At 73.3% G+C, this 56,653-nt stretch carries 54 protein-coding genes and 1 pseudogene (2 of these 55 cut by a window edge); 32 read left to right on the top strand and 23 right to left on the bottom strand.

From position 1 onward, the window contains the following. Together D9V37_RS08675 and D9V37_RS08670 are read left to right on the top strand one after the other, a co-directional pair. Nucleotides 1-964 carry the 3' portion of an NAD(P)H-quinone dehydrogenase gene (locus D9V37_RS08675; protein ID WP_198412440.1) on the top strand. It extends 422 nt beyond the left edge of the window, so only the last 964 of its 1,386 coding nucleotides appear in the window; the start codon falls outside the window, past its left edge; its stop codon occupies nucleotides 962-964. A 70-nt stretch (nucleotides 965-1,034) separates the two neighbouring features. Next, nucleotides 1,035-2,177, top strand: coding sequence for a SpoIID/LytB domain-containing protein (locus D9V37_RS08670; RefSeq protein ID WP_158604420.1), 1,143 nt, complete (start codon nucleotides 1,035-1,037; stop codon nucleotides 2,175-2,177). Between the two features lie 6 nt (nucleotides 2,178-2,183). Here the strand turns inward: D9V37_RS08670 and D9V37_RS08665 are convergent, their stop codons facing one another. The 5 genes from D9V37_RS08665 to D9V37_RS08645 form a co-directional block, all read right to left on the bottom strand. Next, nucleotides 2,184-3,242 (bottom strand): hypothetical protein, encoded by a 1,059-nt coding sequence (locus D9V37_RS08665; RefSeq protein ID WP_121805702.1) that lies wholly within the window; start codon nucleotides 3,240-3,242, stop codon nucleotides 2,184-2,186. Next, the gene (locus D9V37_RS08660) at nucleotides 3,239-4,345 is read right to left on the bottom strand and encodes a glycosyltransferase family 4 protein (RefSeq protein ID WP_158604419.1); all 1,107 of its coding nucleotides are present in this window, start codon (nucleotides 4,343-4,345) and stop codon (nucleotides 3,239-3,241) included. Before D9V37_RS08660 ends, D9V37_RS08665 begins: the two co-directional genes overlap by 4 nt. A 41-nt stretch (nucleotides 4,346-4,386) precedes the next feature. Continuing rightward, nucleotides 4,387-5,553 carry a benzoate/H(+) symporter BenE family transporter gene (locus D9V37_RS08655; RefSeq protein WP_121805700.1) on the bottom strand — a complete coding sequence of 389 codons (1,167 nt, stop codon included), beginning with the start codon at nucleotides 5,551-5,553 and terminating at the stop codon, nucleotides 4,387-4,389. Next, nucleotides 5,553-7,328: an acetyl/propionyl/methylcrotonyl-CoA carboxylase subunit alpha gene (locus tag D9V37_RS08650; RefSeq protein WP_121805699.1), complete on the bottom strand. Its 1,776-nt coding sequence runs from the start codon at nucleotides 7,326-7,328 to the stop codon at nucleotides 5,553-5,555. The genes D9V37_RS08655 and D9V37_RS08650 overlap by 1 nt, the downstream gene beginning before the upstream one ends. Before the next feature lie 92 nt (nucleotides 7,329-7,420). Beyond that, nucleotides 7,421-7,861, bottom strand: coding sequence for an OsmC family protein (locus tag D9V37_RS08645; protein ID WP_121805698.1), 441 nt, complete (start codon nucleotides 7,859-7,861; stop codon nucleotides 7,421-7,423). A gap of 99 nt (nucleotides 7,862-7,960) precedes the next feature. Between D9V37_RS08645 and D9V37_RS08640 the strand changes: the two genes are divergently transcribed. Both D9V37_RS08640 and D9V37_RS08635 read left to right on the top strand, forming a co-directional pair. Then, nucleotides 7,961-8,401 carry a MarR family winged helix-turn-helix transcriptional regulator gene (locus D9V37_RS08640; protein ID WP_121805697.1) on the top strand — a complete coding sequence of 147 codons (441 nt, stop codon included), beginning with the start codon at nucleotides 7,961-7,963 and terminating at the stop codon, nucleotides 8,399-8,401. Nucleotides 8,402-8,433: 32 nt separating this feature from the next. After that, nucleotides 8,434-9,630: an acyl-CoA dehydrogenase family protein gene (locus D9V37_RS08635; protein WP_121805696.1), complete on the top strand. Its 1,197-nt coding sequence runs from the start codon at nucleotides 8,434-8,436 to the stop codon at nucleotides 9,628-9,630. Here D9V37_RS08635 and D9V37_RS08630 read toward each other — a convergent pair. Beyond that, nucleotides 9,596-10,465: a glycosyltransferase family 2 protein gene (locus D9V37_RS08630; protein ID WP_121805695.1), complete on the bottom strand. Its 870-nt coding sequence runs from the start codon at nucleotides 10,463-10,465 to the stop codon at nucleotides 9,596-9,598. The genes D9V37_RS08635 and D9V37_RS08630 overlap by 35 nt on opposite strands. Before the next feature lie 134 nt (nucleotides 10,466-10,599). On the opposite strand from D9V37_RS08630, the pseudogene D9V37_RS20650 reads away from it, so the two are divergent. Next, nucleotides 10,600-11,550 (top strand): annotated as a pseudogene (locus D9V37_RS20650) (glycosyltransferase family 2 protein); the annotation flags it as partial. A gap of 308 nt (nucleotides 11,551-11,858) precedes the next feature. Here the strand turns inward: D9V37_RS20650 and D9V37_RS08620 are convergent. Genes D9V37_RS08620 through D9V37_RS08610 form a run of 3 tightly spaced genes read right to left on the bottom strand, consistent with a single transcriptional unit; the run spans nucleotide 11,859 to nucleotide 14,281 of the window. After that, nucleotides 11,859-12,455: a Maf family protein gene (locus D9V37_RS08620; RefSeq protein WP_121805694.1), complete on the bottom strand. Its 597-nt coding sequence runs from the start codon at nucleotides 12,453-12,455 to the stop codon at nucleotides 11,859-11,861. A 9-nt stretch (nucleotides 12,456-12,464) separates the two neighbouring features. Beyond that, a complete protein-coding gene (locus D9V37_RS08615; RefSeq protein ID WP_121805693.1) occupies nucleotides 12,465-12,686 on the bottom strand; it encodes an acyl-CoA carboxylase subunit epsilon in 222 nt (73 codons plus the stop codon). Continuing rightward, nucleotides 12,683-14,281 carry an acyl-CoA carboxylase subunit beta gene (locus tag D9V37_RS08610; RefSeq protein ID WP_121805911.1) on the bottom strand — a complete coding sequence of 533 codons (1,599 nt, stop codon included), beginning with the start codon at nucleotides 14,279-14,281 and terminating at the stop codon, nucleotides 12,683-12,685. The genes D9V37_RS08615 and D9V37_RS08610 overlap by 4 nt, the downstream gene beginning before the upstream one ends. A gap of 42 nt (nucleotides 14,282-14,323) precedes the next feature. On the opposite strand from D9V37_RS08610, the gene D9V37_RS08605 reads away from it, so the two are divergent. From D9V37_RS08605 to purE, 5 genes are read left to right on the top strand one after another with little or no spacing between them, the layout of a single operon-like run. Then, the gene (locus D9V37_RS08605) at nucleotides 14,324-15,055 is read left to right on the top strand and encodes a biotin--[acetyl-CoA-carboxylase] ligase (RefSeq protein ID WP_121805692.1); all 732 of its coding nucleotides are present in this window, start codon (nucleotides 14,324-14,326) and stop codon (nucleotides 15,053-15,055) included. A 39-nt stretch (nucleotides 15,056-15,094) separates the two neighbouring features. Next, nucleotides 15,095-15,607, top strand: coding sequence for a PH domain-containing protein (locus D9V37_RS08600; RefSeq protein ID WP_121805691.1), 513 nt, complete (start codon nucleotides 15,095-15,097; stop codon nucleotides 15,605-15,607). Next, nucleotides 15,600-16,592 carry an adenylate/guanylate cyclase domain-containing protein gene (locus tag D9V37_RS08595; RefSeq protein WP_121805690.1) on the top strand — a complete coding sequence of 331 codons (993 nt, stop codon included), beginning with the start codon at nucleotides 15,600-15,602 and terminating at the stop codon, nucleotides 16,590-16,592. The genes D9V37_RS08600 and D9V37_RS08595 overlap by 8 nt, the downstream gene beginning before the upstream one ends. A 41-nt stretch (nucleotides 16,593-16,633) precedes the next feature. Then, the gene (locus tag D9V37_RS08590) at nucleotides 16,634-17,773 is read left to right on the top strand and encodes a 5-(carboxyamino)imidazole ribonucleotide synthase (protein ID WP_121805689.1); all 1,140 of its coding nucleotides are present in this window, start codon (nucleotides 16,634-16,636) and stop codon (nucleotides 17,771-17,773) included. Continuing rightward, entirely contained in the window at nucleotides 17,737-18,288 is a 552-nt protein-coding gene (gene purE / locus D9V37_RS08585) for a 5-(carboxyamino)imidazole ribonucleotide mutase (RefSeq protein WP_408636189.1), read from the top strand. The genes D9V37_RS08590 and purE overlap by 37 nt, the downstream gene beginning before the upstream one ends. Nucleotides 18,289-18,293: 5 nt before the next feature. Here the strand turns inward: purE and arfB are convergent, their stop codons facing one another. Both arfB and D9V37_RS08575 read right to left on the bottom strand, forming a co-directional pair. Next, complete coding sequence (gene arfB, locus D9V37_RS08580; RefSeq protein ID WP_121805688.1) at nucleotides 18,294-18,719, bottom strand: alternative ribosome rescue aminoacyl-tRNA hydrolase ArfB; 426 nt, start codon at nucleotides 18,717-18,719, stop codon at nucleotides 18,294-18,296. Then, nucleotides 18,719-19,564 (bottom strand): CHAD domain-containing protein, encoded by an 846-nt coding sequence (locus D9V37_RS08575; RefSeq protein ID WP_158604418.1) that lies wholly within the window; start codon nucleotides 19,562-19,564, stop codon nucleotides 18,719-18,721. The genes arfB and D9V37_RS08575 overlap by 1 nt, the downstream gene beginning before the upstream one ends. 243 nt (nucleotides 19,565-19,807) lie before the next feature. Between D9V37_RS08575 and D9V37_RS08570 the strand changes: the two genes are divergently transcribed. Together D9V37_RS08570 and D9V37_RS08565 are read left to right on the top strand one after the other, a co-directional pair. After that, nucleotides 19,808-21,127, top strand: a complete 1,320-nt coding sequence (locus D9V37_RS08570) for a hypothetical protein (protein ID WP_121805686.1) — start codon at nucleotides 19,808-19,810, stop codon at nucleotides 21,125-21,127. Nucleotides 21,128-21,162: 35 nt separating this feature from the next. Continuing rightward, entirely contained in the window at nucleotides 21,163-21,915 is a 753-nt protein-coding gene (locus tag D9V37_RS08565) for a dienelactone hydrolase family protein (protein ID WP_121805685.1), read from the top strand. A 15-nt stretch (nucleotides 21,916-21,930) separates the two neighbouring features. On the opposite strand, the gene D9V37_RS20215 is transcribed toward D9V37_RS08565, so the two are convergent. The 7 genes from D9V37_RS20215 to D9V37_RS08535 all read right to left on the bottom strand — a co-directional run bounded on the left by D9V37_RS20215 (nucleotide 21,931) and on the right by D9V37_RS08535 (nucleotide 27,771). Next, a complete protein-coding gene (locus tag D9V37_RS20215; protein ID WP_158604417.1) occupies nucleotides 21,931-22,074 on the bottom strand; it encodes a hypothetical protein in 144 nt (47 codons plus the stop codon). A gap of 40 nt (nucleotides 22,075-22,114) precedes the next feature. Next, nucleotides 22,115-22,951, bottom strand: a complete 837-nt coding sequence (locus D9V37_RS08560) for a DUF4097 family beta strand repeat-containing protein (RefSeq protein ID WP_121805684.1) — start codon at nucleotides 22,949-22,951, stop codon at nucleotides 22,115-22,117. A gap of 19 nt (nucleotides 22,952-22,970) precedes the next feature. Further along, entirely contained in the window at nucleotides 22,971-23,549 is a 579-nt protein-coding gene (locus D9V37_RS08555) for a toxin-antitoxin system HicB family antitoxin (RefSeq protein WP_121805683.1), read from the bottom strand. A 58-nt stretch (nucleotides 23,550-23,607) separates the two neighbouring features. Further along, a complete protein-coding gene (locus D9V37_RS08550) occupies nucleotides 23,608-24,759 on the bottom strand; it encodes an alpha/beta hydrolase (RefSeq protein ID WP_121805682.1) in 1,152 nt (383 codons plus the stop codon). Nucleotides 24,760-24,861: 102 nt separating this feature from the next. After that, entirely contained in the window at nucleotides 24,862-25,737 is an 876-nt protein-coding gene (locus D9V37_RS08545; RefSeq protein WP_121805681.1) for a crotonase/enoyl-CoA hydratase family protein, read from the bottom strand. Further along, the gene (locus D9V37_RS08540; protein WP_121805680.1) at nucleotides 25,734-26,900 is read right to left on the bottom strand and encodes an LCP family protein; all 1,167 of its coding nucleotides are present in this window, start codon (nucleotides 26,898-26,900) and stop codon (nucleotides 25,734-25,736) included. The genes D9V37_RS08545 and D9V37_RS08540 overlap by 4 nt, the downstream gene beginning before the upstream one ends. Before the next feature lie 10 nt (nucleotides 26,901-26,910). After that, entirely contained in the window at nucleotides 26,911-27,771 is an 861-nt protein-coding gene (locus tag D9V37_RS08535) for a DMT family transporter (RefSeq protein ID WP_121805679.1), read from the bottom strand. Nucleotides 27,772-27,842: 71 nt separating this feature from the next. On the opposite strand from D9V37_RS08535, the gene D9V37_RS08530 reads away from it, so the two are divergent. Genes D9V37_RS08530 through D9V37_RS08500 form a run of 7 tightly spaced genes read left to right on the top strand, consistent with a single transcriptional unit; the run spans nucleotide 27,843 to nucleotide 36,277 of the window. Next, on the top strand, nucleotides 27,843-29,360 hold the full coding sequence (locus tag D9V37_RS08530; RefSeq protein ID WP_232524823.1) for an LCP family protein: 1,518 nt from the start codon (nucleotides 27,843-27,845) through the stop codon (nucleotides 29,358-29,360). Between the two features lie 22 nt (nucleotides 29,361-29,382). Then, a complete protein-coding gene (locus D9V37_RS08525) occupies nucleotides 29,383-30,294 on the top strand; it encodes a glycosyltransferase (protein ID WP_232524822.1) in 912 nt (303 codons plus the stop codon). Then, the gene (locus tag D9V37_RS08520) at nucleotides 30,291-31,199 is read left to right on the top strand and encodes a glycosyltransferase family 2 protein (RefSeq protein WP_232524821.1); all 909 of its coding nucleotides are present in this window, start codon (nucleotides 30,291-30,293) and stop codon (nucleotides 31,197-31,199) included. Before D9V37_RS08525 ends, D9V37_RS08520 begins: the two co-directional genes overlap by 4 nt. Nucleotides 31,200-31,202: 3 nt before the next feature. After that, a complete protein-coding gene (gene glf, locus D9V37_RS08515; protein ID WP_121805678.1) occupies nucleotides 31,203-32,387 on the top strand; it encodes a UDP-galactopyranose mutase in 1,185 nt (394 codons plus the stop codon). After that, entirely contained in the window at nucleotides 32,384-34,384 is a 2,001-nt protein-coding gene (locus tag D9V37_RS08510; protein ID WP_121805677.1) for a glycosyltransferase, read from the top strand. The genes glf and D9V37_RS08510 overlap by 4 nt, the downstream gene beginning before the upstream one ends. Further along, nucleotides 34,381-35,451, top strand: coding sequence for an ABC transporter permease (locus tag D9V37_RS08505; RefSeq protein WP_121805676.1), 1,071 nt, complete (start codon nucleotides 34,381-34,383; stop codon nucleotides 35,449-35,451). The genes D9V37_RS08510 and D9V37_RS08505 overlap by 4 nt, the downstream gene beginning before the upstream one ends. Before the next feature lies 1 nt (nucleotide 35,452). Then, nucleotides 35,453-36,277 (top strand): ABC transporter ATP-binding protein, encoded by an 825-nt coding sequence (locus D9V37_RS08500; protein ID WP_121805675.1) that lies wholly within the window; start codon nucleotides 35,453-35,455, stop codon nucleotides 36,275-36,277. 34 nt (nucleotides 36,278-36,311) lie between these two features. Here D9V37_RS08500 and D9V37_RS08495 read toward each other — a convergent pair whose 3' ends face one another. Then, nucleotides 36,312-36,881: a TIGR03089 family protein gene (locus tag D9V37_RS08495; RefSeq protein WP_121805674.1), complete on the bottom strand. Its 570-nt coding sequence runs from the start codon at nucleotides 36,879-36,881 to the stop codon at nucleotides 36,312-36,314. 37 nt (nucleotides 36,882-36,918) lie between these two features. Between D9V37_RS08495 and D9V37_RS08490 the strand changes: the two genes are divergently transcribed. Continuing rightward, nucleotides 36,919-38,001 (top strand): mannose-1-phosphate guanylyltransferase, encoded by a 1,083-nt coding sequence (locus tag D9V37_RS08490; RefSeq protein WP_121805673.1) that lies wholly within the window; start codon nucleotides 36,919-36,921, stop codon nucleotides 37,999-38,001. 70 nt (nucleotides 38,002-38,071) lie between these two features. On the opposite strand, the gene D9V37_RS08485 is transcribed toward D9V37_RS08490, so the two are convergent. Genes D9V37_RS08485 through cofD form a run of 3 tightly spaced genes read right to left on the bottom strand, consistent with a single transcriptional unit; the run spans nucleotide 38,072 to nucleotide 40,696 of the window. Continuing rightward, a complete protein-coding gene (locus D9V37_RS08485) occupies nucleotides 38,072-38,794 on the bottom strand; it encodes a DUF3105 domain-containing protein (protein WP_121805672.1) in 723 nt (240 codons plus the stop codon). Continuing rightward, nucleotides 38,772-39,686 carry a coenzyme F420-0:L-glutamate ligase gene (gene cofE, locus D9V37_RS08480; protein WP_121805671.1) on the bottom strand — a complete coding sequence of 305 codons (915 nt, stop codon included), beginning with the start codon at nucleotides 39,684-39,686 and terminating at the stop codon, nucleotides 38,772-38,774. Before cofE ends, D9V37_RS08485 begins: the two co-directional genes overlap by 23 nt. Then, entirely contained in the window at nucleotides 39,683-40,696 is a 1,014-nt protein-coding gene (gene cofD, locus D9V37_RS08475) for a 2-phospho-L-lactate transferase (protein WP_121805670.1), read from the bottom strand. The genes cofE and cofD overlap by 4 nt, the downstream gene beginning before the upstream one ends. Nucleotides 40,697-40,869: 173 nt before the next feature. Here cofD and D9V37_RS08470 point away from each other — a divergent pair, with 173 nt between their 5' ends. The 3 genes from D9V37_RS08470 to D9V37_RS08460 are packed head-to-tail and all read left to right on the top strand — an operon-like array spanning nucleotide 40,870 to nucleotide 45,359. Next, the gene (locus tag D9V37_RS08470; RefSeq protein WP_121805669.1) at nucleotides 40,870-41,127 is read left to right on the top strand and encodes a WhiB family transcriptional regulator; all 258 of its coding nucleotides are present in this window, start codon (nucleotides 40,870-40,872) and stop codon (nucleotides 41,125-41,127) included. Between the two features lie 48 nt (nucleotides 41,128-41,175). Then, nucleotides 41,176-43,968 (top strand): glycosyltransferase, encoded by a 2,793-nt coding sequence (locus D9V37_RS08465; RefSeq protein WP_147455899.1) that lies wholly within the window; start codon nucleotides 41,176-41,178, stop codon nucleotides 43,966-43,968. Beyond that, complete coding sequence (locus D9V37_RS08460; RefSeq protein ID WP_121805667.1) at nucleotides 43,965-45,359, top strand: DUF5719 family protein; 1,395 nt, start codon at nucleotides 43,965-43,967, stop codon at nucleotides 45,357-45,359. Before D9V37_RS08465 ends, D9V37_RS08460 begins: the two co-directional genes overlap by 4 nt. A 7-nt stretch (nucleotides 45,360-45,366) precedes the next feature. Here the strand turns inward: D9V37_RS08460 and D9V37_RS08455 are convergent, their stop codons facing one another. Then, nucleotides 45,367-45,801, bottom strand: a complete 435-nt coding sequence (locus tag D9V37_RS08455; protein WP_232524820.1) for a metallopeptidase family protein — start codon at nucleotides 45,799-45,801, stop codon at nucleotides 45,367-45,369. A 52-nt stretch (nucleotides 45,802-45,853) separates the two neighbouring features. Between D9V37_RS08455 and D9V37_RS08450 the strand changes: the two genes are divergently transcribed. From D9V37_RS08450 to mtrB, 9 genes are all read left to right on the top strand, one after another. Then, nucleotides 45,854-46,219, top strand: coding sequence for a DUF3499 domain-containing protein (locus D9V37_RS08450; protein ID WP_232524819.1), 366 nt, complete (start codon nucleotides 45,854-45,856; stop codon nucleotides 46,217-46,219). 12 nt (nucleotides 46,220-46,231) lie between these two features. Next, the gene (locus tag D9V37_RS08445) at nucleotides 46,232-47,587 is read left to right on the top strand and encodes a phosphomannomutase/phosphoglucomutase (protein WP_121805666.1); all 1,356 of its coding nucleotides are present in this window, start codon (nucleotides 46,232-46,234) and stop codon (nucleotides 47,585-47,587) included. Beyond that, nucleotides 47,584-47,778 carry a Trm112 family protein gene (locus D9V37_RS08440; protein WP_121805665.1) on the top strand — a complete coding sequence of 65 codons (195 nt, stop codon included), beginning with the start codon at nucleotides 47,584-47,586 and terminating at the stop codon, nucleotides 47,776-47,778. The genes D9V37_RS08445 and D9V37_RS08440 overlap by 4 nt, the downstream gene beginning before the upstream one ends. 3 nt (nucleotides 47,779-47,781) lie before the next feature. Beyond that, nucleotides 47,782-48,801, top strand: coding sequence for an SIS domain-containing protein (locus tag D9V37_RS20875; RefSeq protein WP_121805664.1), 1,020 nt, complete (start codon nucleotides 47,782-47,784; stop codon nucleotides 48,799-48,801). Between the two features lie 76 nt (nucleotides 48,802-48,877). Then, nucleotides 48,878-52,408: an ATP-binding cassette domain-containing protein gene (locus D9V37_RS08430; protein ID WP_121805904.1), complete on the top strand. Its 3,531-nt coding sequence runs from the start codon at nucleotides 48,878-48,880 to the stop codon at nucleotides 52,406-52,408. 41 nt (nucleotides 52,409-52,449) lie between these two features. Further along, entirely contained in the window at nucleotides 52,450-53,391 is a 942-nt protein-coding gene (locus tag D9V37_RS08425; RefSeq protein WP_121805663.1) for a cation diffusion facilitator family transporter, read from the top strand. Nucleotides 53,392-53,495: 104 nt separating this feature from the next. Continuing rightward, a complete protein-coding gene (gene ahcY / locus D9V37_RS08420) occupies nucleotides 53,496-54,959 on the top strand; it encodes an adenosylhomocysteinase (protein ID WP_121805662.1) in 1,464 nt (487 codons plus the stop codon). 12 nt (nucleotides 54,960-54,971) lie between these two features. Next, nucleotides 54,972-55,682 carry an MtrAB system response regulator MtrA gene (mtrA, locus tag D9V37_RS08415; protein ID WP_121805661.1) on the top strand — a complete coding sequence of 237 codons (711 nt, stop codon included), beginning with the start codon at nucleotides 54,972-54,974 and terminating at the stop codon, nucleotides 55,680-55,682. Further along, nucleotides 55,669-56,653, top strand: the 5' portion of a protein-coding gene (gene mtrB, locus D9V37_RS08410) for an MtrAB system histidine kinase MtrB (protein WP_121805660.1). It continues 656 nt past the right edge of the window; only the first 985 of its 1,641 coding nucleotides appear in the window; it begins with the start codon at nucleotides 55,669-55,671; the stop codon falls past the right edge of the window. The genes mtrA and mtrB overlap by 14 nt, the downstream gene beginning before the upstream one ends.

The raw sequence follows: 56,653 nt of genomic DNA, 5'->3' as shown, positions 1-56,653 counted from the left end.
GGTGGCCACCGGCGCCCAGCCGCGCACGCTGACCAGCGCCCGGCCCGACGGCGAGCGGATCTTGACCTGGGAGCAGGTCTACGACATCGGCGAGGTGCCCACCAAGCTCATCGTGGTGGGCTCCGGCGTCACCGGCGCGGAGTTCGCCAGCGCCTACCTCTCGCTCGGCGTCGACGTCACGCTGGTCTCCTCGCGCGACCGGGTGCTGCCGGGCGAGGACGCCGACGCCGCCAGCGTGCTCGAACGGGTGCTCGAGCGGCGCGGGATGACGCTGCTGGACCGCTCGCGGATGCAGTCGGTGACGCGCGAGGGCGACACGGTCACCGTCACCCTCACCGACGGCCGCACGGTGGAGGGCTCGCACTGCCTGCTGGCGGTGGGCTCGGTGCCGAACACCGACGACATCGGCCTGGAGGAGGCCGGCGTCGTGCTCGACGAGGGCGGCTTCGTGCGGGTCGACCGGGTCTCGCGCACCTCGGCCCGGGGCGTCTACGCCGCCGGCGACTGCACCGGCGTGCTGATGCTGGCCTCGGTGGCGGCCATGCAGGGCCGCATCGCGATGTGGCACTTCCTCGGCGACAAGGTCTCCCCGCTGGACCTGCGCCAGGTCTCCTCCAACGTGTTCACCTCACCCGAGATCGCCACCGTCGGCTGCTCGCAGCAGAAGGTCGACGACGGCGAGATCGACGCCGAGACGGTGATGCTCGACCTCGCCGGCAACGCCCGCGCCAAGATGCAGGGCGTCCGCGACGGGTTCGTGAAGCTCTTCTGTCGGCCCGGCACGGGGATCGTGGTGGGCGGCGTCGTCGTGGCACCGCGCGCCTCGGAGCTGATCCACCCGGTGGCGCTGGCCGTCGCGCAGTCGCTCACCGTCGACGCGCTGGCGCAGGCCTTCACCGTCTACCCCTCGATGAGCGGCTCGGTGGCCGAGGCCGCGCGGCGGCTGCATCACCGTCCCTTCTGACGGCGTTCTTTAGACGCGCGTCGGCATCGTCGCTAGTGTCCTGCGGATGCGCCTGAGGACATCTGCTGCCGTGACCGCGCTCCTGCTGGCCGGGTCGATCGCCCCCGCCACCGCCATGGCCAGCGCGGCGCCCGCCCCCACCCCGAGCGGCGCGAAGAGCCAGCTGAGCGTGACCGGCAACGGCTTCGGCCACGGCCGCGGGCTCTCGCAGTGGGGCGCCTACGGCCGGGCGAAGGCCGGGCAGTCCTACGCCGCGATCCTGGCCGCGTACTACCCGGGCACCACGCTGACCAGGAGCTCCGGTGCGGTGCGGGTGCTGCTCACCGACGCGGCGCGCTTCGTCACCGTCAAGCCCGCCGCGCGGCTGCGCGTGCACGCCGTGGGCGGGCGGACCTACCGCATCGGCCACCGCGGCGTCACCGCCTGGCGGCTGCGGCCCTACGTGGCCCGCACGGCGGTGCAGTACAAGAAGGGCGGTCGCTGGCACCGCTACCGCTGGATCCCGGGCACCACCAACGAGTTCCTCTCCAGCGCCGGCCGGCTGGTGCTGGTCACGCCCAGCGGCGCGGTCACCTACCGCGGCCGGATGCGGTCCATCCCGGCGAAGCTGTCGGGCAGCCGGGCCGTGAACATCGTCGCGCTCGACGCCTACGTGCGCGGCGTCGTGCCGGTCGAGATGCCGTCGACCTGGAGCACCGAGGCGCTCAAGGCGCAGGCCGTCGCGGCCCGCACCTACGCCCTCTACGCCCGCGGCCACGCCGGCACCCGCGACTACGACCTGTGCGACACCACCGCCTGCCAGGTCTACCGCGGCACCGGCGCCGAGCAGACCTCCACCAACGCCGCGGTGGCCGCCACCCGGGGCCGCGTGCTCAGCAACGACGGCAGCGTGGCCTTCACCGAGTTCTCCTCCAGCAACGGTGGCTGGACCGCCGGCAGCACGCTCGCGCCCACGCCGCAGCAAGACCCCTACGACACCGCCTACCGCCACTGGACGGCGACGATCGACACCAGCAAGCTCGACTCGACGACGCACGGTGCCGTCACCGCGATCGCGGTCGCCTCCCGCGACAACTCCGCGAGCAGCCAGGAGTGGGGCGGACGGGTCCTGACGATGACGGTGACCTACGCCGACGGCTCCACCGCGAGCATCACCGGCGACAAGTTCCGCTCGACCTACGGCCTGCGCTCGACCTGGTTCACCTTCAGCTGAGCCCGCTCAGCGCGGGCCGACCGCGCGCTTGAGGCGCCGCCGCAGCTTGTCGCGCTTGCGGGTGAGCCGGGCCACCTCGTCGCGCAGCGAGGCGATCTCCGCGTCGCGCCCGGCCACCTCGAGCAGCAGCCCGGCGGTGGCCCGGGCGCTCGTGCGCAGCGCCCGCACGGCGTCCAGCGCGTCGGGGTCGGTGGCGGTGGCCGGACGGCGGGGGAGCAGGTCGTCGACGGCGCCGTGCACCTGCCAGCCGGCGGCGTGGATCTGCTTCGCCCAGCGCTCGGCGCGGACGGTGAGGTCGTCGTAGAGGGGCTCGGGGAGGTCCGGTGCCGGCGAGGCCGGCTCGCCCAGCAGCCGCTGGGCGTAGAGCCGCTTGACCAGCCGGCCGTACGCCGGTTCCTGCAGCCGGCCGTCGAGTGCCTTGTTCACGCGCCGCAGCAGCGCGATCTCGTCGACGCCGAGCGAGGCGTTGCCCTCCTCGGCGCCGGCCGGCTCGAGGGTGGGGTCGACGCCGCAGGCCTCGGCGAAGCGCCGCCACAGCACGGTGCGGTCCGCGCCGCGGGGCGGGCAGGTGACCACGTGCACGCGCTCGGCGGGCAGGTCGCGCCCCCAGCGCTCCAGCACGGCGGGCAGGTCCTGCGCCGCCCGGAACTTCCTGGCGTGCGAGGAGCCGGCCGTCTCGGGCAGCACGGCGGTGGCGAACCGCGCGAACGAGAGCCGGCGGCCGTGCTTGACGCCCTCCTGCCACTCCGCGACGGCCTGCCGGGCGGGGTCGCGGGCGGTGACGACGACGTGCACGTCGTCCAGCCGCCGCAATGCCCAGCGCACTCGCTCGGCGTCGGCCGCGGCCAGCAGCTCGTGGCTGATCAGGTCCGGGTGCTCCTGGGTGAGCCGCTTCCAGGCCCCGCGGGTCTCCTCGCCGGTGCGGCCCCAGCCGTCGTGGTGCTCGCGCACGTCGAGCGCGCCGAGGAAGGTGGCGTCGGCATCGGGCAGCAGCCCGTGGCGCCGCAGCGAGGCCTGCAGCCAGGTGGTGCCGGTCTTGGGCAGGCCGACGTGCAGGGTGGTCACGAGAGGCTGTCGAGCAGGTCGAGCCACTGGGCGGTCACGATCGCGGGCTCGTAGCGGCGGGCGTCGCGCCAGGCCCGGTCGCCGAGACGGCGGCGCAGCCCGGCGTCCTCCACCAGCGCCAGCAGGGCGCGGCTGAAGCCGTCGACGTCTCCGTCGGGCAGCAGCAGGCCGTTGCGCCCGTCGTCGACGATCTCGCCCGGGCCGCGGGGGCAGTCCATGGCCACCAGGGGCAACCCCTGGCTCATCGCCTCCAGCAGCACCATCGGGAACCCCTCGGCGCGCGACGTCATCGCGAAGGCCGAGGCGCCGCGCAGCGCGGCCCGCAGATCGGTGGTGTAGCCCGGCAGCCGGACCCGGTCGCTCAGCCCGAGCCGGTCGACGCGGCGCTGGATCGCCTCACGGCGCTCGCCCTCGCCGTGCACGAGCAGCTGCCAGTCGGGGTGCTTGGCGGCGACGGGGGCGAAGGCGTCGACCAGCCGGCCGAACCCCTTGACCTTGGCCAGCCGGCCCGCGGCCACCAGCACCGGCGCCTCGAGCGGGGCGGGCTCCTCGGCGGGCGGCCAGGAGAGCGCGTTGCGGATCACCTCGACCCGAGCAGGGGCCAGCCGCTCGCGGTAGTCCACGGCGTCGGCGTGGGTGAGCACCACCCAGGCCGACGTCGCCGGCACGGCCCGGTCGAGCACGTCGCCCAGCCAGCCCGAGGCGTAGCGGGTGAGGAAGTTCTTGTGGTCCCAGCCGACCAGGCGCACGTGGGGCGGCGCCCAGGTGGCGGCGGCCAGGTGGAGGCTGGGCCGGGTCGTGACCAGGATCCCGGGCGGCAGCCGGCCCAGCCAGCGGCGCAGCGCGCGATCGCTCTCCGCGCTGAGCAGCCCGTCCTCGGGCACCAGCTGCGAGGGACCGCGCTGCCGGCTCCAGCGGCGCTCCGTGTGCACCACCTCGTGCGGGACGTCCACGGTGTAGCCCTGCGCACCGCCGCGGTGCACCAGCCCCGCCAACCGGGTCGGCCGGTGCCGGCCCAGGCGGTTCGCCGTGCCGATGACGGCACGAGCCAGCCCGCCGGTGCCGGTGGCGTCGGCGAGCAGGAACGTGACGGGCGGCCGCACCGGATCAGGGTCGCGGAGCCGGTCGAGGTGCGGGTGAACCCTCAGCCTCGCGCGTGCGACCGCCGCGTGACCAGCAGGAGCACCGCGCCCGCCACCAGCGCCCAGAAGGCCGCGCCCAGCCCGGCGATCGAGACGCCGGAGGCCGCCACCACGAACGTCAGCGCAGCGGCCACGCGGTCGTGCTCGTCGGCCAGGGCGGTCGCGGCGGCGGTGCCGAACGAGGCGAGGAGCGCGACGCCGGCGATCGCCGCCACCACGCCGGCCGGGGCCGCGTTGGTGATGGCGACGACCGCCGCGGCCAGGGGCCCGAACAGCACATACACCACGCCGGTGGTGGTGCCGGCGATCCAGCGTCGGTCGGGGTCGGGATGGGCGGTCGGCGAGGCGCACAGCGCGGCGGCGATGGCCGAGAGGTTGATCGAGAACCCGCCGAGTCCGGCGGTGGCGACGGTGGCCGCGCCGGTGTAGGTCAGCGCCGGCCCGAACGGCACCTCGTAGCCGTACGTCGAGAGCACCGCGACGCCGGGGATGTTCTGGCCGGTCATCGTGACCAGGTAGAGCGGGATGCCCAGCGCCAGCGCCGTGCCCGGCTCCAGGTGCGGCGTCGTCCAGGTGAGCCGCGGGACGAGGTCGTCGGCGGCCACGTGCGCCAGCGATCCGCTGAGCAACACCACCAGCAGCACCACACCGAAGGCCACCGGCACCGCCCACCGCGGCGCGAGCCGCAGCATCACCAGCCAGGTCAGCAGAACGGGGGCGACCGCCCACGGCGACTCGGTCAGCGCCCGCACCGGCTCGACGCACAGCCCGAGCAGCACGCCCGCCAGCATCGCGCTGGCCAGCGACGACGGGATGCGCGCCACCAGCCGGCCCAGGGGCGAGACGAGCCCGGTGAGCAGGTACAGCACACCGGCCACGACGAAGGCACCCACCGCGGCGGCGTACCCGCCGTGCGGTGCAGCCACCGACGCCAGCAGCGCGGCGCCCGGCGTCGACCAGGCCATCGTCAGCGGGCGGCGGTAGCGCAGCGAGAACCACAGGCAGCCGGCGCCCATCGTCACGCAGACCGCGAACAGCCCCGACGCGGCCTGCGCCGGGCTCGCGCCGACGTGGCGCAGCCCGGTGAGCACGACCGCGAAGGCCGAGGTGAAGCCGACGACGGCGGTGACGACCCCGGCCAGGACCGCCTGGCCGGAGCCGGCGCGCATCAGTCCTTGATCTCGCAGACCACTTCGCCGTTGCCGATGGTGGCGCCCACCTCGGCGCTCAGCCCGTTGACGGTCCCGGCCTTGTGGGCCTTGAGCGGCTGCTCCATCTTCATCGCCTCGATGACCACGATCGCGTCGCCCTCGGCCACGGTGTCGCCGTCAGCGGCCACGACCTTGACGATCGTGCCCTGCATCGGGCTGGTCACGGAGTCGCCGGAGGCGGCCGCGCCGGCCTTCTTGGCGCTGCCCCGCTTCGGCTTCTTCGGACCCGCGCTCGCGGCGCCGCCGCCGATCGCGGCGAGGCCGGCCGGGAGCACGACGTCCAGTCGGCGGCCGCCGACCTCCACCGTGATCCGCTGCCGCTCGCCGGCCTCGGGGGCGTCCGCGCTCGGGCCGGAGTAGGGCTGGATCTGGTTGTCGAAGTCGGTCTCGATCCATTGCGTGTAGACGCTGAAGGACTCGCCGTCGCCGATGAACGCGGGGTCGCGGACCACCGCGGCGTGGAACGGGATCACCGTCGGCATGCCGTCGACGACGAACTCGTCGAGCGCCCGGCGGCTGCGCTCCAGGGCCTGGGTGCGGTCGCGGCCGGAGACGACGAGCTTGGCGATGAGGGAGTCGAAGGCGCCGGGGATGGTCTCACCCTCGACGTAGCCGCCGTCGAGCCGGACGCCGGGGCCGCTCGGCGGCTCCCAGCGGGTCAGCGTGCCCGGCGCGGGCATGAAGTTCTGGCCGCCGTCCTCGGCGTTGATCCGGAACTCGATGGAGTGGCCGCTGATCTCCGGGTCGTCGTAGCCGAGCTCCTCGCCGGCCGCGATCCGGAACATCTCGCGCACCAGGTCGAGTCCGGTGACCTCCTCGGAGACGCAGTGCTCCACCTGCAGCCGGGTGTTGACCTCCAAGAAGGAGATGGTTCCGTCCTGGGCCACCAGGAACTCGCACGTGCCGGCGCCGACGTAGTCGGCCTCGCGCAGGATCGCCTTGGAGGACTCGTAGAGCCGGGTCAGCTGCTCCTCGGTGAGGAACGGCGCAGGCGCCTCCTCGACCAGCTTCTGGTTGCGGCGCTGCAGCGAGCAGTCGCGGGTGGAGACCACCACGACGTTGCCGTGCTGGTCGGCCAGGCACTGGGTCTCGACGTGGCGGGGCTGGTCGAGGAACTTCTCCACCAGGCACTCGCCGCGGCCGAAGGCGCTGACGGCCTCGCGCACCGCCGCCTCGTAGGCGTCGGGGATCTCCTCGAGGGTGCGGGCGACCTTCAGGCCGCGACCACCGCCGCCGTAGACGGCCTTGATGGCCACCGGTAGCCCGTTGTCCTTGGCGAAAGCGACGATCTCGTCGGCGTCGGCGACCGGGTCCTTGGTGCCGGGGGCGAGCGGGGCGTTGGCCCGCTCGGCGATGTGCTTGGCCTTCGCCTTGTCGCCCAGCGCGTCGATCGCGGCCGGCGGCGGGCCGATCCAGATCAGGCCCGCGTCGAGCACCGCCTGGGCGAAGTCCGCGTTCTCGGCCAGGAAGCCGTAGCCGGGGTGCACCGAGTCGGCGCCGGACTCCTCGGCCGCGGCGACGATCTTGGCGATGTCGAGGTAGGAGTCGGCCGGGGTAGTGCCGCCCAGGGAGTAGGCCTCGTCGGCCAACCGGACGAAGAGGGCGTCGCGGTCGGGCTCGGCGTACACCGCGACGCTGCCGATGCCGGCGTCCTTGCAGGCCCGGATCACCCGCACCGCGATCTCGCCCCGGTTCGCGACGAGCACCTTCTGCAGCGGCTTGATCTGGTTCACGGTCGTGAGGTTAGCGCCCCAGGTTTCGCACTCGGGCCCCGCGGCCGCCGACGGGGGATGCGACGGCCGCGGGGGGTCCGGGGGAAGAGAGCTCAGCTCTCCAGGGAGGCGTCGAGCGTGATGTCGACGCCGGTGAGCGCCTTGCTGACCGGGCAGCCGGCCTTGGCGTCGTTGGCCGCCTTCTCGAAGCCGGCCGCGTCGAGGCCCTCGACCTCGCCGACGACCGTCAGCTTGATGCCGGTGAGCCGGAACCCGCCGTCGGGGTCGGGGCCGAGCGAGACGTCGGCGGTCACGTCGAGCGACTGCGGGGTGCCGCCGGCCTCGGCGATCAGGGCCGAGAGCTGCATGGCGTAGCAGGAGGAGTGGGCGGCGGCGATGAGCTCCTCGGGGCTGGTGGTGCCGCCGGCGTCGTCGGCCGCGCGCTTGGGGAAGGACACCTCGTAGGTGCCGACCTTGGAGCTGGACAGCTCGACCTGGCCGGAGCCGTCCTGGAGGCCGCCGTTCCAGGCGGTGCGAGCGGTGCGAGTAGGCATCGGAGCTCCTTCGTCGATAGGGGGTGCACGGTTGTCTTGTGCACGAGATGAACGTACACGCGCTAGTCTGGCGTGACAAGCACTCGGCGAGGAGGACCCATGAGCGTCGCCACCGAACGCTCGGCACCGTTGGCCGACCTGCTCTGCTTCGACCTGTACGCCGCCTCGCGCGCGGTGACCGCGCGCTACCGGGCCCTGCTGGCCGAGCTCGACCTGACCTACCCGCAGTACCTGGTGCTGCTGCTGCTCGGCGACGCCGAGCAGCTCAGCGTGCGTCGCATCGCCGCCGACCTGCACCTCGACCACAGCACCCTGACCCCGCTGCTGCGGCGGCTGGAGCGCTCCGGCCTGCTCACCCGCTCGCGCAACGCCGACGACGAGCGGGTGGTCGACATCGCGCTCACCGCGCGCGGTCGGCAGGTGGTCGAGCGCTTCGGGGAGGTGCAGGACGGCATGCGCGAGGCGATGGGGCTCAGCCCGCGCGAGGCCCACTCGCTGCAGGAGGCGCTGCGCCGGCTGGCCACCAGCGTCGAAGGTTAACGATCGTTAACCTGCTCGGTTACAGTGCGGGCATGTCGTACGAGCTCTCCCGCGAGCACGAGGAGTTCCGGCGCACCGTGCGTGCGTTCGCCGAGGACCGGATCGCGCCGCACGCGGCCCAGTGGGATCGCGACCACCACTTCCCGGTCGAGGTCGTGCAGCAGCTGGGCGACCTCGGGCTGTTCGGCCTCACCGCCCCCGAGGAGTACGGCGGCGCCGGCCTGGCCGGCGAGGACGGCGGCTTCACCAGCCTGTGCCTGGCCATCGAGGAGCTCGGTCGGGTCGACCAGTCGATGGGCATCACGCTCGAGGCCGCGGTCGGGTTGGGCATCAACCCGATCCTCACCTACGGCAGCGACGAGCAACGCAAGACCTGGCTGCCCGACCTCGTGGCCGGGCGCTCGCTCGCCGGCTTCGGGCTCACCGAGCCCGGCGCCGGCTCCGACGCCGGCGCGACGCGTACGAAGGCGAGGCTGGACGGCGGTGAGTGGGTGGTCGACGGCGCCAAGCAGTTCATCACCAACTCCGGGTCCGAGATCACCTCGGTCGTCACGGTCACCGCGCGCACCGGCGAGCGCGAGGGCGGCAAGCCCGAGATCAGCACCATCCTGGTCCCGGCCGGCACTCCCGGCTTCACCGCGGAGCCGGCCTACGACAAGCTCGGCTGGCACGCCTCGGACACCCACCCGCTGACCTTCGAGGGCGCCCGCGTGCCCGAGGCGAACCTGCTGGGCGAGCGGGGTCGCGGCTACGCCCAGTTCCTGGCCACCCTCGACGACGGCCGGGTGGCCATCGCGGCGCTCGCCGTCGGCTGCATCCAGGCCTGCCTGGACGCCTCGCTGGCCTACGCCGGCGATCGGCAGACCTTCGGCGGCCCGATCGGACGCAAGCAGGGCGTCGCCTTCCAGATCGCCGACCTGGAGACGATGCTGCGCGCGAGCCGCCTGCTCACCTACAGCGCGGCGGCGATGAAGGACGCCATGGACGCCGGTCGCGCCGTGCCGGCGAAGGAGTTCAAGCAGGCCGCCGCGGTGGCCAAGCTCTACGCCACCGAGTCGGCGGTCACGGCCACCCGCATCGCTACGCAGGTCTTCGGCGGCTACGGCTTCATGGAGGAATACCCGGTGGCCCGGTTCTACCGCGACGCCAAGGTGCTCGAGATCGGCGAGGGCACCTCGGAGGTCCAGCGGATGCTCATCGCGCGGGGGCTCGGCCTGCCGGTGGAGTAGCCGCGCTGCGCATCCGGCGCCCGAAGGCCAGGTAGAAGACCCGCCGCTGCGCGGTCCGCAGCGAGGCCATCAGGTTGCCGCGCCGGACGTCGGCGGCGCTCACGCTCTCCGGCGCGATGCGCTGCAGCTCGCGGTGCAGGTGGGCGATGGAGGCGGACTGCTGCCCGGCCAGCTCCACGCTCCACTGGGTGTCGCTGAAGCGGAACGCCGCCTCGGTGTGCGGCGTGGTGACCAGGTCGCCGCGCAGCAGCACCCGCGAGTACGTCGCCTGGTCGATCATGTAGCCGGGGTCGCCGTGCCAGCCGCCGACCTCGGCCAGGGTGCTGCGCCGCAGCAGCACGCAGCAGGGCTCGCCGAACAGGTTGGCGCCCTGCCGCACCGCCGTGCGGACCGCCGTCCGGCCGTCGACGCGACCGCTGAGCCCGCCCAGCCCGCGACGACGCACGATGACCTTGCCCGTGGCGTCGATCATGTCGCGCGGGGAGCAGACCATCACCGCGTCCGGGTGGGCGTCGAACGCGGCCACCTGGTGCTCGAGCGCGGTGGGTCGCAGCAGGTCGTCGCCGCACACCAGCTTGACCAGCTCGCCGGTGGCGGCCTGCGTGACGCGGTTCCAGTTGCGCTCGGCGCCGCCGCCCGCCGGGGTCGAGAGGAGCCGTACGCGAGGGTCGTGGGCGAACTCGGCGAGGATCTGCGGCGTGTCGTCGACCGAGGCGTGGTCGGCCACGACGAGCTCGAAGTCGGTGTAGGTCTGGGCGAGCACCGAGAGCAGGGTCTCGCGCAGGAAGGCGGCGTTGTTGTACGCCGGCACCACCACCGACACGCGTGTGCTCACCACGGACCCCGTTCCCCCTCAGCAGGATCAGCGTAGCCCGGACAGCCGGGCCGAGACGCGCTTACGCTGGAGTCGTCACGGGAGGAAGCGGGGGCGTCGTGGCGCAGCTGCACACGCACACCCTGGTCCGGCCGATGCCCGACCAGGTGGCTCCGGCCTGGCCCGGCGCGCGCTGGGTCGGCGTGGTCGACGACGTCGAGCGGCTCGCGGTCGAGGAGCTCGAGCTCGACGCCTCGCAGGGCTACCGCCACGCCCGGCTGCTGGTCCGGTCCGAGGGCCGGGTGCGCGGCTTCGTCGAGCTGCCGGTGGTCGAGGGCCGGGTACGCACCGCCGACCTGCGCCGGCTGGCCGCACCGCTGCCCGCGCCGGACCCCGCGAGCGAGGACCACCTCGCCGCCAGCGTCACCGTCGTCATCTGCACCCGCGACCGTCCCGAGCGGCTGCGCGAGGCGCTCGCGGCCGTCCTGCGGCTGTGCCACCCCGGCTTCGACGTCGTGGTCGTCGACAACGCGCCGGCCACCACCGCCACCCACGACCTGGTGGCCGCCTGGGGCGACCCGCGCGTGCGCCTGGTCACCGAGCCGCACCCCGGCGTGCCCTACGCGCGCAACCGCGGGCTGCGCGAGGCCACCGGCGACCTGGTGGCCTTCGCCGACGACGACGTGGTGGTCGACGAGGGGTGGCTGTGCCACCTCACCGACGCCTTTGCGGCCTCGGCCGAGGTGGCGTGCGTGACCGGGCTGGTGCCCGGTGGCGAGCTGGCGACGCCGACCCAGGCCAGCTTCGACCAGCGCGTGGACTGGGCCGCCTCGTGCCGCCGTGCGCTCTACTCGCTGGCGCGGCCCCCGGCGGGCGACCGGCTCTTCCCCTTCCACCTCGGGCTCTACGGCACGGGCGCCAGCTTCGCGGTGCGGCGCCGCGTCGCCATCGCCCTCGGCGGGTTCGACGAGGCGCTGGGCGTGGGCACCGTGACGATGGGCGGGGAGGACATCGACCTCTTCGTCCGGGTCCTCGCCGCCGGTCACGACCTGGCGACCGCACCGTCCGCCGTCGCCTGGCACCGCCACCGCGCCGATCCCGACGCCCTGCTCACCCAGGCCGTCGGCTACGGCGTCGGGCTGGGGGCGTGGCTGACCAAGGTCGCCTTGGACCGCCGGCTGCGACGACTCGCCCTGGGCTGCCTCGGCCCGCGCCGGCTGGGCTCGGCGGTCGGCCGGCTGCGCTCACTGGGCGACGCGACCCCGGTCGCCGCCGACGCCGACCTGGACCCGGTGCTGCGCCGCACGCTGGCCCGCATCGGGCGCGCCGAGCGGATGGGGCTGCTGCGCGGACCCGTGCGCTACGCCCGCGCCCGCCGCGCCGGCGGCCGCGCCCGGCCGCTGAGCGTGGCCGATCAGGACCAGAAGTCGGTCCAGACGAAGCCGATCTCCTCCAGCATCAGCCGCAGCAGCGGCACGCTGACGCCGACCACGTTGTGCGGGTCGCCGGTGACGCCGCTGACGAAGGCGCCGCCCCGGCCGTCGAGCGTGAACGCCCCGGCCACCTCCAGCGGCTCCCCGGTGGCCACGTAGGCGGCGATCTCCTCGTCGCTGACCTCGGCGAACCGCACCCGCGTGGCCGCCGAGCGGGCCAGCCACACCTCGCGGTGGGTGTCGATGACGCAGTGGCCGGTGTGCAGGACGCCGGCGTTGCCGCGCATCCGCTGCCAGCGCAGCGTCGCCTCCTCGGCGGTGTGCGGCTTGCCCAGCACCTCACCGTCCAGCTCGAGCACCGAGTCGCAGCCCAGCACCAGCGACCGCGGCCGGTCGGCGGCCACCGCCACCGCCTTCAGCTGGGCCAGCTTCAGCGCGTACTCGGCGGGCTCGGTGAGCTCCACCGTGCTCTCGTCGACCCCCGAGACGACCACCTCCGGGTCGAGCCCGGCCGCCCGCAGGGTCTTCAGGCGAGCGGGCGAGGCGGAGGCGAGGACGAGCGGGGGAGCGGACGGCACGGGCTCAGACTAGGAGGAACCCGGCAGGCCGCTGCCACGCCACGCGCCCGGCCCGGCGGCGTACGTCGTCCGCAGCCGGCGGGCGGGCGCGGCCCACTCGCTGGTGGGCGGCGCGGGCGATTCCCGGCCGCCGAGCGAGGAGAACACCGCGACCAGCGCGGCGACCTGCTCGGGCGTCGCGTCGCCGTCGACCAGGAAGAGCGGAGCGGCCTCGTCGGAGATGTCGCTCACAGCGGGATGTTCCCGTGCTTCTTCGGCGGCAGGGTCTCGCGCTTGGTGCGCAGCAGCCGCAGCGCCTTGACGACCTCGGCGCGGGTCTCGTGCGGGGCGATGACGGCGTCGACGTAGCCGCGCTCGGCCGCGATGTAGGGGTTGGCCAGCGTGTCCTCGTACTCCTGGACCAGATCCGCGCGCCGGGCCTCCGCGTCGTCGGCGCCGGCCAGCTCCTTGCGGTAGAGGATGTTGACCGCACCCTGGGCGCCCATCACCGCGATCTGCGCCGTGGGCCAGGCCAGGTTGACGTCGGCGCCTAGGTGCTTGGAGCCCATGACGTCGTAGGCGCCGCCGTAGGCCTTGCGGGTGATGACGGTGACCAGCGGGACGGTGGCCTCGGCGTAGGCGTAGATCAGCTTGGCGCCGCGGCGGATGATGCCGTTCCACTCCTGGTCGGTGCCGGGCAGGAATCCCGGCACGTCGACGAAGGTGAGCACCGGGATGTTGAAGGCGTCGCAGGTGCGCACGAAGCGTGCCGCCTTCTCCGAGGCGTCGATGTCGAGGGTGCCGGCGAACTGCATCGGCTGGTTGGCCACGATGCCGACCGAGCGACCCTCCACCCGGCCGTAGCCGACGAGGATGTTGGGCGCGAAGAGCTCCATCACCTCGAGGAACTCAGCCCCGTCGAGCACCGCGTTGATCGCGTCGTGCATGTCGTAGGGCTGGTTGGCGCCGTCGGGGATGAGGGTGTCGAGGGCGCGGTCCTCCTCGGAGACGTCGAGGTCCGACTCCTCGGGGTAGGCCGGCGGCTCGTCGAGGTTGTTCTGCGGCAGGTAGGACAGCAGCGTCTTGACGTACTCGATGGCGTCGTCCTCGTCGCTGCCCATGTAGTGGGCGTTGCCCGACCTGGTGTTGTGCGCCCGCGCGCCGCCCAGCTCCTCCATCGTGACGTCCTCGCCGGTGACGGTCTTGATGACGTCGGGACCGGTGATGAACATGTTCGAGGTGCCGTCGACCATGACGGTGAAGTCGGTGACGGCGGGGGAGTAGACGTGACCGCCGGCGCAGGAGCCCATGATGAGGCTGATCTGCGGGATGACGCCGCTGGCGTGCACGTTGCGCCGGAAGATCTCGCCGTAGAGCCCGAGGCTCACAACGCCTTCCTGGATGCGCGCGCCGGCGCCCTCGTTGATGCCGATGATCGGGCAGCCGGTGCGCATCGCCAGGTCCATGACCTTGGTGATCTTCTGGCCGTAGACCTCGCCCAGCGAGCCGCCGAAGACGGTGAAGTCCTGGCTGAAGACGCACACCTGGCGCCCGTCGACCGTGCCGTAGCCGGTGACGACGCCGTCACCGTAGGGCCGGTTCTTCTCCAGGCCGAACGCCGTGGAGCGGTGCCGGGCCAGCTCGTCGAGCTCGACGAACGAGCCCTCGTCGAAGAGCAGCTCGATGCGCTCACGGGCGGTCTTCTTCCCCTTCGCGTGCTGCTTCTCCACCGCCTTCGCCGAGCCGGCGTGGACGGCCTCGTCGATGCGGCGGTCGAGGTCGGCCAGCTTGCCCGCGGTGGTGTGGATGTCGATGTCGTCGGGGACCTCGGTCCCGCTGTCACGAATCTCGTTGGCAGGCTGCGCGCTCACGATGGGCAGACTAGCCGCGTGGATTCCTCGCGCCTCGCCGACCTCGCGGTGCCGGGCTGGCAGGTGGAGTACCTCGACGCCGTCGGCTCGACCAACGCCGTCGCCCGCCAGCGGCCCGCCGGCACGGTCGTGGTCACCGACCATCAGACCGCCGGCCGCGGCCGGCTCGACCGGACCTGGCAGACGCCGGCCGGCGTGGCGCTGACCTCCTCGGCCGTCGTCGACCCGCAGCAGCCCGACGCCCGGTGGCCCTGGCTGCCCCTGCTGGTCGGCCTCGCGGTGGCCGAGGCGATCCCGGTGCCGGCCGGGCTGAAGTGGCCCAACGACGTGATGGTGGGCGGGCGCAAGATCGCCGGGATCCTGGTCGAGCGGGTGCCCGGCACCTCGAGCGGACCGCTGGCGGTGCTCGGCGTCGGCCTCAACGTGCACCAGAGCGAGCTCCCGGTGCCCACCGCCACCTCGCTGGCCCTCGAGGGGGCCGCCCGCGACCGCGGCGACCTGCTGGCCGCGCTGCTGGCCGGCTACACCTCCCGGCTGGCCGACTGGCGCGAGCCGGGCGGCGCCGACCGGCTGCGGGCCGCCTACATCGCCCGCTGCGTCACCCTGGGCCGCGACGTCGAGGTGCACCTGCCCGGCGAGCGGCGTCTTGCGGGACGGGCCGAGTCGATCGACGACGGTGGCCGGCTGGTGGTGGTGACCGGCGGCGAACGGCATCCGGTGGGTGCCGGCGACGTCGTCCACGTGCGCTGAACCGAGACGCCGGGCCGCCACTGCTGCCACACTCTGGGGGTGGCCATCTCCAGCAAGCTGCTGAACCCCGGCGAGTCCGTGGTCATCAGCACGCGCACCCACTGGAAGGCGCTGGTGCTGCCGGTGCTGGCGCTCGTGGTGGTCGCCGCGGTGGCCGGGTTCGCGCTGAGCCGTCTGGACAACGCGGTGGCCCGCTGGGTCGTGGTGGTCGTCGCCGTCGTGCTGCTGGTGTGGTGGACGCTGCTGCCGTTCCTGCGCTGGGTGACCTCGACCTACACCGTCACCAGCCGCCGCCTCATCACCCGCCACGGCATCCTCACCCGCACCGGGCACGACATCCCGCTCAACCGCATCAGCGACGTCTCCTACGAACGCGGCGTGGTCGACCGGCTCGTCGGCTGCGGCACCCTGATCATCTCCGACGCCAGCACCCACGGCCGGGTCTCGCTGCCGGACGTTCCCGGCGTCGAGGCGATCCAGCTCAAGCTCAGCGACCTGCTCTACGGTCACGCGAGCGCCACTCCCGAGGCGCGCTCGGACGAAGGTGCCTGAGCAGCCGTACAGCCGCGCACGGCTCGAGGAGTCCCTCCTCGGAGCCGCCCCCGAGCTCTCCACCGACGAGCTCGCCCAGGTGGTCGAGGAGCAGCTGGACATCGAGCCCGAGGACGCCCGCCGGTTCTGGCGGGCACTGGGCTTCCCCGACCCGGGCAGCGGGTCGGCCTTCACCAGCCACGACGTCGACGCCCTCCGGGTCGTCTCCGACCTGCTCAGCGAAGGCCTGGTCGACCGCGACACGCTGCTGCGCATGACCCGCGCCATCGGCTCGACGGTCTCCCGCCTGGCGGAGTGGGAGGTCAACACCCTGGTCGGGCGCGTGGAGGAGCTGGAGTCCGGCGACCAGGCCACCGGCTCGCGCATCGGCAGCGCGCTGCGGCTGCACGACGGCGTCGGCCGCCCCTTCGAGGCACTGCTGCTCTACGCCTGGCACCGCCACCTCTCCGCCGCCGTCGCGCGGGTGGAGGCCCTCGGCGCGCGCGACGAGGACCTGCGCACCACCGAGGTCACCGTCGGCTTCGCCGACCTGGTCGGCTTCTCGGCCTGGAGCAACGAGCACTCCCAGGAGCAGATCGGCCGCGTCGTGGAGGCCTTCGAGGACCGTGCGTCCGACGCCGTCGCGCTGCACGGCGGCCGCGTAGTCAAGACCCTCGGCGACTCCGTGCTCTACGTGTGCGCCGGGCCCGTGGCGGCCTACGACATCGCCGACGACGTGGTGCGCGAGGTCGGCGGCGACCTCGAGCTGCCCGACGTCCGCGTCGGTCTGGCCACCGGCCCGGTGCAGCTGCGCCTGGGCGACGTCTTCGGCCCGGCGGTGAACCTGGCCGCCCGGATGACCTCGGTCGCGCGCCGCAACCGCATCATCGCCGACCAGCGCACCGCCGACCTGCTGCCCGCCGAGCAGTTCCAGGTGCGGGTGCTGCCGGCCCGCCCGGTGCGCGGGTTCGGGGATCTGGAACCCGTAGCAGTACGCCGCCGCTGACGGGTCACGGGCCGCCGACTGCCCACCGATAGGGTTCGACAGTGCCCGAGGCCCCCGTCGTCGCCGTCATCGGCGGCGGTCAGCTCGCCCGGATGCTGGCCGAGCCGGCGGCCGCGATGGCCGTGCCGCTGCGGCTGCTGGCCGAGGCCGAGGGGGTCAGCGCGGCGCAGGTGGTGCCCGACCAGGTCGTCGGCGACTACGCCGACCTCGACACGCTGCGGGTGGTGACGCACGGCTGCGCGGTGGTCACCTTCGACCACGAGCACGTGCCCACCGAGCACCTGCGCGCCCTCGAGCGCGACCTCGCGGTCCGCCCGGGCCCCGAGGCCCTGGTGCACGCCCAGGACAAGGCCGTCATGCGCCGCCGGCTCGGCGAGCTCGGCGTGCCGTGCCCGCGCAACGCGGTGGTCGCCGACGTCGAGGCGGTCGTCGCCTTCGGCCTGCCGTGCGTCGTGAAGACCACCCGTGGCGGCTACGACGGCAAGGGCGTCTGGTTCGTCGAGACCCCCGAGGACTGCGCCCCCGCCTTCGAGAGCGGCGTGCCGGTCCTGGCCGAGGAGCGGGTGCCGTTTCGCCGCGAGCTGTCGGCGATCGTCGCGCGCTCGCCCAGCGGCCAGGTGGCGGCGTACCCGGTGGTGGCCACCACCCAGCTCGACGGCATCTGTCACGAGGTGGTCGCGCCCGCACCCGACCTCGACCCCGGACTCGCCGTGCAGGCCCAGCGGCTGGCCATGCGGGTGGCCGCCGAGCTCGGCGTCACCGGCCTGCTCGCGGTGGAGCTGTTCGAGACCACCGACGGCCGGATCCTGGTCAACGAGCTGGCCATGCGCCCCCACAACACCGGCCACTGGACCCAGGACGGGGCGGTGACCAGCCAGTTCGAGAACCACCTGCGCGCCGTGCTCGACCTGCCGCTCGGCGCGCCCGACGCCCGCGAGCGCTGGACGGTGATGGTCAACATCCTCGGCGGCGCGGCCGAGACCGGGCGGCTCTACGACGGCTACCCCCACGCGCTGGCCCGCGACCCGCGGCTGCGCGTCCACCTGTACGGCAAGGGGCTGCGGCCCGGGCGCAAGGTGGGCCACGTCAACGCCTACGGCGACGACCTCGAGGACTGTCTCGAGCGCGCCCGGCACGCCGCCGCCTGGTTCCGCGGCGACCTGGGAGAGGAGTCGCAGTGAGCGCACGCGTGGGCATCGTCATGGGGTCGGACTCCGACTGGCCGGTGATGCAGGCGGCGGCCGAGGCGCTGGCCGAGTTCGACGTGCCGCACGAGGCCGACGTCGTCTCGGCCCACCGGATGCCCGACGCGATGCTGGCCTACGGCCGCGACGCCGCGGCGCGCGGGCTGTCGGTGATCATCGCCGGCGCCGGTGGCGCCGCCCATCTGCCCGGCATGCTCGCGGCCGTCACGCCCCTGCCGGTCATCGGCGTGCCCGTGCCGCTCAAGCACCTCGACGGGATGGACTCGCTGCTCTCCATCGTCCAGATGCCCTCGGGCGTCCCGGTGGCCACGGTCGCGGTCGGCAACGCCCGCAACGCCGGCCTGCTGGCGGTGCGCATCCTGGCCGCCGCCGACGCCGACCTGCAGCAGCGCATGACCGACTTCCAGGCCGAGCTGCGAGCCGCCGCCGAGGCCAAGGGCGAGACCGTCCGGCGAGCCGTCGAGGGTACGGCCCGCAAGACCGGTTTCTGACCCGTTCAGTCGGTCGGCCGCTGCCGCAGCGCCTTGGTGCGGCCGCGCTGCTTCTTGGCCTCCACCCGGCGCCGTCGGGCGGCGCGGCTGGGCTTGGTCGGCACCCGCGGCAGCGGCGGTGGCGCCAGCGCCTCGCGCAGCCGGTCGCCCAGCCGCTCGCGGGCGGCCACCCGGTTGCGGTGCTGGGAGCGGTGCTCGGCGGCCACGACGACCAGCGCCCGCCCGCTCGTGGCGCGCAGCACGCGGGCGCGCTGGGCGTCGTCGAGCGCGGCCGTGGCAGCCGGGTCGAGCAGCAGCTCGACCCGGCTGTCGCTGGTGTTGACCGACTGGCCGCCGGGTCCCGAGGCGCGTGAGAACCGCTCGACCAGATCGGTCTCGGGTACGACGAGTCCGTGCGGCACGCCCGGGCCCGGGCGCACGACCAGGTCCATCAGGCGCGCTCGCGCAGCCGCGCGGCCTCGTGCTCGGCGTGGGCCAGCATCAGGCCGTAGACGAAGCCGTGGTGGGCCTCCACCGTCGGCAGCACGGTCGCGCAGTGCCGCAGGAAGGCCGCCTCCACCACCAGGTCCTGGTGCGAGCCGAGCCGTCGCTGCTGCTTCTTGGCCCGCCGCGCGAGCTCGACCGCCCGGGGGAGCACCGGCTCCAGCACCTCCGCGGTGTAGCGCAGCCGCTTGAAGGCCTTGCGCGCACGGTGCGCCAGCTCGGGCGCGGCCGGGTCGTTGGCCCCGACTCGGTCGGCGTCGGCCAGTCGTCGCCGCGCGCGACGTTCGGCGACGTCGAGGAGCTCGCGGCCGGCGCGTCGCAGCGCCTTGTCCGAGAGCGGCTCGCCGGCCACCGGCGGCCGGTCGTACCAGCGCGCGACGGCGCGCATCGTGCGGCGGAAGCGGTCGGTGGTGCGCTGCGCCTGCCAGACCTCGTAGCTGCGGTGACGGACCCCGGCCAGCGCCTGGCGGACCTCGTGGGTGACGTCGTCGCGCAGCGGCCCGCCCAGCACCAGGTCGGCGGGCAGTGCGGCCAGCCGGGCCGTGAGACGCTCGCCGAGCACGTCGGCGTCGCGGAGGTCCGAGAGCAGCGCGGCCAGCCAGCGCAGGTCCTCCTCGAGCACCTCGAGCTCGGCGGCGTCGGGGGTGAGCAGCGGGGCGAAGGAGCGCAGTGCGCTGCGCAGCCGCCGCAGGCCGACGCGGGTGTCGTGCACCAGCTCGGCGTCGGACCGCGTGCGCAGCAGCAGCTCGCCGCGGATCACCACCGTGCACTGCTCGCGCAGGTAGCTCGACAACGCGTCCTCGCTACGGAACCTGTCGCGACCCCCGGGCACCCGGCCACGCTTTCACGCGCAGCCGGGTGACGCACCGGTTCGCCGGAGGTCGATCAGCCAGCGAGACCGGAGTTCTCCAAAAGCCCCACAAAACGGACACGGCTTCCGTAGGGTTCGGAAGGCAGGTCGAGCGACGCATCGGGTTCCACGGGGGATGCCTGACGTCGTGCGACGGCATCGGGGGACCATCTCGTGAGCTTTCACGTGTCTCGTCATCGCGCGCACGCACCGCTGCGCTTCCGGCTGACCGGCTCGCTGCTGGTGCTCGCCCTGTGCGCGCTGCCGCTGGTCGGGTTCGAGCAGGCGGAGCCCGTCGCGCAGGTGAGCGCTGCTCACCAGCACGCCCACCACGCGGCCGCGCACCACGCCGCGAAGCACGCGAAGAAGCACACGAAGAAGAAGGCCAAGAAGAAGAGCAAGAAGAAGTCGAAGAAGAAGCACGTCACCAAGCACGTGACGACGCCGGCGACCACGAGCGCGGCGACCGCCGCCTCGGCGGTCGCCTCGACCCCGAGCACGACCGTCACCACGGCCACCACGACCACCGCGGCCACCGTGTCCAGCGCGGCCGTGCTCGCCACGGGCGCCGCCAAGCCGGTCACCGGCTTCCTCGGCTCCGCCAACGCCTACCGCCTCGACGTCAGCAACGCCCCGCTCAACAGCGACAGCGCCGGGATGGTGGCCAACCTGACCTCGCAGGTCACCTCCTACTACGGCGGCGTCGCGGCGTTCAACGTCTGGAACTACAACACGACCTTCTACCAGGCCGCCGCGAGCACCCCGCTGCAGCGCGTGATCTGGGACAACTGCCAGAACAAGTCCTACACGCCCTCGCTGCTCTACACCGTCAGCGCCGGGGCCGCCTTCGTGGACGTGCCGATCCCCGCCGACGCCGTCGCCGCCTCGGGCACCGACGCCGAGCTGGCGATCTGGAGCCCGAGCCGCGACAAGCTGTGGGAGTTCTGGAAGGCCAAGAAGTCATCCGACGGCTGGCACGCGTGCTGGGGCGGTCGCATCGACAGCTGGTCCACCAGCCCCGGCTACTTCACCAACGGCGCCGGCGCCACCGCCACCGGGCTGCCGGTCGCCTCGGGTGCGATCGGGATCACCGAGGCGCAGGCGGGCTCGATCAACCACGCGCTGAACCTGGTCGTCATCAACGCCGCGAACTACGCCACCTACAGCTACCCGGCGCAGCGCAGCGACGGCAACCAGGCGGTGGGCACGGCCCACGCCATCCCGGAGGGCACCCGCTTCCGCCTGGACCCCACGCTCGACGTCGACAGCCTCAAGCTGACGCCGATCGCCAAGGCCGTGGCGAAGGCCGCGCAGAAGTACGGGTTCATCGTCTCCGACAAGGGCGGAAGCGTCGGCGTCCAGGCCGAGAGCGGCACCGGGGTGGCCACGGTGACCGGCACCAACCCCTGGAACGCCCTCATGGCCGGCGTGCCGGCGTACAACATCATGAAGAACTTCCCGTGGAGCCGGCTGCAGGCGCTGCCCATGAACTACGGCAAGCCCTGATCCGCGCTCTTCGTCGATGACCTAACGTCGAGGGCATGGAGCTCACAGAGATCCCTGCCGCCGACGGGTCCGCCGAGGCCTACCTCGCGCGACCCGAGGGCGGGTCGGGGCCGGGGGTGCTGTTCCTCATCGACGCCATCGGGCTGCGCCCGAGGATCGCGCAGATGTGTGACCGCATCGCCTCGTGGGGCTACGTGGTGCTGGCGCCGAACGTCTTCTACCGCGAGGGCACGGCCGCCGAGACCTCGCCGGACGCCGACCTGCGCGAGCCGGGGGAGCGCGAGCGCTTCTTCGAGGTGGCCGGTCCCCGGATCGGTCGCCTCACCGCCGACCTCGCCGAGCGCGACCTGACGGCCTATCTGGCGGAGCTGCGCGGCACGGAGGGGGTGACCGAGGGCCCGCTCGGCGCGACCGGCTACTGCATGGGCGCGCGGCTCGCGGTGCGAGCGGCCACCGGCGACGAGGGCGTCGCGGCCGTCGGCGGCTTCCACGGTGCCGGGCTGGTCACCGACGACCCCGACAGCCCGCACCTGGGGCTGGGGCGGACCCGCGCGGAGTTCTGCTTCGGCCACGCCGACCAGGACCACGCGAACCCGGCCGAGGCGATCGCCGCGCTGGGTGAGGCGCTGGCCGAGCACGGGCTGAGCGCCTCGAACGAGGTCTATCCCGACGCCCCGCACGGCTACACGATGGCCGACACCTCGGCCTACCAGGAGGCCGGGACCGAGCGGCACTTCGCCGAGCTCGAGGCGCTGTTCGCCCGCACGCTGGACCGCCCGCGGTCCTGAGGCCGGCGGGCCGGGTCAGACGACGCGCACCCCGGTGGGGTTGTGCACCGCGCGGGCGCGTGCGGTGAGCTCGGCGCTCGTGGGGACCGGCTCGTGGTGGCCGGTGGGCCGGGGAGCGGTCGGGAAGCGGCGGGCGCGGGGCCCGAAGAGGGGAACCATGGCGTACTCCTGACGTGAGGTGGCTGGACGGCTGGACGGCTCAGGCGCGGTGGATGCGCAGGTCGCCGCTGACGGTGGTGAGGCTGATCTCGACGGTGGGCTGTCCCTCGGCCGGGGCCTCGGTGTCGCCGAGCTCCTGGCTGACGCGGCCGCTGAGGCTGGAGACGTCCAGCCACGCCGCGGTGCCCTGCTCGACGCCGATCCGCACGTCCTGGCTGGCGCCGGTGCTGCGCAGCCGGCCCGACCTGGCCCGGCGCACGATCAGGTCGCCCGAGCCCGACTTGGCCTCGAGCGAGCCCTCCAGGACGCCGACCTCCAGGTCGCCGGAGCCGGTCTTGACGGTGAGACGGCCGGCCATGCGGCCCAGGCTGATGTCGCCCGAGCCCGAGGTGATGCGGCCCTCGGCGGCGAGGACCTCGTCGACGGCGACGTCCCCGGACCCGGTGCGCACCTCCAGCCGGCCGCGCACGGCGCCGACCGAGAGGTCACCCGACCCGGCGGTGAGCTGGGCCTCGCCGGCGACGTCGTCGACGCCGACGTCGCCCGAGCCGGTCGCGCAGGTCACGTCGGCGTAGCTGCCGGTGGCGCGGATGTCGGCGGACTCGGCCTGCAGGTGCGCGCTGCTGGCCGTGGGCACGGTGATCTCGATCTGCACCTCGGGTCCGCGGCGCAGGAAGCCCTGGCGGCGGGGGACGTCGACCAGCACGGTGTGGCCGTCGTGCTCGACCCGGGCCTGCTCGGCCGCCTCCTGCCCGGCCTCGTTGAGACCCTTGAGGTGGACGGTGGTCTCGCTGGTCTCGCTCGCGCGGACGTCGACCAGGCCGCTGCCGGTGCGGACCCGCAGGGCGACGGGGGCGGGGGTGTGGAAGGTGTGCATCGCGGATCTCCTCGGGAGTTCAGCTGACCCAGCCGCGGACGCGGTTGGGGCGGCGCCCGGAGCCCGGGCCGCCGGTGGGGCTGTTGACGCTGATCGAGTGACGACCCAGCCGCAGGTCGACGCGGTCGCCGATGCTGGCGCCGTCGAGCACCGCACGCACGGCGTCGACCAGCCAGGAGTTCAGCGAGAGGCCGTCGGCGGCCGCGGCCTCCTCGGCGCGGGTCTTGACCGACTCCGGCAGCCGCAGCGTGATCCGCGAGAGGCTGTCGTCGACCGGCGGCTCGGGCGGGGCGGGCGCGGCCGGCGGCTCGGGGGCGAGCGGCGCCGCGGTGATCGGTGCGGTCTCCTCGACGTCGCCGACGTGGGTGACCACGAACTCCGGCTCGCGACCGACCATGCGCACGTCGACGGCGTCGCGCGGCAGCTCGCCGGTGATCTCCGCGGCGGCCTGGGAGAGCGCTTCGAGCAGGACCATGCGGGTGGCGGGGTCCAGCGCCAGCATCAGCCGCTCGGCGACGACCCGGGTCTCCTCGCCGCCGGCCGCGGCGGCGTCGGTCAGGTCGCTGCGCAGCCGGTCGACGTACGGGGAGAGCTCCATGACGTCACTGTGACATCACGATGACGTCATAGTCAAGCATCGCGCCGTCATCGTGGCGTCACGATGACGTCGACCCTGATGTCGCTCCCGATGCCGCCCGTGACGTCGACCCGGCCGAGCCCAGCGACCCGGTGGTGGCCAGCCACCGCAGCGCGGGGCCGACGTAGGGCTCGTAGACGCGGAAGTTGTGACCCCCGTCGGTCAGCGCGATGTGGCCGACCGCGGTGCTGTCGGTGGTGACCGCGAGCATCCGGGCCGTCGAGGGCCACGACTCCTTGTCCTGACGGCTGGAGACGATGAGCAGCCGCGCGCGCAGGCCGGCCAGGGTGTGGCGGTAGAGCCACTGGGGCGAGTTGAGCCGCCGGACGGTCTGGGCGTGCCGGCCGACGCCGAAGAGCCGCGGCCAGCTGCCCTCGGTGATCGGCTGGAAGTACGCCCCGATGCTCACCGCCGAGGCGAACTCGCGGTGGTCGGTGTAGAGCAGCTTGGCCGCGCAGAAGCCGCCGGTGCTCCAGCCCATGACCGACCAGTGCCGCCCGGGCGGCTGCACCCGCAGCCGCGCGGTGATCGCGTGCGGGACGTCCTGGGAGAGCCAGGTCAGCGCCTGCGGGCCGTGCGGGATGTTCGTGCACTCGGTGTCGTGGGGCGGGCGGATCATCAGCGGCGGCACGACGAGCACGAACGGCGCGACCCGGCCGCTGTCGATCTCGTGGGCTGCGTCGCTGGCCAGGTTGAAGGCCGAGAACGCCCCCAGCGGCTGCTCGGGCTGGCCGGGCAGGAACTCCACCACGGGGAACCGGTGGTGCCGGTAGGCCGGCTCGTCGTACTGCCGGGGCAGCCACACCAGTGCGAAGCCGCTGGCGTGGGAGGCCGTGCCCGCGATGTGGATGACCTCGGTACGTCCGCCGCCGGGATGGCTGGTGCCGGTGGAGACGCCTTGGTCGGAGGTGGCGGCCGATCCGTTGCCCAGCAGGTCGCTCCAGCTGGCGTAGAAGTCGTACTGCTGGTTCACCAGCGCGAAGACGGCCGCCACCGCGGCGACCTGCCCGACCACGACGGCGCCGACGCCGAGGGTGCCCGTGAGCCAGCGGCGAGCCGGTCGCCGCCACCACCACAGCAGTCCCACGCCGACCGGCGCCGCCACCGCGAGGACGACCAGGACGATCGCCAGTCCTACCGACGTCAGGCCCAGCGGGCCCCCACTGCTCACATCCGGCGAAGGTACGCCGCGCGCGGCCCGCGAGGGGGCTCCCTCAGCAGAAGCACAGCGTTCCCAGCCAAAGACCAGGGTCGAGCCGAGTGCGGCGCGCCCTCAGTCGAGGTCGGGCGTGCGGCTGGCGCGACCGGTGAACCGCGGCGGCCGCTTCTCCAAGAACGCCGCCACGCCCTCCTTGCCGTCGCCGACGGAGGCATGCCACATGGCCAGGCTGTCGCGCCGATGGGTCTCCAGCGGGTCGGTGTCGCCCGCTCCGGCGTAGAGCAGCTCGCGCGCCATGGCGACGGCCACGGGGGACCGATCCCGGGTGAACTCGCGGGCCAGCGCGTACGCGGCGGGTAGCAGCTCCTCGCCCGGGTGCACCGAGCGCACCAGCCGGCCGGCCAGCGCCTCCTCGGCGGTGAGGATGCGCGAGGAGTAGACCCACTCCAGCGCCGTCGGCAGACCGACGATGCGGGGCAGGTAGAACGACGACGTCGCCTCGGGCACGATGCCGAGCCGGCCGAAGACGAAGCCGATGCGGGCGGACTCGGAGGCGAGTCGGACGTCCATGGCCAAGGTCATCGTCGCGCCGATGCCGACCGCGGCGCCGTTGATGGCCGCGATCACCGGCTTACGGCAGGCGCGGATCGCCAACGTCACCCTGCCGCCGGTGTCGCGGACGCCGGAATCGAACGGCTCGTCGGTGAGGTGGTCGCGCAGGTCGGCCGGCGTCGGCTCGAGCGACTCGTCGAGGCCGAAGACGTTGCCCTCGGCGGAGAGGTCCATGCCGGCGCAGAAGGCGCGCCCCGCGCCGGTCACGACGACGGCACGCACGTCGTCGTCCCCACGCACCGCGACGAAGAGGGTCTCGAGCTCCGCGGCCATGGTCAGGTCGAAGGCGTTGAGCGCGTCCGGTCGATTCAGCGTGACCGTGAGGATGCCGTCCTCGTCGAGCGCGAGGTGCAGGGTCTCGAAGGGCTGGTCGCTCACTTCTTGAACCCGGTGGCCGTGCACAGCCCGGCGGCCTTGATCTGGTCGGTCTCGTCGTTCTTGATCAGGTTCATCAGCGCCAGCGCTCGGGTGCGGTCCCAGTGCACGGCGAGGTCGCTGATCGGCATCGAGCAGGTGAGCCCGCTGGTGCCGTTGACCCTCGTCATCGCCCAGGCGAACCGGCCCAGCGCCACGGGGGAGGTGCCCTTGCTCACCACCAGCGAGCTCGCGGCGGCCTCGTTGAGGCCGTAGTAGCGGAACGGGTCGAGCACCGTGCGCGGCGACTTCACCTTGCTGCCCACCTCGGCCAGCACCTGGCGCTGGTGCTGGGCGCGGCCGATGTCGCCGAGCGCCTGGGTGTGGCGGGAGCGGGAGAAGGCCAGCGCCGTGACGCCGTCGACGTGGTGGCAGCCCTTCGTCATGTTGAGGTTCGCCAGCTTGTCGACGAGGTGCTTGTGCGCGCAGACCTGCACGCCGCCCACGGCGTCGACGGCGTTGACGAAGCCACCGAACCCGATCTCGACGTAGTGGTCGATGCGCACGCCAGTGTCCTGCTCGATGGTGTTGACCAGCAGCTTCGGTCCGCCGTAGGCGAACGCGGCGTTGACCTTGGTGGTGCCGTGGCCCGGGATCGGCACGAGGGAGTCGCGCGGGATGGAGATCAGCGTGCTGGGGCCGCTGCCGACGTGCAGCATCATGATCGTGTCGGTGCGCTGCCCGGCGGCGTCGCCGGTGCCGAGCTTCTTGCGCTCCTCGGCCGAGAGGCCGCGGCGGCTGTCGGAGCCGACCAGCAGGTAGGTGGTGCCCGGCTGCTCGGCGGGCCGGTCGCCGGCAGGCTCGGCGTCGACCTTCTTCAGCCGGCCCCAGGCCTGGACGGGCACGACGATGAGGAACACGACGTAGAGCAGCACCACGAGCAGCACCACGCGGCGCACGATGCGCGCCCGGCTGCGTGGCCGCTTGGTCGTGCCGGTCGGCTCCGGTGCGGGCGCCGGGGCCGGCGTGCGCCGGTCCGGGCCGTTGCTCGGGGCCGAGGGCGCGGTGCGCCGCGGCGCCTCCCGAGGGGTCACCGGCATCATGCGGGTGGCCTCGGAGTCCTCGCTGGCGCTGGCCTGCTTGCCGCCGTAGAGCCAGTCGAATTCGGGGTCGTCCCGGTTCGGCATGCGCCCGAACCTACAGGGCCACCAGCGCGATCCCGCCCAGCACGATGACCGCCCCCAGGCCGCGTCGCCGACCGCCGGGCTCGCCGAAGAGCCGGGTGCCGAGCAGTGAGCCGATGACGATGCTGGTCTCCCGGGTGCTGGCCACGAGCGCCACCGGCGCCATCCGCATCGCCTCCAGCACCAGCACGTAGGCCAGCGGCGAGAGCACGGCCACGGTCGCCGTCGGGCCGCGCTGCTCGCGCCAGACCGCTCGCACGGCGGGCAGCCGCCGCAGCGTCCACGGGGCCAGCGTGAGCACCTGGGCCACCAGGTTGAGCGCGAAGTACGACAGCGGCGGCACGCGCAGGTCGGTGACGGCGTAGGCGTCCCACAGCGTGTACGCCGCGATCGTGGCGCCGGTGGCGGCGCCCCAGCCGACGCTGCGCCGCAGCCCGTCGCGGGGCAGACCGGCCGCCGGGAAGGCGATGACGACGATGCCGGCGACGATGATCACCGCTCCGAGCCCGCCCAGCAGCGAGGGTCGCTCGCCCAGCACGCTCACCGCCACCACCAGCGTCAGCATCGGCCCGACGCCGCGGGCCACCGGGTAGACGAGGTTGAGGTCGCCGCTGTGGTAGCCGCGCTGCAGCACGGTGCCGTAGACGTTGTGCAGCGCGCCCGAGACCACGGGCGCCAGCAGCCAGGCCCAGGTCGGGCGCTGCGGGTCGAGGGCCCAGACCACCGCCGCCACCGGCAGCCACAGCGCGGCCGACCAGGTGGCGTAGGCGAAGACGAACACGCTCGCATCGGCCCGCACCCCGCGCGAGGCGAGGTTCCAGGCCGCGTGCGCCACTGCGGCCACCAGGACCAGGGCGAGCGCGACCGGGGACATCACCCGCCACCGTAGAGGGAGCAGGCGTGTCGGTACCCGTGTGACTGCTGTGACTGGTGATACTTGGCGGCGTGCTGCCCGACCCTTCCCCTGGGCTCCGTTCGCCTGCTCCCAGCGTCGATGCCTTCGGCCGCCGCGACCGCTCGCCCGAGGTGGCGCGGATCCGGTTCCGCCGTGCCGTGGCCCTGATGCTGATGACCCTGGTGCTGCCGGGCTCCGCGCAGCTGACGGCCGGCAGCAAGCAGACCGGCCGCGTCGCCATCCGCGTCGTGCTGGGGCTGGTGGCCACGACCGTGCTGGTCATGCTGCTCGGGCTGGTCTCGCACAGCTTCGTGTTCTGGCTGGTCAGCAACACCGTCGTGCTGGGCCTGCTGCGCTTCGGCCTGATCGTGCTCGCGGTCGGCTGGGCCTACCTGTTCGTCGACGCCTGGCGCCTCGGCGACCCGCTGGGGCTGCGCCAGAAGCAGCGGCTGGCCATGGTCGGGCTCAACGGGGTCCTGACCTTCTCGATGGTGGGCAGCCTGCTCTTCGTCTCCCACGTGGTGGGGGTGCAGCGCGGCTTCCTGGCCGAGATGTTCGGGAGCACGACGGTCACCAGCGCGCACGCCGGCCGCTTCAACGTGCTGCTGCTCGGCGGCGACTCCGGCAAGACCCGCTGGGGGCTGCGTCCCGACAGCCTCACGGTGGCCAGCATCGACGCCGGCACCGGCAAGACCATCTTGTTCGGGCTGCCGCGCAACATGACCCACTTCACCTTCCGGCCAGGCTCCTTGATGGCCAAGCAGTTCCCGCGCGGCTACAACTGCGATGAGTGCGAGCTGAACTCGCTCGTCACCTGGGCGGGCAACCACACCGCGCTCTTCAAGGGCTTCGACAACCCCGGCGTCGAGGCCACCACCGAGGCCGTCGAGGGCATTACCGGCCTGAAGATCAACTACTACGCGATGGTGAACCTGCAGGGCTTCCGCAAGCTCACCGACGCCGTCGGCGGCGTCACCATCGACGTCCGCCAGAAGATCCCCAAGGGCGCGCTCGGCGACTTCGACGGCCACTCCTACATCGAGCCGGGCGTGCAGAAGCTCAAGGGCGACGACCTGCTCTGGTACGCCCGCTCCCGCATGGCGGCCGACGACTACTCGCGCATGGCGCGCCAGAAGTGCGTCATGAACGCGATGCTCCAGCAGCTCAGCCCGAAGACGGTGGTGCTGAAGTTCGGCGCCATCGCCGACGCCGGCGAGACGATGCTCAAGACCGACATCCCCGGCTCGGAGGTCGACCGCTTCATCGACCTGGCCCTCAAGGCCCGCAAGCAGCCCATCCGCACGGTCTCGTTCGTGCCGCCGGTCATCGAGACCTACAAGCCCGACCTGCCCAAGATCCACCGGATGGTCCAGCGGGCGATCAAGGTCTCCGAGGGCAAGACGGTCAAGAAGAAGACGGTGCAGGCGGCGCCGAAGTCGTCGACGACCACCACCCCGTCCGCGCCGGCGACCAGCACGCCCGCCGGGCCGGTCACCGGTGGCTCCTACGGCAGCCTGAAGTCCGGCTACCTGGCCAACCAGTCCACCAACCTCAACGACTCCTGCTGAGTCACCACTAGGGTCTCTGCGCGTGCCACGCATCCTCGCCGTCGCGGTGACCTACAACCGCAGCGCGATGGTCACGCGGCTGGCGCGGGCCGTCGCCGCGGGGTCGGTGGTGCCCGACGAGCTGCTCGTGGTCGACAACGCCTCCACCGACGACACCGTCGCGGCGCTGCGGGAGCTGGGCGTGCGGGTGCACGAGATGGGTCGTAACGCCGGGGGAGCGGGCGGGTTCGCCGCCGGGCTGGAGGCCTTCCTCGACTCCGACGCCGATCTGGTCTGGCTCATGGACGACGACGGCGTCCCCGCGCCGGACTGCCTGGAGCTGCTGCTGCCCTACGTGGACCGCTACGACTTCGTCGGCCCGGCGGTCGTCTCCGACTCCGATCCCGAGCAGCTCTGCTTCCCGATCCGGCTGCCCGGCGGCTCGCGCACGGTGCGGCGGCTGGCCGACGTCGAGGCGGCCGCGCACGGTTCGCACGACGGGGGCCTCGTCGAGGACGTCGTCATCCCCTTCAACGGCGTGCTGGTGACCCGCGCCCTGGTCGAGCGCATCGGCGTGGTGCGCGAGGAGCTGTTCATCTGGGGCGACGACGTGGAGTACCTGTGGCGGGCCCGGCGCGCCGGCGCCCGGATCGCCACCGTGGTGGCCGCCAGGTTCGCCCACCCGGCCACCGACGACCTCGGCACCCCGGAGATGTTCGGGCTGACGACCTACAACCACTCGCCGAGCGACCTCAAGCACTACTGCATGTGCCGCAACAACGTCGCCAACCTGCGCGAGTACGCCGGTCCGCTGGGCGTGCTCGCCTTCGTGGTCAAGACCGTCTGGTTCTACCTGCTCACCAAGCCCGACCTGGGCCGGTTGCGGATGAGCCTGGGGGCGATGCACGACGGCTTCTACGGGCGCTGGGGCCGGCACGAGAGGTACCTGCCGTGACCGAAACCGTCTGCGTCGTGGTCGTCACCTTCAACCGCGCCGACCTGCTGCGCGGGCTGCTCGAGCGGCTCGCCGCCCTCGACACAGTGCCCGACGCCGTGCTCGTGGTCGACAACGCCAGCACCGACCACACCGCGCAGGTGCTCGCCGAGAGCGCCAACCCCGGGCTCGCGGTGGTCTCGATGGCCGAGAACACCGGGGGAGCGGGCGGTTTCCACGCCGGCGTGCGCGCGGCGTACGAGGCCGGCTGGGACCGGATCTGGCTGATGGACGACGACGTGCTGCCCGCGCCCGACTGCCTCGACGTGCTGCTCGCGGTGGACCCCGACCACGCTGCGTGCCTGATGGTGACCCGCGAGGACTCCGCCGGCCGGCTGGTCGAGAAGGCGGCCACCGACTTCGACCTGACCCACGCCACCGCGCTGCGGCCCAAGCGGGCCAGCGTCGAGACCACCTACCGCAGCCGGGGGGCCATGCCGGAGCTGGTGGAGCTGCAGAACGTGCCCTTCGAGGGGTTCATGGTGCGCCGGGAGGTGGTGAGCGCGGTCGGCCTGCCCGACCCGTCGTTCTTCATCTTCTACGACGACGTCGACTACGCCCTGCGGGCCCGGCGTGCGGGCTTCCGGATCTGGGGGGTGCGTGACGCGGTGGTGGTGCGCCGCCTCGACTTCGACCAGCAGCACGACCTGGCCGGGTGGAAGGGCTTCTACATGTACCGGAACCTCTTCGTGGTGCATCTGCGCTACGGCGCCACCGCGGCGGTCCGGCTCAAGCCGTGGCTGCTGACCGCCGCCGTGGTGGTGCTCAGCCCGCTGCGCGGCGGGGTCGCGGAGGCCCGCAACGTGATTCGTGCCATGCGTTCGGCGCGCACGATGCGGTCCTTGCCACCGGCTTCCGTAGACTGACGGATCGTGTCTGCCCCTGATCTGCTCGTCGTCGGCGCCGGTTTCTTCGGCCTGACCATCGCCGAGCGCTGCGCCACGGAGCTCGGGCTGCAGGTGCTCGTCGTCGACCGGCGGTCCCACATCGGCGGCAACGCCTACTCCGAGGTCGACGAGCAGACCGGCGTGGAGGTCCACAAGTACGGCGCTCACCTGTTCCACACCTCCAACGAGCGGGTGTGGGAGTACGTGAACCGGTTCACCGGGTTCACCGACTACCGGCACCGGGTGTTCGGCAAGTACCAGGGGCAGATCTACTCGCTGCCGATGAACCTCGGGCTCATCAACCAGTTCTTCGGCAAGGCCCACACCCCGGCGCAGGCGCGTGAGCTGATCGCCGAGCAGTCCGCCGAGATCGCCACCGAGGACGCCGCCAACCTCGAGGAGAAGGCCGTCAGCCTCATCGGCCGGCCCCTCTACGAGGCGTTCATCAAGGGCTACACCGCCAAGCAGTGGCAGACCGACCCGACCGAGCTCTCGCCCGACATCATCACGCGGCTGCCGGTGCGCTACACCTACGAGAACGGCTGGTTCAGCGACACCCACGAGGGGCTGCCGGTCGACGGCTACACCGCCTGGCTGACCAAGATGGCCGACCACCCGGGCATCGAGGTGCGCCTGGAGACCGACTTCCGCGACCTGCGCGAGGACTACCTCGGCTCGGTCCCGATCGTCTACACCGGTCCGGTCGACGAGTACTTCGACCACAGCGAGGGCCGGCTCTCCTGGCGCACCGTCGACCTCGAGCAGTCGGTCGAGGACGTCGACGACTTCCAGGGCACCGGCGTCGTGAACTACAACGACCAGGAGGTGCCCTGGACCCGGATCATCGAGTTCAAGCACTTCCACCCCGAGCGGGTGCGGACCCACCTGCCCGGCAAGACCGTGATCGTGCACGAGTACAGCCGGTTCGCCGAGGCCGACGACGAGCCGTACTACCCGATCAACACCGCCGAGGACCGCGCCAAGCTGCTGCGGTACCGCGAGAAGGCCCAAGCCGAGCCGATGGTCCTCTTCGGCGGCCGGCTGGGCACCTACCAGTACCTCGACATGCACATGGCGATCGGCTCGGCGCTGTCGATGTTCGACAACCGGATCCGGCCGCACTTCGCCGAAGGTGCACCGTTCGCGAGCGGGGGAGTCGCCGAATGAGCAGAAGAGTCCTGCAGCGTCAGATCATGCCGGCCGACAAGGACGTCGACGTGCTGCCGCTCTACGTCGACCCCGACCCCATCAGCCTCGACGCCGACAAGTACACGATCGGCGGCAACCGGGGGGCCAAGGACCTCAACAACTCCCAGATCCGGCAGAAGACGTCCTCGGGGGAGACCATCCACCCCGACCAGATCACCGGGCGCCACGGGGTGCGCGTCGAGGCCCGCGAGCAGCTCTCCCTCGGCACCTACTTCAACGGCTTCCCGGCCGGTTACTGGCGCCGCTGGACCATCGTCGAGCAGGTGCGCCTCACCGTCACCCTGCAGGGCGCCGGCGGCTCGGTCGTGGTCTACCGCTCGATGGCCAACGGCCGTTCCCAGCGCGTCGACACCGCGACCAGCGCCGGCTCGGAGCCCACCGACTTCGTGTTCGACCTGACGCTGGTGCCCTTCGTCGACGGCGGCTGGTACTGGTACGACGTCGTCGCCGCCGACGAGCCGGTCGAGGTCACGGCGGTCTGGGACACCGAGGTGCCCGAGGACCGGGTGACCCCGGGCAGCCTGGCGGTGGCCATCACCACCATGAACCGGCCCGAGATGTGTGCCGACCTGCTGGCCCAGCTGGGCTCGGAGGAGGAGACCTTCGCGCTGCTCGACGAGGTCTTCGTCGCCGATCAGGGCACCAAGAAGGTGCGCGACGCCGACCGGTTCGCCGCCGCCGAGGAGGCGCTGGGCGGCCGGCTCCGGGTAGTCGACCAGGGCAACATCGGCGGGTCCGGCGGCTACGCGCGCGGCCAGTCCGAGGCCGTGCAGCGCGGCAGCGCCACCTACGTGATGTGCATGGACGACGACGTCGTGTGCGAGCCGCAGAGCATCGTCCGCGCGGTGACCTTCGCCGACCTGGCCAAGCGGCCGACCATCGTCGGCGGTCACATGTTCAGCATCTACGACCGCGCCCGCCTGCACTCCTACGGCGAGATCGTGCAGCGCTACAAGTTCTGGTGGCGCTCGCCGGTCACGGTCTACAACGACTGGGACTTCGCCGCCCGCAACCTGCGTTCCGCGCGCTGGCTGCACCGGCGCATCGACGTCGACTTCAACGGCTGGTTCATGTGCGTGATCCCGCGCGAGACGCTGGAGCGGGTGGGTCTGTCCCTGCCCATCTTCATCAAGTGGGACGACTCGGAGTTCGGGCTGCGCGCCGCCGAGGCCGGCTACCCGACGGTGAGCTTCCCCGGGGCGGCCGTCTGGCACATCCCGTGGAGCGACAAGAACGACGCGCTGGACTGGCAGGCCTACTTCCACCACCGCAACCGCCTCATCGCGGCGCTGCTGCACTCGCCCTACCCGCGCGGCGGCGGCTTCGTGCAGGAGAGCTTCGCGCACACCGTCAAGCACCTCGTCGCGATGCAGTACTCCACCGTGGAGCTGCGCCACCTCGCGCTGGAGGACGTCTTCGCCGGACCCTCGCTGCTGCACGAGGAGCTGCCGACCAAGCTCGCCGACATCAACGCCTTCCGCAAGCAGTGGGCCGACGCCGTGCTCGAGCCCGCGCGCGACGCCTTCCCGCCGGTGCGGCGCACCAAGCCGCCCAAGCGCGGCAAGGACGACACCGAGATCCCCACCAAGCCGGCGCTGGCGCTCAACGCGGTGGTCAACACGCTGCGCCAGCTCAGCCCCGCGCGGCCGCTCTCGCGGGAGTACCCCGAGACCGAGATCCCGGCGGTCGACGGCAAGTGGTACCACCTGGCCAAGTACGACTCGGCGGTCGTCTCGATGCCCGACGGCACCTCGGCGGCGTTCTACCAGCGCGATCCCGAGCACTTCCGCGACCTGCTTCGTCGTACGGTGGAGATCCACCGGCGACTCGCGCGCGAGTGGCCCGAGCTGTCCCGGCAGTACCGTGACTCCCTGGCGGAGATCACCTCGCCTGAGGTCTGGGAGAAGACGTTCATGCGCTCGACGCAGTCCGATCCGACGAAGGGGGCGCGATGAGCGGCGGAGCGCCGACCAGCCGCGAGGAGCGGCGGGAGGCCCGGGCCTCCCACCCGATGGCCAAGGAGACCATCGAGGAGTCGCGCGACGGCCGCAAACGCAACGCGGCCAAGCGCGCGCGCAAGATGGCGCGCAAGAAGGCCGACTCGATGCCCGTCGTCGAGGCGCTGGAGGCGCCGCAGCAGACCCGGGTGGTCGAGGGCGAGCTGGTCACGCCGGCACCGGCGGGCGGCGTCGTCGGCCTCTTCAAGGCCCCCTACCTGCTGCGGCTGCTGGTGCGGCGCGAGATCGCCAAGATGTACTCCGCCTCGGTGCTGGGCCTGCTGTGGTCCTACATCCAGCCGGGTCTGCGCTTCGGCGTCTACTACCTGGTGTTCGGCGTGCTGCTCGACGTGCAGCGCAGCCTGCCCAACTTCGCCATCCACCTCTTCTGCGGCATCGTCTTCACCCACTTCTTCTCCGAGGTCTTCAACGGCGGCACGCGCTCGATCTGGGAGAACCGCACGCTGGTGAAGAAGATGGCGATGCCACGGGAGACGTTCCCCATCGCCCACGTGATCGTGGGGTACTACCACATCTTCCCGCAGATCCTGCTGCTGTTCATCTGCTGCCTGCTCTCGGGGTTCCGCACCGATCTGACCGGCGTCGTCGCGCTGTTCCTGGGCACCGCGATCATCAGCGTGTTCGGCATGGCGGTGGCGCTGCTGTTCAGCGCCGTCAACGTCTACTACCGCGACTTCCAGAACGTCACCGGCACCATCACCCAGATGCTGCACTTCATGGTGCCGATGATGTACGGCTGGGACCGCATCGCGGGCTTCCAGCCCACCCACCCGGTGCTGGTGCAGCTCTACCTGGCCAATCCGGTGTGCGACTCGGTGATCTTGCTGCAGCGGTTCTTCTGGACCGGCGTCAACATGGCCGACGGCGACCTGGGCCACAACGCCGAGCTGCCGCCGCACATGCTCGAGCGCGGGGGGATCACCCTGGCCTGCTGCTTGGTCTTCCTGGTGCTGTGCCAGTGGGCGTTCAGCCGGCTCGAGCACAAGTTCCCCGAAAGGCTCTGAGATGGTCTCCTCGAACACCTCGATCGTGGTGGACGACGTCAGCAAGATCTTCACGATGCATTACCACCGCAGCCTCAAGCAGATCATGGTCGCGAAGGTGCGCGGGCTGCCGCTCAGCGAGACCTTCCAAGCGCTGACCGACATCAACTTCGAGGTCGAGCAGGGCGAGTCGGTGGGCCTGATGGGACTCAACGGCTCGGGCAAGTCGACGCTGCTCACGCTGATCAACGGCGTGCTCAAGCCCGACTCCGGCACGGTCAAGACCCGGGGCCGCGTGGCCGGCCTGATCGCTACCGGTGCGGGCTTCCACCCGCAGCTCTCCGGTCGCGACAACCTCTTCCTCAACGCCGCCATCCTCGGCATGAGCGAGGCCGAGACCCACCGCAAGTTCGACGAGATCGTCGACTTCGCCGACATCGGCCGCTTCCTCGACACGCCGGTCTCGCACTACTCCTCCGGCATGAGCGCGCGGCTGGGCTTCTCGATCGCCATCCACGTCGACGCCGACATCTTCTTGGCCGACGAGGTGCTCGCGGTCGGTGACAAGCCGTTCAAGGTCAAGTGCATGGCGAAGATGCAGGAGATCCGCCAGCAGGGCACCACGATCTTCTACGTCAGCCACGCGGCGGCGTCGGTGCAGCACATGTGCGACCGGATCCTCGTGCTCGAGGGCGGCCACCTCAACTACGACTCCAAGCTGGTCGACGGCGGCAGCGTCGAGGGCGGCATCAAGTTCCTCCACTACGACGACGAGGAGCCGGACGCCCCCGGCGACAAGAACGGCATCAGCGCGCTGGCCGACTCCGCGCTCGGCGCCGAGATCTGACCGCCCGCTCCCCGAGCTCGCGAGGGGCCGTCAGCTAGCCGGCCCGCTCGGCTGCCCGGATCGCCTCGGTGCGCTCGTCGTCGGCGTGGACGACGATGACCAGCGACCCGCCCCCGGCCAGCAGGCCCAGGAACCGGCCCGGGTCGCCGAGCACGCGACCCGCCTCGGACGCGACCTCGAGCGGGGTGGCGTCGGCGACGCCGAGGAAGACGTCGGGCTGGCTCGGCCAGAGCGTGCCGAAGTCCAGCGTGGCCACGGGCTCGCGGGCCGGCACGGCGAAGGGCAGCAGCGCGCAGAAGAGGGTGGCCTCGGGCGTGGTGCCGACCACGGTGCCGGCGGCGTCGTCGAGCGTGAGGCCGACGGTTAGCGCGGCGCCCTCGAAGACCGGCACCAGCCAGTGCGGCGGCAGCTCGAGGCCGATGGCGTCGCCGGCGTCGAGACCGAGGTCGTCGACGAGCACGCCGGCGGTCTTGGCCACCCAATTGGCGTAGGTGGTCACCGACAGCTCGGTGCGCTCGCCGGTGGCCTCGTCGTAGAAGGTCACCAGCGGCTGGCCCGGGTCGGTACGCAGCCGGCGCTGCAGGACGTCTGCGAAGGATGGCACGAGATCACCGTAGGGACCTGATGAAAGGATCGGCGCCATGACCTCTGCCGTGGACCGTCTTTGGGTGGTCGTCCCCGCCGGCGGCGCCGGCACCCGGCTCTGGCCGCTCTCGCGAGCCGGGTCGCCGAAGTTCCTGCACGACCTGACCGGCACGGGCCGCACCCTGATCCAGGGCACGGTGGACCGGCTGGTGCCGCTGGTCGGCCACCGCGCGCTGGTGGTCACCGGCGCGGTGCACCAGGCGGCGGTGCGCGAGCAGCTCCCCGAGCTGCAGCCGGCCCAGGTCGTCGCCGAGCCCTCCCCGCGCGACTCCATGGCCGCCATCGGCCTGGCCGCCGCCACCGTCGAGCGCGACGACCCCGACGGCCTGATCGGCTCCTTCGCCGCCGACCACGTCATCGACGACGCCGAGGCCTTCCGCGCCTGCGTCGGCGAGGCCGCCGACGTCGCCGACACCGGGCTGCTGGTCACCATCGGCATCGACCCGCGCTCGCCGTCGACCGCGTTCGGCTACATCCGCCCCGGTGCCGCCCTGGCCGGCTACCCGACCGCGCGGTCGGTCGCGGAGTTCGTCGAGAAGCCCGACGCCGCCCGGGCCGCGACCTACGTCGAGGCCGGGTACCGCTGGAACGCCGGCATGTTCGTCGTGCGCGCCTCCGTGCTGCTCGACCTGCTCGCCGAGCAACACCGCGACCTGGCCGCCGGGCTGCGGCGCATCGCCGCCGACCCCTCGTGCCTGGAGGAGGTCTGGCCGACGCTGGAGAAGATCGCCATCGACCACGCCGTCGCCGAGCCCGCCGCCGCCGCCGGCCGCGTCGCCGTGGTGCCCGGGCCCTTCGGCTGGGACGACGTCGGCGACTTCGCGTCCCTCGGCGAGCTCATCCCCGCCCTCGACGGCACCCCCGGCACCGCCGTCCTCGGCGACCCCGCCCGCGTCGTCATGGTCGACGCCTCCGGCCTCGTCGTCCCCGGCGACCGCGCCGTGGCCGTCGTCGGCCTGGACGACGTCGTCGTGGTCGACACCGGCGACGCCCTCCTGGTCACCACCCGCGACCGCGCCCAGGACGTCAAGCACGTGGTCGCCGAGCTGCGACAGCGAGAGCTGGGGGAGCTGACCTAGGAGGCCCCGTCACCGGCTCGAGTGCTCGAGCGGTCGCTGGAGCGGCCACTTGAGCACACGAGCCGCCGGCTCAGGCCGCGCCGGGCTCCGGGGCGTTGGTCTTGGGGTACTTCTTCACGAAGTCCTGCACCACGCTGCCGCTGGGGCGGGCGCAGTACTGCCACACGCCCTTCTGGTCGTCGGGGCCGGTCCAGTGGGTCAGCGCGACGTGCTTGCCGGCGGGGAACGAGTGGTTGCCGTCCTTGGCCTTGATGTACGGCGCGACCATGAAGTAGCTGTCCAGGCCGAGCTTGGTGGCCATCGCCTGCATCGCCTTGTAGTCGGCCGATCCCTGCTTCACGGTGTCGTCGTACCAGAGGATCGTGTGGCCGTGCTCGAGGCTGTGGACGAGCCGCTCGATCTCGGGGACGTCCTGGCGGGAGTAGAAGGTCTTGATCTCCGAGCCGCTGAGGTAGTTGCCCCAGTGCTTGCCGTACGCCGGGGGAGCGGTCGCGTAGTCGATGACGGTCGGCGGGGTGACGTGCTGGCCGCTGCCGCTGGCGTCCTCGGTCTTGGGCGAGGAGCACGACGCGGCGGAGGCGGCGACGCCCATCTTCGCCAGCGGCTTGCCGGCGATGCGCTCGTCCTCCTGGTGCTGCTTGACCAGCTTCACCGCCACGACGGAGAGCAGCGCGACGACGACGACGCCGCACACCCCGAGGACTCCCCAGGTGCGCAGCCGTTCCTTGCGCTGCTGCTCACGACGCATCGCCTCGATGCGTGCCTTGCGGTCAACGTTCTTCTGCTTGGCCACGGGTCTCTTTCTGACGGGCTCCGGGACGGGCGAAGTCTACGGACCCCTCCCAGCCGTACGCGTGCGCCACCACGGCGGCCAGCGGGGAGCCCGCCTCCAGCCCGAGATCGGCGAGCACCTCGGCGAGCTCGCCGGCTGAGGCGCGGCGTCCGAACGAGGTCGACTGGCGGCGCGCCACCGCGGCGACGACGGCCTCGCGGGCGCCGAGACCGAACATGTCCTCGCTCGCGGGGCGCACGAGCATCCGCGCCCCGGGGCCGTGGTCGCCGGCGGCCAGCACCCGCTGCGCGAGACCCCGGACGACGCTGAGCGGACGCCCGGAGGTCTTGCCGGCCACCAGCTCGGCGGCCGCGGCGATCTCGTCGACGACGGCGGGGGCGGTGACGGCGAGCGGGTTGCCGTAGCCGTCGGTGCGACCGGCGTGGTCGTCCAGCGGCAGCAGCCCGGCGGCGCCGATGGCCAGGTCGGTCTGCCCCAGCCGCCAGGCCCGGCCGGCGGTGTCGGTGACGATCACGGCCACGTTGCGCCCGGTGCGGGCGAGCAGCCCCTCGCGCACGGAGCGGGCGCTGGCGTCGGGGTCGCGGGGGAGCAGCAGCACGGTGCCCGGCTCGACGTTGGAGGCGTCGACGCCGCCGGCGGCCATCACCAGGCCCAGGTGGTTCTCCACGATGCGCACCGGCCCGCGGCGGGCGACCTCGCGCACCGTCTCGTCGGCGATCACGTCCTCGCGCGGCCGGGTGGAGGTGCGGCCCTCGGCCTTGCTGAGGATCTTGCTGGTGAGCACGACGACGTCGCCGTCGGCCAGGTCGGGCACCGCGCCGACGACCAGCGCGACCAGGTCGTCACCCTCGCGGACCTCGCCGACGCCCTCGGGCGCCCAGCAGCTGATCACGGCAGGACGAGCTCGAGCGCCGCCTGCACCATGTCGGCCGTCGCGTCATGGTCGGTCATCATCAGTGGCACGGCCGCCGCGGCGATCCCGGCGCTGTGCAGGGGGTCCAGCGCGTCGGCGTCGACGGTGTCGACCAGCCAGCCGTCCAGCACCCCGTCGGCCTTGCGGGCGCCGTAGTGGAGCCCGACGCCGGCGGCCGAGACCTCCACCCCGCGCACCCCGAGCAGCTGCCGGGCCATGCCGCGCACGTGGTCGCCGCCGACGATGCCCGAGACGCCCACCACCGGCGCCGAGGTGGTGCGCACGGCGTCGCGGATGCCGGGCACGTCGAGGATCGGGGCGATCGAGACCACCGGGTTGGAGGGCGGCAGCAGCACCAGGTCGGTCTCGAGCAGCGCCTCGAGGACCCCCGGGGCGGGCTTGGCGTCGGGCAGCCCGATGACGACGACCTCGTGGGCGGGCACCTCGGCGCGGTGGCGGATCCAGTACTCCTGGAAGTGCACGGCGCGACGCTCCCCGCCGTCGGGGTCGGTGATGACGATGTGGGTCTCGGTGCGGTCGTCGGTCATCGGCAGCAGCCGCAGCCCGTCGCCGAGGACGGGGGAGAGCCAGCGCCGGCACAGCGCCTCGGTGACCGCGGAGAGCGGGTAGCCGGCGTCGAGCATCTGGGTGCGCACCAGGTGGGTGGCGATGTCGCGGTCGCCGAGTCCGAACCAGGTCGGCTCCACCCCGTAGGCCGCCAGCTCCTCCTTGGCGTGCCAGGTCTCACCCGTGCGCCCCCAGCCGCGCTCGGGGTCGATCCCGTCGCCGAGGGTGTACATCACGGTGTCGAGATCGGGGCAGACCTTGAGGCCGTGGATCCAGATGTCGTCGCCGGTGTTGGCCACCACGGTGACCTCGGTGGCGCTCCCGGAGCGCTCCCGCAGCCGCAGGACACCCTGCAGGAAGCGGGCCCCGCCGACCCCGCCGGAGAGGACGGTGACGCGGCGCGGCAGCTGTTTCAGCGACATTTCGGACCTTCCCGCACGGCTGGACCGCCCGGTCGCCCGCTTGACACCGCGAAGCGACAGGCATGTAATCACACCACTGTGGTTCGACTCGTCAACGACGCGGCGTGCGAATCGAGGAACCATTCAACAACGGCGCTCCCACGGGGTAGCCGAGGGGTCGAAGGGGCGTACCAGTGAGAGAGCTCTACCTGCTCGCCGACGACGACGGCGAGGACAACGGTTGGCAGGAGCGCGCCTTGTGCGCCCAGACCGACCCGGAGGCGTTCTTCCCCGAGAAGGGCGGCTCCACGCGGGAGGCCAAGCGGGTCTGCCTGACCTGCGACGTGCGCGATGAGTGCCTGGAGTACGCGCTCGGCAACGACGAGCGGTTCGGCATCTGGGGTGGTCTGTCCGAGCGCGAGCGCCGCAAGCTGAAGAAGCGCGCGGTCTGATCGATCTCGATTCGGGGGGCCGCCCGGGGTCCCCCTAGGGTGGCCGCCGTGCCCGTCTCCGTCCTGCTCGTCAGCCACAACGGCGAGCGCTGGCTCCCGGCCGTGCTGGCCGGTGTGGAGCAGCAGACGCACCCGATCGACCACCGGGTCGCGATCGACACGGGGTCTCGCGACGGGTCGGTCACCGCCCTGCGGACCAGCGGCTGGGACGTCGAGCAGCTCGGCGCCGCGACGCCGTGGGCCGAGAGCGTCCGCGCGGGCCTGGCGCGTATCCCCGCCCCGCCGCCGAGCGACCCGCACCCGGGCTGGGTCTGGATCCTGCACGACGACAGCGCCCCCGCCCCCGACGCGCTGGCGCTGCTGCTCGAGGCCGCCCACCGCCACCCCGACGTGGCCGTCCTCGGCCCCAAGCTGCGCGAGTGGCCCTCGCTGCGACGGCTCCTGGAGATGGGGGTCACCATCTCCGGCACCGGCCGCCGCGAGACCGGCCTGGAGCGCGGCGAGTACGACCAGGGCCAGCACGACCGGCGACGGGTGGTGCTGGCGGTCAACACCGCCGGGATGCTGGTGCGACGCGACGTGCTCGAGCACCTCGGCTTCGACCGCTCGCTGCCCGTCTACGGCAACGACCTGGACTTCGGCTGGCGGGCCGCCCGCGCCGGGTACTCCACGATGGTCGTGCCCGAGGCGGTCTGCTTCCACGTCGAGGCCGCCCACCGCGGGCAGCGCGCCTCGCGGCTGGCCGAGCTGCATCACCGCCAGGAGCGCGCGGGCGCGATCTACACGCTGCTGGCCAACGGCACCGGACGCGGCTGGGCGCTGCAGTCGCTACGGCTGGGCGTGCTCGGCCTGCTGCGCGCCCTCGGCTTCCTGCTGATCCGGGCGCCGCTGGAGGCCTGGGACGAGCTGGTCGCCCTCGGCTCCACGGTCTTCGCCCCTCGCCGCATCGCCGCCGCCCGCCGCGCCCGCCAGCGCACGGCCGTCGTCGGGCACAGCGAGGTGCGCCACCTGCTCGCCCCGCCCTGGCTGCCGCTGCGGCACCTGCTCGACAACGTCGGCGACTTCTTCTCCGCCCTGGTCGACCTGGGGCGCGAGTCGGTGGGCGGGCGCACCGTCCGCACGGCCCACCAGGTCGACGTCGACGACGTCGAGTCCTCCCAGGAGCCCGGGCTGGTCGCCCTGGTGCTGCGCAGCCCGCGCACCTGGCTCATCGTCGGCGGCTTCGTGCTGGCCCTGGTGGCCGCTCGCGACCTGCTGCACGGCGGCCCGCTGCACGGCGGTGCGCTCCCGGCGGCGCCCGCGGGCACCGGCCACTGGTGGTCGGCGTGGTGGTCGGCCCACCACGACCTCGGCACCGGCTCGTCGGCGCCGGCACCCGGCTACGTGCTCGTGCTGGCCGTGCTCGGGGTGCTGACCCTGGGTCATGCCGGCGCCGTCATCTGGGTGCTGTTCGTCCTCGGCGTGCCGCTCACCGCCCTCTCGGCGCTGCGGTTCTTCCGCCGCGTCACCGACGGCTGGGCCGCGGCGTTCGTCGGCGCCACCGCGTACGCGCTCGCGCCCGTCGTCGCCGGGGCCTACGCCCAGGGCCGGCTGGGCACGGTCGTCGGCGGGCTGCTGCTGCCGTGGGCGGCCACCTCGGCGCTCGGCCTGGCGCGCCCCGAGCGCGAGCGTCGCTGGCGGGCGGTCTGGCGTACGGCGGTCGGCCTGGCGCTGACCTGCGCTTTCGCGCCCACGGCCTGGCTGGTGGCGCTGCTGGTCGCGGTCGTGCTGATCGTGCGGCGACCGGGCTGGTGGGCGGGCCCCGTGGTCGTGCTCGTGGCCCCCGTCGCGCTGCTCCTGCCCTGGGCCGCCGGAGCGCTGCAGCACCCCGGGTCCCTCCTGCTCGAGGCCGGCGTGGCCGGCGCGCTGCCGGCCTCGGAGGACGCGCTGCGGCTGCTGCTGGGCCGCCCCGGCGGGCCCGGAGCGGCGCCGTGGTGGCTGGGCGCGGGCCTGCTGGTGGCCGCGCTCCTCGCCGGTCTGCGCGAGCAGCGCCATGGCCGGGTGGCCGTGGCCTGGGGCGTCGCCGCAGCCGGCGCCCTGGTGGCGGCCCTGACGGCCACGGTGAGCGTGCGGCTTCCCGGGCTGACGTCGGCGGTCCACCCCTGGACGGGCTTCGGGCTGCTGGTGCTCCAGGCCGGGCTCGTCGGCGCCGTGGTGGTGGCCGGCGACGGACTGCTGACCGAGGTCCGTGCCGGCGGGTGGCGCCGGCCGGCCGGGCTGCTGGGCGGGGTCCTGGCCGCGTTCAGCGTGGTGGGCGGCCTCGCCTGGTGGGCCGTCGCCGGCATCTCCGGCCCGCTGGAGCGCGGACCGGTGGCGGGACCGCCGGCCTACATGAGCGACCTGTCCGCTACCCACGACGCCAGCGGTGTGCTGCAGCTGCGAGGCGGCCGGGCCCAGGGCGTGCGCTACGAGGTGCTGCGCGACGGCCCGCTGCCCGTCGGCGACGACGCCATCGCGGCCCTCACCGCGCCCGACCCGGCGCTGCGGGGCGTCCTGCGCCGGCTGCTGGCCGACCCGCAGCCGGCCGACGCGCGCAGCCTCGCGGCCTACGGCGTGGCCTACGTGTACGCGCGGGCGCCGGTGAGCCGTCGCGTCTCGGCGGCCTTCGACGCGGCCCCCGGGTTCTCCCGCGCGAGCGGCGCCACCCGCCACGACGCCTCCTGGCGTCTGCAGGACACGCCCACCCTGAGCGCCACCGACCACGACGGCCAGCCGTTCCACCTCGTGCTGGTGGTGCTGCAGGGGTTGGCCATCGTCGCGGCGATCGTGCTCACCATGCCGTCGAGGCGGGTGCGCCGATGAGGCTGCGTCCGCTGGCCTGGCTGGTCGCCGCCGTGGTGGTGACCGCCCTGGCCACCCTGTTCGCCGGGCAGGCCCGGCCGACGTCGACCCCGCACCTGCGCGGACAGTCCATCGTCACGCCCCAGGTACGACAGCTGGTGTGTCCCTCCTCCGCCGACGCCGACACGCTCAGCCACGTGGGCCTGCTGCCGGGCACGCCCAGCGGGGGCTCGGTGGTGGCGGGCGAGCGACCGCTGGCCGTGCAGGCCGGGCAGGTGGCCGAGATCGGCACGCCCGGCCGCTCGCCGCTGAGCGTCGTGGCCCGCAACCAGTCCACCCGCGGCATCTTCGGCAGCCGCGAGCAGACCGGCGGCACCTACGCCCACGGCGTGAGCCGCTGCAGCTCGCCGCGGGCGTCGTGGTGGTTCAGCGGCGCCGGCGCCTCGCCCGCGCACTACTCCACCGTCGAGCTGGTCAACCCGCGACCGGGCGCGGCTGTCGTCGACGTGTCCGTCTGGGGACCCGACGGCGTCGTGCAGGGCGCCGGTCTGCGCGGCATCACCGTCCGTCCCGGCGGCACCAAGGAGGTCGCGCTCGCCGACGCGGCCCCCGCTGAAGGCAACCTGGTGGTCCACGTGCAGGCCTCCCGCGGCCTGGTGGTGGCCGACCTGGCCGACCACACCCTCGACGTACTCGACCCCAAGGCGCAGCCCACCACCGAGTGGATCCCCGACCTGCTCGCCCCCGCCCGTCACCTGGTGCTCTCCGGGCTGCCGCCGCCCGACGCCCAGGACGCCCCCACCGACGCCGCCTCGCTGCCCTCGGCGCTGCGGCCGGGCGGGTCGCTGGTGCTGTTCAACCCCGGCAGCTCGGCGGTGGTGGCCCGGGTGCGGCTCAGCGGCGAGGACGGCACCTCCGATCCCACCGGCGCCGGGCCGACGTCGGTGCCGGCAGGAGCGGCCGTCACCGTGCCGCTGGGCGACCAGGTCAAGAACGCCGGGACGGCTCTGATCGTCGACGCCGGCGGGCCGATCACGGCCGGCTACCTCGTGCCCGGCAAGACCGACCTCTTCCACGCCGTGCCCGGGGTCCACTGGGAGGGACCCGCCGCCGCGGCGCTGCCGTCGGCGGGCCGGCGCACGCTGGTGGTGACCGCCGACCGGCGTGCCGGTCGCGTGGCCATCTCCGAGCTCGCCGCCGACGGCAGCCGGCTGAGCCGTCGCTACCTCTCGGTCCCGGCGCGCAGCACCCTCGCCACGCCGATCAGCGCCCGCGCGGTCTCGGTCGTGGTCTCCTCGCGCGGGCAGGTGGTCGGCTCGGTGCAGATCGCCGACGGCACCGCCTACGCCGCGCTCCCGCTCAGTCCGGTGCTCGCGGCGCTGCGCGTGCCCGAGGTCCGGCCAATGTCGTAGGCCGTGCCTAGTCCTCGTCGTCGGGGTAGTCCGGGTGCAGCTCGTGGGGAGCGATGCCGGTCAGCTCGGAGACCTGCTCGACGATGACGGCCAGCACCACCGCGGCCAGGTCGGCGCGGGACTCCGCGCGGTGCTCGATCGGGCGCCGGAACAGCACGATCCGCGCCGGGTCGGGACCCCGCGGGGCGACCTGGGAGCCCAGCGGCACGCGCGAGGAGGACCAGTCCGGCGGCAGCACCGGGATCTCCTCCACCGCCAGGTCCAGCGGCGGCAGGCTGCCGTCGTAGCGCTCCTCGAGGTCCTCCAGCACGGCCAGGGCCAAGGCGTCGAACGCCTCCCCGCGGGTGCGGTCGCGGGGGACGCCGTCCGGTGCCAGCGGCGTGGGCAGCAGGTCGGGACCCCGCCGGCCGCGTCCGTGACGGTCCCTGCCGATTCCTCGCACGACCAGCGAGCCTAGGCGCCGCCGGGCCCGCGCCGGGGTAGCGTCCCCGTCCGTGACCGTGCACCGCCTGGACCGCCGGTGCTCGCGCACCGCGTGCGGCCACCCGGCGGTCTCGACCCTGACCTACAACTACGCCGACTCCACGGCGGTGCTCGGGCCGTTGGCCACCTATGCCGAGCCGCACGCCTACGACCTGTGCGAGGCGCACAGCGAGCGGCTCTCCGCGCCCCGCGGCTGGGAGGTCATCCGGCTGGCCCCCGACCCGGCCGCCGCCGGGCCCAGCAGCGACGACCTGCTGGCGCTGGCCGACCTGGTGCGCGAGGCCGGCCGGCCGGTGCGACCGCCGGAGCCCGACGGCGGCACCCGCGAGGTGGGACGTCGCGGACACCTGCGCGTCCTGCGCGACGCGGACGCCTGACAGACTCCTCGCATGACCACGCTGGACCCGGACAACCTCCGAGCCCTGTTCAAGGCCTACGACGTGCGCGGCACGGTGCCCGACCAGCTCGACGAGGACCTCGCCCGCGCCGTGGGCCGCGCCTTCGCCGCCGTCACCGGCGCCCGCGAGGTCGTGGTGGGACACGACATGCGGCCCTCCTCGCCCGGCATGGCCGCGGCGTTCGCCGAGGGCGCCAACGCGGTGGGCACCTCGGTGGTGCTGATCGGGCTGTGCTCCACCGACGGCCTCTACTTCGCCTCGGGCCACCTGGGGGTGCCAGGTGCGATGTTCACCGCCAGCCACAACCCCGCGCAGTACAACGGCATCAAGATGTGCCGCGCGAACGCGGTGCCGATCGGGCTGGAGACCGGCCTGGCCGAGATCCGCGACCGGGTGGCCGCCGACGACGTCCCCGACAACGCCCCGCCCGGCGAGACCACCGAGCAGGACCTGCTCGGCGCCTACGCCGACCACCTGCTCTCGCTCGCACCGGTCTCCGGGCGCCGGCTGAAGGTCGTCGTCGACGCCGGCAACGGCATGGCCGGGCTCACCGCGCCGGAGGTGCTCGGCCGGCTCGACCTCGACGTGGTGCCGATGTACTACGAGCTCGACGGCTCGTTCCCGAACCACGAGGCGAACCCGATCGACGCCGCCAACCTGGTGGACCTGCAGGCCAAGGTCCGCGAGACCGGGGCCGACATCGGGCTGGCCTTCGACGGCGACGCCGACCGCTGCTTCCTGGTCGACGAGCGCGGCGAGCTCGTCGACCCCTCGGTGCTGACCGGGCTGATCGCGGCCCGCGAGCTGGCCAAGTCGCCCGGCTCGGCGGTGATCCACAACCTCATCACCTCCCGCGCCGTGCCCGAGATCGTCACCGAGCTCGGTGGCACCCCGGTGCGTACGCGGGTGGGGCACTCCTTCATCAAGGCGACGATGGCCGAGACCGACGCCGTCTTCGGCGGCGAGCACTCCGGCCACTTCTACTTCCGGGACTTCTGGCGTGCCGACTCCGGGATGCTGGCCGCGCTGCACGCCCTCTCGGCGCTCGCCGGGACCGACCAGCCGCTCTCGGCGCTGCTCGCGCCCTACGCGCGCTACGTGGCGTCGGGGGAGATCAACTCCACCGTCCCCGACGCGCAGGCGGTGATGGCCCGGATCGAGCAGGAGTGGTCCGACGCCGAGGTCGACTTCCTCGACGGCATGACGGTGAGCTTCCCCGGCGGCTTCTTCAACGTGCGACCCTCGAACACCGAGCCGCTGCTGCGGCTCAACGTCGAGGGTCGCGACGAGGCCACGATGACCGAGGTCCGCGACCGGGTGCTGGCGACCATCAGGAGAGAACAGTGAACCTCGACCCGCAGCTGCTGGAGATCGTCGTCTGCCCCCACTGCCGTGGCGCGCTGCGCGTCGACGAGGCCGCCACCGAGCTGGTGTGCACCGACCCCGGCGGCGACTGCGGCTACGCCTACCCCGTCCACACCGACCCGCAGGGCGACATCCCGATCCTGCTGGTCGACGAGGCGCGCAAGCCGGCCTGAGAGATGTTCGACGACAGCCTGCTCGACGACGAGTCCGCGCTGCGTCGCGCCGACCTGCGGCTGCGTCACCTGGCCGAGGCCGGCTCGCGCGTGCGCCGCGAGGCGGTGGCCGCCGCGGAGGCGGTCTCGGTGGGCGCGGAGCGGCTCGGCGGGGCCCGCCCCCGCGCGGTCATCGCCGCCGGTCCGGACTCCCGGCTGCTGCGCGCCGTGCTGGAGCCGTGGTGCCCGGTGCCCTTCGTGGCCTGGCCCGCGCCCCGGCTGCCCGGCTGGGCCGGCAGCCTCGACCTGGTGGTGGTGCTGGCCCCCGACGGCAACGACCCCGAGACCGCCTCCGGCGTCGCCGAGGCGGTGCGCCGCGGCTGCTCACTGGTGGTGGCCTGCCCGGCCTCCTCGCTGGTCGCCGAGCACGCCGCCGGCCGCGACACCACGGTGCTGCCCGTGGTCACCGGCGACCAGCTGGCCACGGCCGTGGTGGCGCTGGAGCTGCTGCACCGTCTCGAGCTGGCCCCGCTCACCAGCGGCGACGCGGTGGCCGACGCGCTCGACGAGGTCGCCGTGGCCTGCTCGCCCTTCCGCGACCTGGCCGTCAACCCGGCCAAGGCGCTGGCCAGCGCCATCGCCGACACCACCCCGCTGGTGTGGGGCGGCACCGTGCTCGCGGCCCGCGCCGCGCGCCGCGTGGCCGAGGCCGTCCGCCGGGCCACGGGTCGCACGGCCGTCTCCGGCGACGTCGAGCAGATGCTGCCGCTGCTCGAGCAGGCCCAGCCCGCCGACGTCTTCGCCGACCCCTTCGCCGACGAGTCCTCCTCGGCCCCGCGTCCCTCGCTCGTCGTGCTCGACGACGGTGCCGACGACCCCGCGGTGAGCGCCAACCGGCAGCGCCTGGTCGAGGTCGCCGACTCCCGGGGCGTCCGCGTCGAGGTCGTCACCAGCGAGGTCGAGGGCGAGGTCGGCCGCTACGCCGCCCTGCTGGGGACCGGCCAGTACGCCGCCGCGTACCTCGACGTGGGCCTCGTCGGCTGAACCGGTCCACTGAAGGGCCGGTCCACCGAAAAGGAGGCGCGCCCGGTCGGACCCGCCGCCTACGGTGGGCGCCGCCATGTCCACCCTGACCTCGATCCGCGCCGACGACGCGAACCGCGCCGACGACACGAACCGCGCCGACGACACGAACCGCACCGTGGACCAGCGCCGGCTGCGGGGGCCGCTGACCTCGCTCGCGCTGGCTGCCTCGGGGCTGGGGGCGGTGGGGGAGGTCCTGGGCACCGTCGTCGCCGGCCGGCTGGCGGCCGGGCCCACGCAGCGACTGGTGCTGGTGCTGGCGCTGTGCGTCGTGGGCGGTGCGCTGCTGGATGCGCTGGGACGCGTCGTGTGGGCCGGCGTGGTCGACCGGGCGGAGGGCCGGCTGCGCGACGACCTGCTGTCCGCGGCGCTCGGCCAGCCGCTCGCCGTCATCTCCGAGCAGGCGGTGGGGGAGGTCCTCGACCGGGTCGACGACGACACCCACGAGGTCGGCACGCTGATGCGGCGCCAGGCCTGGGAGGCGCTGCGGACCGCGTTCAGCATCCTGCCGATGTGGATCGTCGCGGGCCTGACCTGGTGGCCGGCCTGGGTGCTGTTCCCGCTGGCGGGCGTGGCCACCTTGCGGCTGGTCCGGCCGTTGCTGGGCCAGGTGTCGCGGCTGAAGGTCCTCGAGGAGATCGCCTGGACCGATCACGCCGCCTCGCTCGAGGAGGCCGTCAACGCACGCGACGACCTGCGCACCAGTCTGGGCCGCCCCTACGCCGTCCGCCGCCTGGCCGAGCTGTCCGCGGAGGTGCACCGCCGCTTCTACCGCGTGCTGCTGGTCGAGTCGCGGATGACGCGGCGGGCCGGGCTGCTGCTCCACGGCATGCTGGCCGCGGTCGGCGTCGCCGGCGTGGCGCTCGCCGTCGGCGGCGACCTCTCGGTGGCGCGGCTGGTGACGCTCTTCCTGGTCACCACCACCTTCGTCGGCCAGATCGACCGGCTCGCCCACCACCTGCCCGACCTGCAGGCCGGCATGGGCGCGCTGGTGCGGCTGCGCCAGATGCTCACCGCGGAGCCCGAGCCCGTCGGCGGGCTGCCCGCGCCGACGGGCGACGTCGGCGTCGAGTTCCGCGACCTGCACTTCGCCTACCCCGAGGGCGGGTTCGCGCTGCACGACGTCGCGCTGCGGGTGCCGGCCGGGGAGACGCTCGCGCTGGTGGGTCGCAGCGGCTCGGGCAAGTCCACCCTGGCGTCGTTGGTCTCGCGCGCCGTGGACCCCGAGGCCGGCACCGTGCTCGTCGGAGGAGTCGACGTCGTGGACCTCGACCTGTCCGGGCTGCGGGCCGCGGTCGGCGTCGTGACCCAGCGCACCGAGATCCTGGCCGCCACCCTGGCCGAGAACATCACGCTCTTCGCGTCGGTCGAGGCGAGCCAGGTGGTTGCCGCCGTGGCCGACCTCGGCCTCTCCGAGTGGGTGGCCGGCCTCCCCGAGGGCCTCGACACGCTGCTGGGCCCCGGGGGCACCACGCTCTCGGCGGGGGAGGAGCAGCTGGTCGCCTTCGCGCGGCTGCTGGTGCGCGACGTGCGGGTCGTGGTCCTCGACGAGGCCACCGCACGCATGGACCCGCTCACCGAGGCGCGCGTGGCCCGTGCCGCCGACCGGCTCCTGGCCGGCCGCACCGGACTGCTCGTCGCGCACCGGCTCTCCACCACCGGACGCGCCCACCGGGTCGCGGTCCTCGAGGGCGGCCGCGTCGTCCAGCACGGCGAGCGGGCGGCGATCGCTGCGGTCGACGGCCCGTTCCGGCGGCTGCTCCGCGACGCCCGCGACGAGCCCGCCGCGACCATCCCTGCCCCCGACGAGGGCACCTCGGCGGCAAAGATCGGCTCGCGGCGCCGCCAGGGCCCGGTCCCGGAGCGGCCGGAGCCGGGCACCGGCCCATCGCTGGCGCGAGGCGTCACGCACGCCCTGCTGGTGCGGCCGTGGTGGGGACTGCTCAGCATCGGGGTCTTCCTCGTCGTGGTGCTCACCGGCGCCACCGGGGCGATCACGGGGTGGGTCTGGGGACGCGTGGTCCAAGACGTCGACGGCGGTGGGCGTCCGGTGCTGCTCCTGGTGGCCCTGGTGGCCAGCCTGCTGGCCGCGCCGCCCGCGCTGACGGTGGCGCTGCGTCGATATCCGCGTTGGTGGGTGGAGGTGATGCTGCGCGCGCGCATGTCGGTGCTGCTCGGCCAGACCGACCAGCGACGGCTGCCGCCCACGCCCGCGGGGGAGGTCGTCGCGCGGGCGCTGGACGCCGACCGGTTCGCCCGCTACGGCGACCGCTGGATCGACGCCAGCAACGGTGTCGTGGTGGTCCTGGTCACCGCACTGGCTGCGGGCACGGTGGCCGCCGGTGGCGTCCTGCTGGCCGTGATGGTGCTGACCGCGGCGGCCTCGGCCGCCGGACGTCCCGTCGCCGGCCGCTCGGCCGCCGCCTCCTCGACCGCCCGCGCCGGGTTCGGCCGGGCGCTGGTCTCCGCCCTCGACTGCGCCCGCACCGTCAAGCTCGCGGCCGCGACGCGCGCGGTGCAGCAGCACCTGCGGCGCGTCGACGGCGGCCGCATCGAGGCCGCCATCCGCGAGCACCGGGTGCAGGCCGTGCTCGACGGCATGCCGGTGGTCCTGGTGCAGCTGGGGGTCGTGGTCGCCTGGGCGGTCTACGAGCTCGGCGGCTGGGACCTGGCCACCGCGATCCTGATCACCGCCGCCCTCTCGGGCTTCGCCTACTTCGGCCAGGTCGCCGGCGCGGTCATCACCGAGGCGCCCGGCGTGCGGTCCTGGCAGCGCGCCACGGCCCGGCTCGCCGGCGGGACCGACCTGATGGACCTCCCGGCCGGCGTCGACCTGGAGACCGGCGCGGCGCCCGCACCCGTCCCGTCCGCTGCCGAGCGCGAGCCGCTGCGCCGGCTGCGCCTGGTCGGCTTCTCCGCGGCGCACGAGGACGGCACCGTGGGCGTCGAGGACGTCGACCTCGAAGTGGCCACCGGTGAGCTGGTGCTGCTGCTGGGCCAGATCGGCTCGGGCAAGTCGAGCCTGCTCTCCGCCCTGGCCGGACTGGTCGAGCACCGGGGCCGGGTGCTGTGGAACGACACCCCGGTCACCGACGCCGAGAGGTTCCTGCGCCCCTCCCGGGTCGCTCACGTCGCGCAGGTGCCGCGGGTGCTCTCGGGCCGCATCGTCGACAACATCCGGCTCGACCACGACCGGCCGGTGGAGCAGGCCATCGAGGACGCCCGGCTGGGGGCGGACGTGCGCGAGGCTGGCGGCGCTGACGCACTGGTGGGCCACCGCGGCGTCCGGCTCTCGGGCGGGCAGGTGCAGCGGCTCGCCCTGGCCCGCGCCCTCGCCGCGGAGTCCGACCTCCTCCTCGCCGACGACGTGTCCAGCGCACTCGATGCGAGCACGGAGGTCGAGCTCTGGTCGGCGCTGCGAGCCCGCCGCTCGACGGTGCTCGGCGCCACCTCGAAGCGGGCCGCACTGGCCCAGGCCGACCGGGTCGTCGTCCTGGTCGAGGGACGGGTGGCCGCCGTCGGGCCGTGGTCGGACCTGGAGGGCGACTGGTCGCACCTCGTGGGGTGATCGGCGGGCCGTGCGGAGAGGGGCGGATAGGGTCTGGTCCCGTGTCGAGCGAGGGTGGGACCAAGGCGGTGCTGGCCGCGCTGCTGGCCAACGCCGGCATCGCGGTCACCAAGCTGCTGGCCTTCCTGCTCACCGGCGCCTCCTCGATGCTGGCCGAGGCGATCCACTCCGTGGCCGACTCGGGCAACCAGCTGCTGCTGCTGCGCGGCGGCAAGGCCGCCCGCAAGGACGCCGACGAGGAGCACCCCTTCGGCCACGGTGCCGAGCGCTACGTCTACGGCTTCTTGGTGGCGGTGGTGCTGTTCACCGTGGGCGGGTTGTTCGCGCTCTACGAGGCCTACCACAAGTTCCACGAGGTGCACGCCGCCCACGGTCACCCCGAGGACTCCATCCTCGACTCGCGCTGGTGGTGGGTGCCGATCCTGGTGCTGGTCGTCGCGATCGGCATGGAGGGCTTCTCCTTCCGCACCGCGATGCGCGAGAGCGCGAAGCTCAAGGGCTCGGCGTCCTACGTCACCTTCATCCGCCGCGCCAAGGAGCCCGAGCTGCCGGTGATCCTGCTCGAGGACACCGCCGCGCTGACCGGCCTGGTCTTCGCGCTGCTCGGGGTGGGGCTGAGCCTGATCACCGGCTCGGAGTACTGGGACGTCGCCGGCACCGCGCTGATCGGCCTGCTGCTGGTGGCGGTGGCGGTGGTGCTCGGGCTGGAGACCAAGAGCCTGCTGTTGGGCGAGGCCGCCTCGCCCGACGCCCAGCGCCGGATCCGCGCCGCGATCGAGGGCACCGAGGGCCTCGAGGGCGTGATCCACCTGCGCACGATGCACCTGGGTCCCGAGGAGCTGCTGGTGGCGGTCAAGGTCGCCGTGCCGGCCGCCGAGACCGCCGGCGACGTCGCCGCGGCCATCGACCGAGCCGAGGCGGCGGTGCGCAGCGCCGAACCCGCCGCGACCCGGATTTACGTCGAGCCGGACGTCCGCCGGTAGACTCGGGGCCGCGCCTCGCGCACGAGATCGTGGCCAGACGCCCCGCGCCCCTGTCGGCGCGGCGCACACCGTCCGTCTGACTCCTCGAGAGGTTCCTGCTTTCCATGTCTGTGCTGGACCACAAGGTCAAAGACCTGTCCCTGGCCGACTACGGCCGCACCGAGATCGAGCTCGCCGAGCACGAGATGCCCGGCCTCATGGCGATGCGCGAGCGCTACGGCGCGAGCCAGCCGCTGAAGGGCGCCCGGATCGCCGGGTCGCTCCACATGACCATCCAGACCGCCGTGCTCATCGAGACGCTGGTCGCGCTCGGCGCCGAGGTGCGCTGGGCGTCCTGCAACATCTTCTCCACCCAGGACCACGCCGCCGCGGCGGTCGTGGTCGGCCCCGACGGGACCCCCGAGGACCCGCAGGGCGTCCCGGTCTTCGCCTGGAAGGGCGAGACCCTGGAGGAGTACTGGTGGTGCACCCAGCAGATCCTCGACTGGGCCACGCAGGGCTCCGGTGAGGGTCCGAACATGATCCTCGACGACGGCGGCGACGCCACGTTGCTGGTGCACCTGGGCGTGCAGGCGGAGAAGAACGGCACCGCCCCCGACCCGGCCACCGCCACCTCGGCCGAGCAGCGGATCATCTTCGAGGCCCTCGTCGCCCAGCTGGAGAAGGACTCCGACCACTGGACCCCGATCGCCAACGGCATCAAGGGCGTGACGGAGGAGACCACCACCGGCGTCCACCGGCTCTACGAGATGATGCGCGAGGGCACGCTGCTCTTCCCCGCGATCAACGTCAACGACTCGGTCACCAAGTCCAAGTTCGACAACAAGTACGGCTGCCGTCACAGCCTGGTCGACGGCATCAACCGCGCCACCGACGTCCTCATCGGCGGCAAGGTCGCGGTCGTGTGCGGCTACGGCGACGTCGGCAAGGGCTGCGCGGAGTCGCTGCGCGGCCAGGGCGCCCGCGTCATCGTCACCGAGATCGACCCGATCTGCGCGCTGCAGGCGGCGATGGACGGCTACCAGGTCAGCACGCTCGAGGAGTCGCTGCCGGTCGCCGACATCATCATCACCGCCACCGGCAACAAGGACGTCGTCACCGTCGACCAGATGCGCCAGATGAAGCACAACGCGATCGTCGGCAACATCGGTCACTTCGACAACGAGATCGACATGGCCGGCCTGGAGGCCGACGGCGTCGCCACGCGGAAGAACGTCAAGCCGCAGGTCGACCTGTGGACGTTCCCCGAGGCCAACGCCCACGGCGGCAGCGCGATCGTCGTGCTGTCGGAGGGCCGGCTGATGAACCTGGGCAACGCCACCGGCCACCCCTCGTTCGTGATGTCGAACTCCTTCACCAACCAGGTGCTGGCGCAGATCGAGATCTTCACCAAGACCGAGGAGTACCCGGTCGAGGTCTACGTGCTGCCCAAGCACCTCGACGAGGAGGTCGCCCGGCTGCACCTGGCCTCGCTGGGGGTCAAGCTCACCGAGCTCAGCGACGACCAGGCCTCCTACCTCGGCGTCGACAAGCAGGGGCCGTTCAAGTCGGAGCACTACCGCTACTAGGTAGCGGTCGACATGGCAGAGCAGCCGCGCGGGACCGGCCGGGTCCTCGTCGTCGACGACGACGCCTCCCTGGCCGAGATGCTCTCGCTCGTGCTGCGCAACGAAGGTTTCGAGAGCCGCATCGTCGCCACCGGCGATGCGGCTCTCGGCGCCTTCCGCGACTACCGACCCGACGTCGTCCTGCTCGACCTCATGCTGCCGGGCAAGGGCGGCATCGAGGTGTGCCGCGAGATCCGGGCCGAGTCCGGTGTGCCGATCGTCATGCTCACCGCCAAGAGCGACACCGTCGACGTCGTCGCCGGGCTGGAGTCCGGCGCGGACGACTACGTCGTCAAGCCGTTCAAGCCCAAGGAGCTGCTGGCCCGCATCCGGGCCCGGGTACGCCGGCTGGGGGAGAACCCGCCGGAGTCGTTGACGGTCGGCGACCTGCGCATCGACGTCGCCGGGCACGCGGTCACCCGCGCCGGCGAGCCGCTCGCGCTGACCCCGCTGGAGTTCGACCTGCTGGTCTGCCTGGCCCGGCGGCCCTGGCAGGTCTTCACCCGCGAGGTGCTGCTGGAGCAGGTGTGGGGCTACCGGCACGCCGCCGACACCCGGCTGGTCAACGTCCACGTCCAGCGGCTGCGGGCCAAGGTCGAGCAGGACCCGGAGAACCCCGAGATCGTGGTGACGGTGCGCGGCGTGGGCTACAAGGCCGGCGGCAGCCTCGATGCCGAGGGCTGAGGGCTCGCTGGTCGGGCGCGCGCTGACCGTGTGGCGCCGCTCGGTGCAGGCCCGCGTGCTGCTCTCGGTGGTGCTGCTCTCGGCGGTCGTGGTCGGCGTGGTCGGCTACGTGCTGCTGCGCCAGATCTCCGGCGGCCTGGTCGACAACCGGGTCCGGGTGTCGGTGGCCGAGGCCGACAGCGAGATCTCCATCGCCAGCAACCGGCTGCGGCAGGCCGGCAGCGGCGACCTCGACGCCGGTGCCCAGCTGCGCCAGCTCGTCGGCACCCTGGTCGAGCGCGGCAAGGTCCGCGGCTTCGACGTCGTCGTGGTGGGACCCGTGGCCGGCAGCGCGCCGGGCCAGGGCGCCGGCGTCGGCACGCGCACCAGCTCCGACGTCCGCGCGGCGAGCGTGCCCACCCGGCTGCGGACCGAGGTCGAGTCCGACCCCGGCACCGCCTGGACCTTCACCCGCATCCAGCGTCCCGGTGGCGGGGGCGGCCCGGGGGTCGTGGTCGGCAGCCAGGTGCTGCTGCCCTCCGACGGCGGCACCTACGACGTGTTCCTTGTCTTCTCGATGAACGAGGAGCAGGACACCCTCGGCCTGCTCAACCGCTCGCTGCTGACCGCGGCGGTGCTGCTGCTGCTCCTGGTGGGCGGGCTGTGCTGGCTGGTGGTGCGACAGGTGGTCAGCCCGATCCGGCAGGCCCGGCAGGTGGCCGAGCGCATCTCGGCCGGCGGCCTGGAGGACCGGATGCGCGTGCACGGCCAGGACGACCTGGCCCGGCTGGCCACGTCGTTCAACCAGATGGCCGACGCCGTGCAGCACCAGATCCGCCAGCTCGAGGAGCTCTCGCGGGTGCAGCGGCAGTTCGTCTCCGACGTCTCCCACGAGCTGCGCACGCCGCTGACCACCGTCCGGATGGCCGGCGACGTGCTGCACGACTCCCGCGGCGACTTCGACCCCGTCACCGCCCGGGCCGCCGAGCTGC

The sequence above is a fragment of the Nocardioides mangrovicus genome (genome assembly GCF_003674065.1).
Classification (GTDB): Bacteria; Actinomycetota; Actinomycetes; order Propionibacteriales; family Nocardioidaceae; genus Marmoricola; species Marmoricola mangrovicus.
Note: the sequence above shows the minus strand (reverse complement) of the source record. Positions and strands in the feature narration are given on the sequence as shown.

Coding starts and splice junctions, on each gene's coding strand:
- D9V37_RS20875 (WP_121805664.1), top strand. CDS start 47,782: ATGTTCGACGACAGCCTGCTCGACGACGAGTCCGCGCTGCGTCGCGCC.
- D9V37_RS08640 (WP_121805697.1), top strand. CDS start 7,961: ATGAGCGTCGCCACCGAACGCTCGGCACCGTTGGCCGACCTGCTCTGC.
- D9V37_RS08430 (WP_121805904.1), top strand. CDS start 48,878: ATGTCCACCCTGACCTCGATCCGCGCCGACGACGCGAACCGCGCCGAC.
- D9V37_RS08635 (WP_121805696.1), top strand. CDS start 8,434: ATGTCGTACGAGCTCTCCCGCGAGCACGAGGAGTTCCGGCGCACCGTG.
- D9V37_RS08445 (WP_121805666.1), top strand. CDS start 46,232: ATGACCACGCTGGACCCGGACAACCTCCGAGCCCTGTTCAAGGCCTAC.
- D9V37_RS08655 (WP_121805700.1), bottom strand. CDS start 5,553: ATGCGCGCCGGCTCCGGCCAGGCGGTCCTGGCCGGGGTCGTCACCGCC.
- D9V37_RS08555 (WP_121805683.1), bottom strand. CDS start 23,549: ATGGAGCTCTCCCCGTACGTCGACCGGCTGCGCAGCGACCTGACCGAC.
- D9V37_RS20215 (WP_158604417.1), bottom strand. CDS start 22,074: ATGGTTCCCCTCTTCGGGCCCCGCGCCCGCCGCTTCCCGACCGCTCCC.
- D9V37_RS08505 (WP_121805676.1), top strand. CDS start 34,381: ATGAGCGGCGGAGCGCCGACCAGCCGCGAGGAGCGGCGGGAGGCCCGG.
- mtrA (WP_121805661.1), top strand. CDS start 54,972: ATGGCAGAGCAGCCGCGCGGGACCGGCCGGGTCCTCGTCGTCGACGAC.
- D9V37_RS08460 (WP_121805667.1), top strand. CDS start 43,965: ATGAGGCTGCGTCCGCTGGCCTGGCTGGTCGCCGCCGTGGTGGTGACC.
- D9V37_RS08535 (WP_121805679.1), bottom strand. CDS start 27,771: ATGTCCCCGGTCGCGCTCGCCCTGGTCCTGGTGGCCGCAGTGGCGCAC.
- D9V37_RS08645 (WP_121805698.1), bottom strand. CDS start 7,861: ATGCCTACTCGCACCGCTCGCACCGCCTGGAACGGCGGCCTCCAGGAC.
- D9V37_RS08560 (WP_121805684.1), bottom strand. CDS start 22,951: ATGCACACCTTCCACACCCCCGCCCCCGTCGCCCTGCGGGTCCGCACC.
- D9V37_RS08500 (WP_121805675.1), top strand. CDS start 35,453: ATGGTCTCCTCGAACACCTCGATCGTGGTGGACGACGTCAGCAAGATC.
- D9V37_RS08490 (WP_121805673.1), top strand. CDS start 36,919: ATGACCTCTGCCGTGGACCGTCTTTGGGTGGTCGTCCCCGCCGGCGGC.
- ahcY (WP_121805662.1), top strand. CDS start 53,496: ATGTCTGTGCTGGACCACAAGGTCAAAGACCTGTCCCTGGCCGACTAC.
- D9V37_RS08565 (WP_121805685.1), top strand. CDS start 21,163: ATGGAGCTCACAGAGATCCCTGCCGCCGACGGGTCCGCCGAGGCCTAC.
- arfB (WP_121805688.1), bottom strand. CDS start 18,719: ATGGACCTGGTCGTGCGCCCGGGCCCGGGCGTGCCGCACGGACTCGTC.
- cofD (WP_121805670.1), bottom strand. CDS start 40,696: ATGTCGCTGAAACAGCTGCCGCGCCGCGTCACCGTCCTCTCCGGCGGG.
- D9V37_RS08540 (WP_121805680.1), bottom strand. CDS start 26,900: ATGCCGAACCGGGACGACCCCGAATTCGACTGGCTCTACGGCGGCAAG.
- D9V37_RS08510 (WP_121805677.1), top strand. CDS start 32,384: ATGAGCAGAAGAGTCCTGCAGCGTCAGATCATGCCGGCCGACAAGGAC.